Source organism: Nonomuraea sp. NPDC051191, assembly GCF_044455665.1.
Classification (GTDB): Bacteria; Actinomycetota; Actinomycetes; order Streptosporangiales; family Streptosporangiaceae; genus Nonomuraea.
In genome coordinates this window covers 352996-409280 of record NZ_JBITEZ010000011.1, presented here as the reverse complement: position 1 = coordinate 409280, position 56285 = coordinate 352996, and the positions used below count along the sequence as shown (strand labels likewise).

Here is a 56285-nt window from a genome sequence, read left to right as displayed (position 1 = left end):
CGCAGCGGCATCGACGGCAGCGGCAGGGGCTTCCCGGCGCGGGTCGGCCTGGCCGACGTCAACGCCTACTGGAACGGCAGCTACACCAACTTCGGTCACAACCAGGCCAACACCCAGCAGGCCACCCCGATCGACGTGGTGGCCCACGAGTTCGGCCACGCCGTCTTCCAGACGACCCCCGGTGGCGCCGGTTCGGGCAACGAGAACGGCGGCATCAACGAGGGCACCGGCGACATCTTCGGCGCGTTGACCGAGGCCTACGCCAACAACCCCAACGACCCGCCGGACTACCTGGTGGGCGAGGAGGTCGACCTGGTCGGCCAGGGCCCGATCCGCAACATGTACGACCCCAGTGCCCTGGGTGACCCCAACTGCTACTCCTCCTCCATCCCCAACACCGAGGTGCACTCGGCGGCCGGGCCGCTCAACCACTGGTTCTACCTGCTGGCCGAGGGCAACAACCCCGGTGGCGGCAAGCCGTCCAGCCCGATCTGCTCCGGCGGTCCCTCCTCGGTGACCGGCGTCAGCATCCAGAAGGCCGGCAAGATCTACATGGGCGCCCTCAACCGCAAGACGTCCTCCTGGCGTTACACCAACATCAGGGCGGCCTCGGTGGCCGCGGCCATCGAGCTGTACGGCGCCAACAGCGCCGAGTGCAACAGCACCAAGGCGGCCTGGAGCGCGGTCAGCGTCACCGCGGCCTCCGGCGAACCGGCCTGCGGCACCGCCGGCCCCGACTTCTCGCTGTCGCTGAACCCGACCTCGGGCAGCGCCCTGCCGGGCGCCACGACGACGACCACGGTCGGCACCCAGACCACCTCGGGCAGCGCCCAGACGGTCAACCTGACCGCCTCCGGCCTCCCCAGCGGCACCACCGCCAGCTTCAACCCGGCGTCGGTGACCTCCGGCAACTCCTCGACGCTGACGCTGTCGGTCGGCGCGTCCACCGCGCAGGGCACCTACCCGATCACCGTCACCGGCACCGGCTCGACCACGCACAACGTGACCTTCAACCTCACGGTCGGCACCGGCAACCCCGGCGGCCGGACGTTCACCAACGACACCAACTACCAGATCAGGGACTACTCCACGACCACGAGCTCGATCACGTCCAACGCGACGGGCACCGCGGCGTCCCCGGTCAAGCTGTCCATCACGATCAGCCACACCTGCGCCGAGGACCTGAACATCCGGCTCCGCGGCCCGAGCGGCACCTACTACCTGGTCGACGCCTACGGCGGCACCTCCTGCACGCAGTACGGCACCAGGACCTTCACGGTCCCGGTCAGCCAGCAGGCGGCCGGCACCTGGACGCTCGACATCCGGGACGTCTACTTCGGTGACACCGGTTTCCTGGACTCCTGGACCATCACGGTCTGACCGTCGGACTCAGGGGTAGCGGGCCCCGGCCGGTCATCCGGCCGGGGCCCCTTCACGTCGTCGTACGACCGCCGGTCCGCACGGTGATCAGGTGGCCTTGCCGCGGACGAGGTAGAGGTTCATGTCGGTGAAGTCGAGGGTGACGTTGTAGGGCTTGAAGAAGCAGTGGGCGAAGTGGGCCAGCCCGTCGAAGCCCGTCCCGTAGGGCCAGGGCACGTTGACCGGCATGTTCGGGTCGGCCTCGCAGTAGACGTGCCGGGCGACGGCGTCACCGAGTCTGATCTCCTTCGGGTAGCAGGGATAGGTGATGGTCGGGTGGCTGTGGGCGAACGTCTCGATCGGGCGGTCCTGGTCGGTGCGCACCCCCAGGCGCTTGGCCACGTCCCCGGGCATGCCCGCGGCGATCTCGCCGAACCCGCCCAGGTTCACCCCCACCACCCGCTGTCCGGAATCGGCGATGCTGCCCAGGCTGTGCAGGTTGTGGTCGCGGGCCAGCCACAGCGGCAGAGGCGAGGCCCCCGCCCGTGCCGCGGCGGCGCGCGCCTTCCTGGCCGTCTCGGGGGTGCGGCGGCGCAGGATCAGCTGCCGGCCGGCGTAGTCGAACGTGGTCAGCAGGTGGTAGAAGACCCACGTGCCGATCATGCCGTCGCCGTCGGTGCCGACGTCGCCGCCCGACTCCGTCGACGACCACCCCACGGGGACGTTGCGCAGTTCGAGGTCGCCCAGTTTGAAGGACTCCAGCACCCCGTAGTAGACCCAGATGGGGGTGCCCTCGAAGTCGGTCTTCTGGCTGACCACGGGGCTCAACCCGGCCTCCTGGGCCACCGACGCGGTCAGGCTCAGATTCGGGGCGCCGGTGTAGAACGTGAACTTCTTCGCCGCTCCGCCGTTGACCGAGGCCTCCACCAGCGGCCTCGGGTCCATCTGCTGGAACCGGACCCGGCCGACGTCGCCCTTGATCTGGTACGGCTCGCCGCTGACCGCCGCGAACCACTGGGCGTAGTCGTCCACACCGGCCGCCTTCCAGCAGGGGATGGAGAGGGCGAACTTGTCCTGCCGGATGTAGCAGTCGCCCAGGAGCTCGTTGGCCTCCTTGTCGCCGGGCGCCAGGCTGACCGCCGTCTTGAGGTATTTCTCGGCTTCGGCGAACCGGTTCGACAAAAGCCCGACATGGCCACGCCCGCGAGCCGCGCTCAGGTTCTGGGGGTCCCTCTTCAGGATCTCCTCGTACGCGCGGCCGGCCTGCTCGAACTTCCCGGCCTTGAACAGCGCGTCCGCGTCGCCGCCGCCGGTCGCCGCCATGGCCGCGCTCTCCAGCAGCGGCGCGGTCGCGGCGGCGCCGGCCAGCACGGCGGCGCCCCGGAACAGCGACCTCCGGTCCCAGATTCCGTCATCGGTCAAAGCCTTCTCCCCTTCGTGATCGTCTTCGCCGCGACTCGCCGTGCGGCGGACGGTCACCGCACGGCGGCACCGACGTGCTGTGATCCGCGCCTTCAGTGAAGACGGAGGCCTGTTGCCGAGGCGTATGCGTTTTTCGATACACCGGCGAGATGTCGCGCCGCCAGGACGATCTCTCGGTCGTTGCTCATTCCCGCACCTCACCAAGGGTGTCGAGGAGCTGCCGCATCCCGTCGACCAGGGCGCTCCACTCGGCGCGCAGCATGGCGAGGTAGGTGCGACCCTCCGGAGTGATGACGTAGTACTCGCGCGGCCTGGCCCGCCGTATCGGCGGTGAACCCGAGGACCGACAGCACGGCCGGCTCGATCGTGCCGCGGGCGAGCTCGCGACGCAGGCGGGCGACGGTCGCCGATCTCGTCCGGTCCGGGCGGCTCACCCCCGTGAGAAGATCTCGCAGAACGGGTGAAGCATGGACGGAAGGCAGCGATGTTCGCGATTTCCCTGGGTGACGACGGCGCCGAGCTGCGTCTGCTGGAGCCCTGGCGGGCCGAGGAGTTCCTGAGCCACGTGGACCGGGGACGCGAGTTCATCGGACGGTTCATCTCCCTGCCCGACCTCGTCACCGACCTGGAATCGGCCAGGGCGGTGCTCCAGGAGTACGCGGACAAGGCGGCGGCCGACATCGGGCGCATCTACGGCATCTGGGTCGACGGCGAACTGGCCGGCGGCGTGCTGTTCCGGATGATGGACGTCCAGCACGGCACCGCCGAGGCGGGCTGCTGGCTGGAACCGTCGGCGGCGGGCAAGGGCCTGGTGACCCGGGCCCTCCGCGTGATCATCGACTGGGCCGTCGAGGAACGCGGCATCCACCGCGTGGAATGGCAGGCCGCGGCGGGGAACACGGCCAGCATCGCCGTGGCCCGGCGGCTCGGGATGACCAGGGACGGCGTACTGCGCGAAAGCCACCTGCACCGGGGCGAACGGCACGATGCCGAGCTCTGGTCGGTGCTCGCCCCGGAATGGCGGGCCAGCCGCCGACGGCCCTGAACCACCGGACGCCGGGCCCGCCGGTCAGGGGTGGATGCCGAAGGGGCCGAGCAGGCCGGTGTCGATCCGCATGGACTCCAGCAGGCCGTACGCGTTGTCCTCGGTGAACACGTCGGCGGCGGCCAGCCTGCCGAGGTAGCCGGCGACGACCGGGGCGGCGGCCTGCCGGGCGACCGCGTCCAGGTAGCCGGCGAAGATCGCCCACGCGTTGCCCGCCTGGCCGTACTTGTCGAAGAACGGCGCCGGGTCGAGCCTGGCGACCGTGTCCCGGACGCTGGTCCGCAGGTCGGCCAGGTACCGCTGTTGCAGGTGCCCGTCGGCGCGGGTGCCGAGACGGCCGAGATGGCCGCCGACGAGCGTGCGCCACGGATATCTCATGGCGATGTCGTGGGCCCGCAGCCAGCCTGGGACATCCTGGGAGACGGCGAGGTTCTTGAACGGCACCCAGCCGGGATAGAGCACGTCGACCACCATCAGGGTCTCCTGCTCGGGGGCGTGGACGAAGATGTTGTCCGGTGAGTGGTTGGGGCCGTGGTGGGCCAGTTCGAGACGCTCGCCGCCGACCCGCAGCACGTGGTGGTCGTCGAAGGTGACCGTGGGCGCCGGCCGGTTCGGGTCCGCGTCCCGGCGCAGGAACCTCGCGGTCTCGGTGTGGGCGATGCGGACGACGTCCTTGCCGAAGATCGAGGCGGCTCCGATGTGGTCGGCGTGCGAGTGGGAGTAGACGAGGTGGGTCACCTGCCGGGGGCGGCCGTTGGCCCGGGTCACCTCCTCGACGGCGCGCAGCAGGTTGTGCCCGATGGTGGGCGGCGCGTCGACGAGGACGACGCCCTCCCGGGTGGTCAGGAACATGGCCTGGTAGGAGGAGTCGGTGACCCAGTACAGGGCGCCGGCGATCTGGCCGACGAAGTAGCCCTTGTCGTTGAGCGCCGGGCCCTTCGACGCCTCGGGGATGGGTGCGTAGTCGGGCAGGGTTCCGGAGGCCGCCGCTTCGCCGGTGCCGAGCAGGCCGGCGGCCAGGGACAGCGCCGACGCGGCGGTCGCCCGGCCGAGGAAGGTTCGCCTGCTGGAGCGGGCGGTGGTGTGGATCATGGGGATCGTCTCCGTTCGGAAGGTGTGCGCGGGACGGGCGGCCGGGCCGGGGCCGCGCCTGCCGCGGCTCCGGCCCGGTGGATCTCGCGCGGGATCAGCGGACGGTGCGGGCCGCCGCGGTGATGACGGCGGCGGTGGCGTCGGGGCGGGAGATCATGATCACGTGTGAGGCGTCCTTGACCTCGCTGGTGTGCGCGCCGGCGCGCTTGGCCATGAACCGCTGGGCCGCGGGCGGGATGGCCTGGTCGGCGCCGGCGACCAGGTACCAGGAGGGGATGGCCTGCCAGGCGGGCGGCCCGCTCGGGGAGCCGAGCGCGGCCAGGGAGGCCGGGCGCTGGGTGGCGGCCATCAGGGCGGTGTCGCGAGCGGGCAGGTCGGCGGCGAAGGCGGCGCGGAACGCCTCGCCGTCGATGTAGGCGTCGGTGCCGGTGCCGCCGCCGGGCAGCGGGTACTGGCGGGTGACCAGGCTGGTGGGCAACCGGCTGCCGGGGAACCGGCCGGTCAGGTCGAGCGCCGACTCGGCCTGCTCGGGGGCGAACGCGGCGACGAAGACCAGCGCCTTGACGTTGGGGTGGCCGGTGGCGGCGTTGGAGATGACCGCCCCGCCGTAGGAGTGGCCGACCAGGACGACCGGCCCGTCGATGGAGGAGACGACGCTCGACAGGTAGGCCGAGTCGCCCGCCAGGTCGCGCAGGGGATTGGCGGGGGCGATCACCGGGTAGCCGGCCCCCTGGAGCCGGGCCACCACCTTGGTCCAGCTCGACGCGTCCGCGAACGCGCCGTGGACCAGCACCACGGTGGGCTTGGCCGTACGCCGGGCCGCCGCGGTGGCCGGCGATGAGAAAGCCGTGACCAGGACGGCCAGGACGGCCAGTGCCAGCGGCAGCAGGATCCGGATTCCCGGCCGGGTGTGTGGGGACATTGCGGAGCTCCTTGGTAGCGGGGAAGTCGTCGGGTGGGGCGGGAACGTCGGGTGGGGCGGGTACTAGGCCACCGGGGGAGGACCGGCCACGCGCAGCCGGTACGCCATGGCCGAGGCGACGACGGCGTCGAGGTCGAAGGCGGCCGGCACGTCGTTCATGCCGGAGACGGGCGAGCCGTTGGCGGCGAACCAGTCCTCGATGCCGGCGGGGCCGAAGGCGACGACCATGCGGGCGTCCGGTGAGCGGACCAGGTAACTGTGCGGGACGCCGCGCGGGCCGTGCGCGACGGCACCGGCGTGCAGGTCGTGGCGGTCGTCCCCGACGAAGAAGGTGATCTCGCCGTCGAGCACGATCCAGATCTCGTCCTCCGCCTCGTGGACGTGCAGGGGTGGCGCGTGGCCCTCGGGGTCGGTGAACTCCATCACGCTGAGGGCGCCGCCGGTCGCCGCGCCCGGCACCAGGACGCGGGCCCGGCCGCCGAGGAACCGGAAGGGGTCGCGCGGGTCGCCGGTGCGGGACGGACGTGGTCTGTGCATGGGGGCTCCTGTTCCGGGCGCCGGGTCAGCTCTTGGCGAGGAAGCGCAGGAGGGTGCGGGTGAGCTGCCGGGGCTGTTCCTCGAAGATCCAGTGACCGGAGTTCTCGACGACGATCCCGGTCACGTCCTTGGCGTACCGGCGGACCTGGGCCGGGACGAAGTCGCCGAGGCTGCCGCGGGCGCCGATGGCGAGCACGGGCATGGTGAGCTTCTTCGCGCCGTACACGCGGTTGTCGGCGACGTCCTCGGGGAGGGCGCGGAACCAGTCGAAACTCGCCCGCAGGTGGGCGTCGTCGCGCAGGTAGCGGGCGTACTCGCGGACCTGTTCGTCGCCGACGCCGTTCTTCTTCACCTCGAGGGAGTCGGCGAAGCTCTCCACCCACTGCTCCTCCCTGCCCTTCACCATGCGCTCGGGCAGGCCGTTGGTGAGGCTGAAGTAGCCGAAGTTCCAGAAACCCGGCCCCTTGGCGGTCAGGGACGGGAAGGTGAACAGGCTCTTGTCGGGGATGGGCGCCTCGCTGAGGACCAGCCTGGTGACGTCGCGGGGGTGGGCGGCGGCGTAGGCGTAGGCGACCATCGTGCCGATGTCGTGCCCGACGAGCCTGATCTTCCGGTTGAGGCCGAGCTCGGTCAGCAGCCCGTGCACGTCGGCGGCGAGGGTCTTCTTGTCGTAGCCTCCGGCGGGTGCGTCGCTCCTGCCCGCGCCGCGCAGGTCCGGCGCGATGACCGTGTAGTGCTCGGCGAGTTCGGGCAGGACCTCGCGCCAGGTGTACCAGGTCTGCGGGTAGCCGTGCAGCAGCACCAGTGTCGGGCCGCGTCCGCCGCACACGTAGTTGATCGCGACGTCGCCGACGCGGACCTTCTTCTCCTGGAAACCCGCGGGGAGGCGCGGCTCCCGGCCGGTCTCCGACGGCGTCCCGGAGACGACGGCCGTGACGGGCGCCCGCGCGGCCTGGGCGGAGGCGGCGGGCGCGAGGGAGGCGAGCAGGCCGATCACCGCGATCGGGACGACGACGCCGGGGCGTCGCAGGCGGTTCGCCAGGGGCTTGGGCAGTGCTGTGGTCATGGCGCAAACCGTAGGAACCGGCCCGGCCGCCGGGCGAGCGTCACCTGACTGCGTCACCCAGCGCGACGTGGCCGCGGCACCGGGAGGCGGCCCGAGCTCGCCGTAAGCTTTGGGTGATCTCCACCGGACGCGGCGAAGGAGCACTCGATCACCACACCCGGCTTCGCGGAGGTGCTGCGCCGCCACCGGCACGCGGCACGTCTGACACTGGAGCAACTCGCCGCGGCCTCAGGGGTCAGCGACCGGACGCTGTCCGACATGGAACGCGGACGCAGCAAGGGCCCCCAGCACCGGACCGTCACCGCCCTGGCCGACGCCCTCGGCCTCGGCGACGCCGACCGCAGGCACCTGGTCGAGCTGGCGCGGGAGGGCCGCCTGCGCGATCACTGGGCCCGCCCGACCGGGCTGTGCGAGCTGCCGCGCTCCGTCGACGACTTCACCGGCCGCGTCGCGGGACTGGCCTGGACCAGCGAGCTCCTGCGCGCCGGGGACGCGCCGGGCGCCGCGGGCGTCGGGCTCATCACCGGCTCCGCCGGGCTGGGCAAGACCACCTTGACCATCCGCGCCGCCCACACCCTGCGGCCCGACTTCCCCGACGGGGTGTTCTTCCTCGACCTGTTCGGCATGTCCCCGCAGCCCCTGCCCGTCGAGGAGGCCCTGGGCCTGCTGCTTCGCGCCCTCGGCGTCGCCGACCAGCAGATCCCGGCCGACGTCACCGGGCGGGCGTCCATGTACCGGTCCCTGCTGCGCGACCGGCGCGTGCTGATCGTGCTCGACAACGCCGCCTCCGAGGAGCAGGTCCGGCCGCTGCTGCCGGGCGGCGGCGCGGGAAGGGCCCTGGTGACCAGCCGCCGCCTGCTGGCCGGTCTGGAAGGGGTGCGCAGGCTCGCCCTCGGGCCCCTGCCCCCGCAGGAGGCCACCGAGCTGCTGACCGGGATACTCAAGGACCGCGGCGCCGCCGACGACGGATCGGCCGTCGGGCGCCTCGCGCAGCTGTGCGGTGGTCTGCCGCTCGCGCTGCGGATCGCCGGGAACCGGCTGGTCAGCCGGCGCGGCTGGAACGCCGCCGACCTCGCCGCCCGGCTGGCGAACGAGGAACGCCGCCTGGACCAGCTCAGCGCCGGCGACCTCAAGATCGCCACCGCGTTCGGGCTGTCCTACGAGCAGCTGGCCGCCGCCACGCGACGGCTCTTCCGGCGGCTGGCCCTGGTGCCGGGCCACGACTTCGACGCCGCCCTGGCCGCCGTGGTGGGCGGCACGTCCGTCGAGGAGGCATGGAACGCCCTCGACGAGCTGGTCGACCTCGGCCTGCTGCAGGACCACACGTCCGGGCGCTACCGCTTCCACGACCTGGTCCGGCTGTTCGCCCGCGACCGGCTGCGGCAAGAGGAGGCCGCGGCCGAGAGCGACGCGCTCACCGTGACGCTGACGTCGTGGCTGCTGCGGACCGCCACGACCGCCGGGCGGTGGTTCGAGCCCGGGTACGGCGTGCCCGGCCCGGCCGGCCCCGACGCCGCCGAGCTGTCCTCCCCGGAGGCGGCCGACCACTGGCTGCGCGCGAACGTGGACAACTGGCTGAGCGCGTTACGCCACGGTGCGGGCATCGGCCGCTTCGCCGACGTCCTCGACTGCGCCGAGTCGATGGACTGGTTCTCCGACCGGTGGATGCACGCGCCGCACTGGTACGAGGTGTTCACCCTCGGCGCCGAGGCCGCCGCCGCCCTGGACGACCCGGCCCGGCAGGCCAGGCAGTTGAACATGCTGGCCTGGGTGCACCTCCTGCCGCGGGACGACCCGGAGGCCGCACTGCGCTACACGGCCCAGGCGATGGACCGGGCGACCCGCAGCGGCGCCTCGATCCAGATCGCCCTGGCCCACCACCATGCCGGGGGCGCGCTCAGGCGGCTCGGCCGGCTCGATGAGGCCATCGCGTCGGAGACCCGGGCGTCGGAGATCCACAGGTCCAACGGCGACATGGATCGGTACTGCCACTCTCTCGGCGCCATCGGCACCTGCCTGCGCGACGCCGGGCAGCACACCGAGGCGCTGGAGCAGTACCTCGGCCTGCTGGCCCTGCTGAACGACGACCGCTCGGGGGTGACGCCGAGCGTCGCGGCGGTCATCCGGCCGATCGCGCTGGCCCGCGTCGGCGAATGTCTGGGGCTGCTCGGCCGCCGGGCCGAGGCGATCATCGAGCTCACCGAGGCGGTCGGGTTCATGGAACAGGCGCACTTGCCCGTCCCGCAGGCCCGCTCCCTGGAGACGCTGGCGGCCCTGCTGGCCGAGGAGGGCCGGACCGAGGAGGGCCGCCGTGCCTACGCGCGGGCGGCCGAGGTGTACGAGGCCGTCGGCGACGCCGAGGCGGCCGGCCGCTGCCGTGACCTCGCGAACGCCGCGGGCTGAGAGGTCCGCACCACTTCTGCGTCCTGTTCTGCGTGGCCGGACGACGAGCGCGCGACTTGGATGGAGGGCACCAGGACAGGCGCCGGGCCTGTCCGTCCGGCTCAGGAGCGACCATGACCGCCATCAGGAACGTCGTGCTCGTGCACGGCGGTTTCGTGGGCGGATCCGGCTGGCAGGGCGTCTATGACGAGCTGACCAGGGACGGCTTCCGTGTCCACGTCGTGCAGCATCCGGCGCTGTCGCCGGCGGACGACGCCGCGCTGACCCGCCGGGTCCTGGACTCCCTCGACGGCCCGGCCGTCCTGGCCGGCCACTCCTACGGCGGGGTCGTCATCGGCGAGGCCGGCGCCCACCCCAACGTCACGTCGCTGGTCTACGTCGCCGCGTTCGTCGCCGACGAGGGGGAATCGGTCGGCGCCCTCATCGCCGCGTCGCCTCCGGGCGCTCCGGCGCCGCCCCTCCTCCCGCCGCGGGAGGGCCTGCTCTTCCTCGACCGTGACAGGTTCGCCGCCTCCTTCGCCGCCGACCTGCCCGGCCAGGTGGCCGCCTTCATGGCCGACTCCCAGGTCCCGTGGGGCGTGGACGCCCTGGACGGGCCGGTCGGCGAACCGGCCTGGCGGCACAGGCCCAGCTGGTACCTCGTCGCGACCGAGGACCGGATGATCCCGCCGCCGGCTCAGCGCTGGATGGCCGGGCGCGCCGGGGCGAAGGTCGTCGAGGTCATCGGCGGCCACGCCGTGCACGTCTCCCAGCCCGTCGTCGTCGCCGACCTCATCCGCGAGGCCACGGCCTGACGGCGTAGGAACTGAACCCATCAGTGAAAGGCCGGAACCCCTCATGACCCGCGTTCCCGAAGAAGGCGTGACCTCCGACCGCTGGGACGCCACCCCGGCGGACGCCGTCACCGTGATGGTGCGATCCGCCGGCCGCAGTGACGGCGGGTTCGATGGACGGGAGCCCTGGCGCAAGCGATCATGGCTGCATATGCCAGTAAATCAGCCAGTAAGGGCACTTTTCGGGCGAGAGTGCGAACAGCGGCGGCTCGGCGAGTTCGTGGACGGCGTCCGCCAGGGCGGCGGGGCGATGCTGGTGCGCGGCGAGGCGGGGATCGGGAAGTCCGCCCTGCTGCTGGACACCGCGAAGGTCGCCGCCGCGCGGGGCATGCGGATCCTGCGGACGGCGGGGGTGGAGTCGGAGACGCACATGCCCTTCGCCGGCCTCCACCAGGTGCTGCTTCCGCTGCGCACCGAGATCGGGCAACTGCCCGCCCCGCAGCGCGACGCGCTGGGAGCGGCGTTCGGACTGACCGACGCCCGGGTGCCGGACCCGTTCCTCATCGCCCTGGCGGCGCTGAACCTCCTGGGCGAGGCCGCCGCGCGCTCGCCCGTGCTGCTCCTCGTCGAGGACGCCCACTGGCTGGACCGCGCCAGCGCAGACGTGCTCGCGTTCGTCGCGCGCCGGCTGGACTCCGAACCCATCGTGCTGCTGGCCGCGATCCGCGACGGCTTCCCGAGTTCCCTCGACGGGGCAGGGCTGCCGGAACTGCTCCTCGACCGGCTCGACGACACCGCCGCGACCGCCCTGCTGGACGCCCACAGCCCCGCCCTGACGCCGACCGTGCGCACCCGATTGCTGCGCGAGGCGGCGGGAAACCCGCTGGCCCTGGTCGAGCTGCCGATCGCCGCGGAGACGCAGGACGGGAAGGGCCCCCTGCCGCCGGGCTGGCTCCCGCTGACCACCCGGCTGGAACAGACCTTCACCGCCCGCATGTCGGGACTGCCGCCGGTCCTGCGGACCATGCTGCTGGTGGCCGCGCTCAACGACAGCCCCGCACTCCCGGAGATCCTCGACGCCACCGCGCTGATCACCGGCGCGCCGGTCACGGCCGACGACCTGGCTCCCGCCGTCGCCGTGCGGCTGGTGGACGTGCACGAGGCCGGACTGTCGTTCCGGCACCCGCTCATGCGCTCGGCGATCTACCAGGGCGCGAGCATCTCCCAGAGGCGCGCCGCGCACGCCGCCCTGGCCGAGGTCCTGCACGACCGGCCGGACCGTCGCCTCTGGCACCGGGCGGCCTCCACCCCCAGGCCGGACGAGAGCATCGCCGCCGAGCTGGAGACCGCGGCCGCGAGCGTGCGGCGCCGGGGCGACCTGCTGTCGGCCGTCGCGGCGCTGGAGCACGCGGTCAGGCTCAGCGAGGACCCCGCCCACCGGTGCGAACGCCTGGTGCGGGCCGCCGAGTACGCGGCCGAGATGGGACGCCGCGACGTCGTCACGCGCCTGCTCGGCGAAGGCGAGTCGCTGCGGCTGTCGGCCCGGCAGCGGGCCCGCATCACGTGGATCCGCGAGACCTTCGAGGACGGCATCCGTGACGACAGCGCGGCCGCCCATTCGCTGGCCGACCTCGCCGAGAGCATGGCGGCCCAGGGAGACGTCGATCTCGCGCTGAAACTCCTGTCCAGCGCGTCCTTGCGGTGCTTTTGGGCCCATGCCGACGAGCGGTCGCGGCAACGCGTCGTCACCGTGGCCGAGAGCCTGCCCGTCGACGAACTGGACGGGCGGTTGCTGACGGTCCTGGCGTTCGCGGCCCCCGTCGAGCGCGGCGAGGTCGTCATCGAGCGGCTTCGCCACCTGGCCGCCCACCCGGCCGGCGGCCCGGCTGCTCGGCTGCTCGGCAGTTCGGCGTTGATGGTGGGGGCGTTCGACCTGTCGGAGGAGTTCTGCGCCGCGTCGCTGCCCGTCCTGCGCTCGCAGGGCCGGCTCAGCCTCCTGGCACGGGACCTCGGGGCGCAGGCGTGGAGCGCGGCCCGGCTGGCCGACCTGAGCGTGGCCATCCCCGCCGCCGAGGAGGCGGCCCGCCTGGCGTACGAGACGTCCCAGCCGCTGATGCACGCCATCGCCCAGGCGTCGGGCGCGATGCTCGCCGCGCTGCGCGGCGAGCAGGATCGCGTGGAGAGCCTCGCGGTGGCGGCCGAGCAGGTGGCGCTGCCCGTCGGAGCCCGTCCGGTGCTGGCCACGGTGCAGCTCGCGCGCGGCCTGGCCGCGCTGGGCGAGGGACGGTACGGCGACGCCTTCGACCACCTGCGACGGATGCACGACCCCGCCGACCCGGCCTTCCACCTGGCGCTGCGCTGCTTCTCCCTGGCCGAGCTCGCGGACGCCGCGGTGCACAGCGGTCAAGGTCACGCGGTGGCGGGCATCGTCGAGGAACTGGCGGCGGTCGCGCTCACCACGCCGTCGTCGTCCTTGCACGCCGACCTGCGCTACGCCCGGGCCGTCCTGGCCGACGAGGCGGCGGCGGAACCCTACTTCGACGCCGCGCTCGCCGCCGACCTGCGACGATGGCCCTTCGTCCGGGCCCGGGTGCAGCTGGCGTACGGGGAGTGGCTGCGGCGCCAGCGGCGGACGGCCGAGTCGCGGGCGCCCCTGCGCATGGCCCGCGAGACGTTCGACGCCTTGGGGGTGATCCCCTGGAGCGAGCGGGCACGTCAGGAGCTGCGGGCCTCCGGCGAGAGCAGCCGCACCCGCACCAGTGAGCCGCGCGACGTTCTGACCGCGCAGGAGCTCCAGATCGCCCAGATGGCGGCCGACGGTCTGACGAACCGGGAGATCGGCGAGAAGCTGTATCTGTCCCGCCGGACCGTCAGCTCCCACCTCTACCGGATCTTCCCCAAACTGGGCGTCACCTCGCGGTCGGCGCTGAACTCGGCCCTGCGCGCGTCCCTCTGACCTCACCGCCGCGCTGCGGTTGACACTGGGTGACGCCAAGTGACGCTGGGTGACGCAGTCATGTGACGCTCGCCGGGCCCGCGGAGGGCTTCCTACGGTGAGGCCATGACCACAGGCACATCGTTCAAGAACGGCAGCACGCCGACCGTCGTCCTGGTCCACGGCGCCTTCACGGACGCGTCGAGCTGGGCGGGCGTGATCGCCGAGCTCCAGGAGTCCGGCATCCCCGTCACCGCGGTGGCCAACCCGCTGCGCGGAGCGGCCACCGACGCCGCCTACCTGGCCGGCGTCGTGGCCGCCATCGACGGTCCGGTCCTGCTGGTGGGGCACTCCTACGGCGGTGTGGTCATCACCGTGGCCGCGGCCGAGCTGGACAACGTCGTCGGGCTGGTCTACGTGGCCGCCTTCGCCCTGGAGGAGGGGGAGAGCGTGCTGGACGTCACGGGCCGTTTCCCCGACAGCCTGCTGGGCCCGGCGCTGCGGCCGGCCGTCCTCCGCACGCCCGACCGGGCGGAGGCCGTGGAGCTGTACCTCAGGGAGGACCGGTTCCCCGCCGTGTTCGCCGCCGACCTGCCCGAGCGCCTCACCTCGGTGGCGGCCGCCGCGCAACGCCCGATCGCGGCCGTGGCGTTCGAGGAGAGCTCTCCGGACGCGAGCTGGAAGACCCTGCCGTCCTGGTACGTCGTGGCCACCGCCGACCAGGCGATCCATCCCGGCGCACAACGTTTCATGGCCCGGCGCGCCGGGGCCGACACCGTCGAGGTCGAGGCGTCGCACGCGATCGCGCTGTCACGACCGGCAGCCGTGGCCGGTCACATCCGCACCGCCGCGACCGCGCCCCACGCGGTCGGGCACACCCGTCCGGCACAGAGGAGCAACCGATGAGCGCATCGACCATCCCCGTCATCTTCATCCACGGTCTGTGGCTGCACGCCACCTCCTGGTCCTCCTGGATCGAGCTGTTCACGGCCGCCGGGTACGACGCCACGGCCCCCGGCTGGCCGGGCGACGGCGACAGCGTCGAACTGTCCAGGAAGGACCCCGACAGCATCGCCGACCACGGCATCGACGACGTCGTCGCCCACTACACGGAGATCATCAACGCCCTGGACGTCAAGCCGATCCTCATCGGCCACTCCTTCGGCGGCATGATCGCCGAGAAGCTGCTCGGGCAGGACCTGGCCAGGGCCGCGATCGCGATCGACGCCGCCCAGATCAAGGGCGTGCTGCCGCTGCCGCTGTCGGCGCTGCGCTCGACGCTGCCGGTGTTCCGGAACCCGGCCAACAAGCACCGGGCCGTCTCCCTCACCCTCGACCAGTTCACCTACGCGTTCGGCAACGCCGTCCCGCCGCAGGAGGCCGCCGAGCTGTACGAACGCTGGACCATCCCCGCGCCGGGCAAGCCGCTGTTCGAGGCCGCCGCCGCCAACTTCTCCCCCCACTCGCCCGCCAAGGTCGACACCGGCAACAACGTCCGGGGGCCGCTGCTCCTGATCGCCGGTGGCAGGGACCACACCGTCCCGGAGACCGTCACCAAGGCGACACTCAAGCAGTACCGGGACTCCACCGCGATCACCGACTTCCAGGAGTTCCCCGATCGCGGCCACTCGCTGACCATCGACCACGGCTGGCGCGAGGTCGCCGACGCCTGCCTGACCTGGCTCGCCGAGAACGGCCTGCGGACGAGCTGAGCACGCCCCGCGGCGTTGACCACCTTCCCCGGCCGACGCCGCGGCCGCGCGGCCGCTTGACCCTGACGCAGGGTCAATGTCCCAGCATGGCGGCATGACCACGACAACCCGTACGAACCGCACCCCGTCCGGCGACCTGACGGTCCACCACGACGGCGTCACGATCCCGCTGTCCCGCGGCGGACGGGGACGCCCGCTGGTGTTGTGCCCCGGACTGAACTCCACCCAGGACGGCCTGCGCGAGCTGATCGAGCTGCTGCGGCGCGACCACGAGGTGGTGACCTTCGACCTGCGGGGCCACGGCCTCACCTCGGCCGCCGACCGGTACTCCTTCGAGGCGTTCCTCGGTGACCTGGACGCCGTGATGGCGCGGGTGGGACGGCTCGGCCTCGACCAGGCCCCCGTGCTCGTGGGCTACTCGCTGGGGGCGGACCTGGCCGTGCACCACGCCGCCGCCCATCCCGGGAGCGTCGCCGGGCTCGTTCTGATCGACGGCGCGAACCCGGTGCCCGAGCCGTTCCTCACCGAGGACACCCTGCCGGAGTTCCGCGCGATGTGGACGGAGCTGGCTGCCCGGCAGCGGGCCGAGCACGGCACCCCGCGCCAGGTGCTGCTCACCGCCGAGCAGATCCTCGACCTGAACGTCGAGATCGACGAGGTCCGGTCCGGCATCCTGTCCCGGTACGGGAGCATCGACCGGCCGATCACCATGATCATGTCGACCTCGATGGCGGGCGGCGGCGACGAGCGGGCGGCGCGGTTCGACCGGAACTGGCGGGCCGGGGTCGAACGGCTGGTCCGGCGGCGGCCGCACATCGCCACGTCCTGGGTCGACGCCGGGCACGGGCTGGTCTTCACGCACGCCGCGCAGGTGGCCCGGATCGTCGGCCGGGCGGCCTCCTGACCACTTCTGGGAGGCTGGTGCGGTGCTGACCATCGGGGAGCTGGCGTCGTACGCGGGGGTGACCGTGCGGGCGGTGCGGCACTACCACGCCAAGGGGCTGCTGCCCGAGCCGGAGCGGGACCGCTCCGGCTACCGCAGGTACGACGCCGCCGCCGTGGTCGAGCTGATCAGGATCCGCACCCTGGCCGAGGCCGGGGTGCCGCTCGCCCGGGTGCGGGAGCTGCTGGGGGCCGGGGAGGAGCAGTTCGCCGCCGCGCTCGCCGACATCGACCGGCGGCTGCTCGCCGAGATCCGGCAGCGGCGGCGCCACCGGGAGCGGATCGCCCGGCTGGCCGCCGGGGACAGCCTGGCGCTGCCGCCGGAGGTGGTCGGGTACCTCGACCGGCTGCGGGCCCTCGGCGTGGACGAACGGATCGTCCGGGCCGAACGCGACGGCTGGATCCTGCTGGCCGCGCACTCGCCCGGCCGCGTGCCGGAATGGATGGCCCGCAAGCGGGAGCAGCTCGCCGACCCGGACTTCACCGGCTTCTTCCGCATCCTGAGCCGGGCCCTCTCGCGCTCCGCCGACGACCCGCGGCTGGCCGGGATGGCCGATGAGCTGGCCGCCTACCTCACCCGGCTGGCCGCGGAGCGGGGCGCGGGCTACGTGGACGACCTCGACGTCGAGCCGTCGTTCGTGCAGCTGATGGACGGCCTGGCGTTCGACGCCGTCCCACCCGCGCGCCGGCTGATCGAACTGCTGCGGCGGCGCGGCTGGACCGGCTGGACCAGGCTGGAACGCGTGGACCCGCCGCCCGGCTCGTGACGCCCGGCGGCCGGCTCAGCCGTCGAGGAAGCGCTCCAGCTCCGCGGTGACGAAGCGGGGGTTCTCCTCGACCAGCCAGTGCCCGGCGCGCGGCACGTCCACCGCGCGGACGATCTTCGTCAGCCGCGCGGACACCGTGGCCCGGATCGCGTCGAGCTGCCCTTGGGCGGTCATGAGCAGGGCCGGGACACCCACCGGCGCCGCCGCCTTCGTGTCGCGGACGTCCTGGTCGAGAGCGCGGTAGAGCTCGAAGCCGCCCGACAGGGCCGCCGGCCGGCTGTAGGTCCTGGCGTACTCGGTGATCTCGGCCTCGGTGAACGGCGACCTGCCGGAGGTGCCGCCGAACGCCGTCCCGCCGTAGGAGACCTGGGGGTAGAACAGCGCCAGGTACTCGCGGACGTCGTCGCCCACCACCGCCTCGGGCACCCGTCGCTGGGAGTGGAAGGCGATGTGCCAGCTCAGCGACCGGTACGTGGCCGCGTCGACGGCCGGGCCGGGCAACGGCAGGTCCAGGTAGCCGAGGCGGGCGGTGTCGCCGGGGAACTGTGCGGCGTACTGGAACGCCACCGCGGCGCCGAAGTCGTGGCCGACGACGGCGGCGTCCCGGACGCCGAGCCGGTCGGCGATCAGCTTGTGCACGTACCGGGCCAGGGTGGCCTTGTCGTAGCCGGTCGGCGCGCCGGTGCTGTCGCCCAGCCCCGGCAGGTCCACGGCGTAGACGGTGTGGTGCCTGGAGAGCTCCGGCATGATCGGCCACCAGCCGTACCAGGTCTGTGGCCAGCCGTGCAGCAGCACCACCGGCGAGCCGCCGCCGCCCTTCACGTAGTGCATGCGCACGCCGTCGACGTCGGCGAACCCGTGCCGGAACGTGCTCCCGAACCGCGGATCGTCCTGGGTGGCGGCGGCGTACGAAGGCGCGCCGGCGGCGGTCGGCGTCGAGCAGGCGGCGGTGATCGAGAGCAGGAGGGCGAGCGCGACGGCCGCCACCCTGGAACGGGCCGGGCGGCCCGGCGCCCGCCGCAATACGGTGATCATGTGGTCCTGTCCTGAGAGTGGTGGCGTCAACGGCCGGTCGTGCCGTCGATCAGTTCGCGGAGGATGTCGGCGTGCCCCGCGTGGCGGCCGGTCTCCTCGATCATGTGGGCGAGCGCCCACCGCACGCTGGGCGCGGGACGGCCCGGCCGTGGGCGGGGGAGCGGCGCGCCGAGGTCGGCGCACGTGTCGAGCACGGCGTTCGCCTGTTCGACCGCCTCCCGGTAGCGGGCGACGACGTCGGCCGCACTGTCGTCCGGCGCGGCCCGGAACGTCGCGGGCCAGGAGGTGACCTCCGCGCCGAGGAAGATGGCGCGTTCGACGTGGGTCAGGTGGTGCAGCAGGCCGAACAGGTTCGTGCCCGAGGGCACGGCGGCGGTCCTCGCCCGCGGTTCGGGGGCGCCCTCGACCTTCGCGGCGATCGAGGAGCGCAGGTAGTCGAGGAAGCCGCGCAGGGTCTCCGTCTCGCTGCTCCCGGTGCGGGGCGGCGGGGTGTCGCGACGGCGCACGGGTCTCTCCCTTCCTGGTTCTGTACGGGGGGCCTGGTTCTGTACGGGGGCCTGGTTCTGTACGAGGGTCAGCCGGTCCGGCGGACGAGCAGGACGTGGTCGGTCACCTCGGCGGTGCGCCCGTCCGGTCCGGTGGCCAGGCGGCGGGGCGCGTCGGCCCGCTCGGTCGTCCAGGTCGCCGCGTCCAGGGCGAGGCCGGCGGCGACCTCCTGGGGGCTCGGGTGGCGTATGCCGGGGTCCTGGTTCCACGACCAGGGCGCGGTCGAGCCGTGGTCGACGACCAGCAGGCGCCCGCCGGGACGCAGGGCGCGCGCGGCCGAGCGCAGGACGGCGGTGCGGTCCAGGTCGTCCGGCGTGTGCAGGTAGTGGGCGCAGATCAGGTCGAACGCGCCGGAGGGGAAGGACGTGCCCAGGTCATGACGTACGGGGGTGAGCCGGTCGTCCAGGCCGTGCCCGCGCGCCAGGGCGGCCAGCCGATCGACCGCCACGGCCGAGACGTCGGCGGCGGTGACCCGCCAGCCCCGGCCGGCCAGCCACAGGGCGTCGCCGCCCTCCCCGCATCCCAGGTCCAGCGCGTCGCCGGGCGGCAGGCCCGCGACCAGTTCGGTGAGGCGGGCGTTCGGCCGCGGATCGGTCGCGGCGGGACGTGCCGCGTACACGTCGTCCCAGAACTCGCTCATCGAGACTCCTTCCGTCGGTGTGTGCTCCATCCGACCAGGGGACCGCCGATCTGGCACGAAAACTTGCGGTTATGGCAAGATGCCTGCATGCAGGACGACGTGGACGAGGTGCTGGGCGCGGTCGGGCCGCGCCTTCGCGCGCTGCGCCGTCATCGGGGCATCACCCTCGCCGACCTGGCGACGACGACCGGGGTCTCGGAGAGCACGCTGTCCCGGCTGGAGAGCGGGCAACGCCGGGCGACGCTGGAGCTGCTGCTCCCGCTGGCCCGCGTCTACGACGTCCCGCTGGACGACCTGGTCGGCGCCCCGCGCACCGGCGACCCCCGGATCCACCTCAAGCCGATCACCAGGTTCGGCATGACGTTCGTGCCCCTGTCCCGGCGGCCGGGCGGGATCCACGCGTTCAAGATGATCATTCCGCCGCGGGCCGAGCCGCTCGATCCGACCCCGCAGACCCACGACGGTTTCGAGTGGCTCTACGTCCTCACCGGCAGCCTGCGGCTCGTCCTCGGCGACCGCGACCTGATGCTGCCGGCCGGCGAGGCGGCCGAGTTCGACACGTCCATGCCCCACTGGCTGGGCAGCGCCGACGGCGGCCCGGTGGAGCTGCTCATCCTGTTCGACCCGCAGGGGATGCGCACGCACATCCACGCCGACCCGCACCGGCCCGCTCGCTGACGCGTCCGGCGGCCCATCCACGGCCTGACCTTCACTTTGTTGCGGACAACAGGTGCCGAAGCCCATTTTCGGGGGAGAAGGGAGTGGCTTCGAGTGCCTAGTGATGGGAGTGGTGACCGTGAAGGGGTCCGGGGGAGCGATTCGGGTCGGTGTGGAGGAGGAGTTCCACATCATCGACGCGAACACACGCCGGGTGACCGCGCGGGCGGGGGTGCTGCTGAGCGCGCTGCCAGAGGAGAGCTTCACGCACGAGCTGCAGCGGTCGATGGTCGAGGCCAACAGCGCGCCTTTCCTGGACCTGGACGACCTGGCCCGCGACCTGTGCCGGCTGCGGCGCAGGCTGATCGGCACCGCCGACGAGCTGGGGCTGGGGATCGCGGCGGTCGGCACGCCGCAGCTCGCCGACCTGGACGAGGTGAAGGTCTCCCCTGACCAGCGTTACGAGAAGATGCTCAGCGACTTCCAGGTGCTGACCCGTGAGCAGCTCATCTGCGGCACGCACGTGCACGCCGAGGTGCCCGACCCCGATCTGGCGGTCGTGGTGGCGCACCGGCTGACGCCCTGGCTGCCGCCGCTGCTCGCGCTCAGCGCCAGCTCGCCGTTCTGGGACGGGGCCGACACCGGCTACGCCAGCTATCGCACGCTCGTGTGGCAGCGGTGGCCGACGGCGGGGCCCATGGGCAGGTTCGACTCGGCGGCCGACTACCAGGAGATGGTGCGGGGGCTGATCCGGTCAGGGGTGATCACCGATCCGGGGATGATCTACTTCGACGTCCGGCCCTCGCAGCACGTGCCGACCGTGGAGCTGCGGATCTGCGACGCGTGTCCCCGGGTGGAGGACGTCGTGCTGATCGCCGGGCTGTTCCGGGCTCTGGTGGCCAGGGAGCTGGCGGCCGCGCGCCGCGGTCACGGGCCGGAGGTGCAGCTGGAGGCGGCGCGCGCGGCGACCTGGCAGGCCGCCCGGTGGGGGCTGGAGGGTGAGCTGGTCGATCCGGTGCACGGGGTGCCGCGCCCGGCGGGGGAGGTGGTCGAGGGCCTGGTGGCGGGCCTGCGTCCGCAGCTGGAGGCGGCCGGGGACTGGGAGCTGGTGACCGGGCTGACCCGGCAGATCCTGGGGACGGGCACGTCCGCGGCCCGGCAGCGGTCGGCGTTCGCGAGGCGGGGCAGCCTGGTGGACGTGGTCGACCTGGTGCTCAGCGAGACCCGCGTGTGCGAGTGGGACCGGCCGACGGGGGACCACGACCTCCCTTCGTGCCGTCCGGCGGCTTGATGACGGACGTTCGGCGAGGCGGGGGGCTGAGGCATGTGCGGGTTGAGCGGCGAGTTCAGGTTCGACGGCGAGGAGGCCGACGTCGGCGCGGTGGGCCGGATGACCGACGCGATGCACGATCGCGGGCCGGACGGCTCCGGCCTGTGGGCGCAGGGGCCCGTCGCGATGGGCCACCGGCGGCTCAAGATCATCGACCTGTCGGAGAAGGCCGCCCAGCCGATGGTGGACGCCGGGCTCGGCCTGGCGGTGGTGTTCAACGGCTGCCTGTACAACTACCGTGAGCTGCGCGAGGAGCTGCGCGGCGCGGGCTACCGGTTCTACTCCACCTCCGACACCGAGGTACTGCTGAAGGCGTACCACCGGTGGGGGGTCGCCTGCGTCGACCGGTTCAAGGGCATGTTCGCCTTCGCCATCCACGAACGCGACAGCGGCCGGCTGGTCCTCGGCCGCGACCGGCTCGGGATCAAGCCCATGTACGTGACCCGCGACGCCCGCCGCCTGCGCTTCGCCTCGACCCTGCCCGCGCTGGTCGCCGGCGGCGGCACGGACACCGGGATCGACCGGGTGGCGCTGCACCACTACATGACCTTCCACTCGCTCGTGCCCGGCGAGCGCACGATCCTCGCCGGGGTGCGCAGGCTGCCGGCGGCCACCGTCCGGGTCGTCGAGGCGGACGGCACGAGCGTCGATCACCGCTACTGGAACCCGTCCTACACCCGCTCGGCCCTGCCCGAGCAGGCCGGGCTGAGCGACGAGGAGTGGCGGCGGGCCACCCTGGAGGCCCTGCGCACGGCGGTGCGCCGGCGGATGGTCGCCGACGTGCCGGTGGGCGTGCTGCTCTCCGGCGGCCTGGACTCCAGCCTCATCGTGGCGCTGCTGGCCGAGGAGGGGCAGAGCGGCCTGACCACCTTCAGCATCGGCTTCGAGCCGGCCGGCGGCGAGCAGGGCGACGAGTTCGCCTACTCCGACCTGGTGGCCGACCGGTTCGGCACCGACCATCACCGCATCAGGATCCCCGACGCCCGCCTGCCGGCGGGGCTGGAACGGGCGGTGGGCGCCATGAGCGAGCCGATGGCCAGCCACGACTGCGTCGCCTTCTACCTGCTGTCGGAGGAGGTCGCCCGGCATGTGAAGGTCGTCCAGTCGGGCCAGGGCGCCGACGAGGTGTTCGCGGGCTACAGCTGGTTCCCGCCGCTGGCGGACGTGCCGCGCGAGCAGGCGGCCGACGTCTACCACCGGGAGTTCGCCGACCGTCCGCACCACGAGCTGTCCGGCGTCCTGACGCCCGGCTACCTGGTGGAGCAGGACGTCAGCGGCGACTTCATCAGGGACCACGTGGCGCGTCCGGGCGCCGACACCGCGCTCGACGCCGTCCTCCGCCTGGAGACCACGGCCATGCTCATCGACGATCCGGTCAAACGGGTCGACAACATGACCATGGCCCACGGACTGGAGGCCCGCACGCCGTTCCTCGACCACGAGCTGGTCGAGCTGGCCGCCGCCTGCCCCGACGGGCTCAAGCTGGCCCACGGCGGCAAGGGCGTGCTCAAGGACGCCGCCCGCCGGCTGCTGCCCGCGCAGATCATCGACCGGCCCAAGGGCTACTTCCCGGTGCCCGCCGTCCGGCACGTCGAAGGGGACCTCCTGGAGCTCGTCCGGGACGCGCTCACCAGTCAGGCCGCCCGCTCGCGCGGCCTGTTCCGGCCGGAGTTCGTCCGGCGGCTGCTGGCCGACCCCGAGGCCGACAGGGCGACGACGGGCGTCAGCACGCTCTGGCAGCTCGGCCTGCTCGAACTGTGGCTCCAGGCCCACCACGTGTGATGCCGGACATCCTCGGCGGCCTGTCGCACCTGCCGTCACCCGCCGCGCTGGACGCCTGGAGCTGCCGACGGCCGACCCTGGCGCCGGACAACAGCGCCGTGGCCTTCGTCAGCGACCGGGACGGCACACCCCGGCTGTGGGTCCAGCCGCTCGGCAAGGGCCTGGACGCCTGGGAGATCGACACCGGCCCCCAGCCGGTCGTGGACGTGAGCTGGGGGCCGACGGGCGAGCGGCTGGCCGTCCTGCTGGCCCCCGGCGGCGGCGAGCACACGCAGGTGTGGACCGTGCGGCCGCACGGCGGCGAGCTGCGGCCGCTCGCCCTCCCGCACGGGTCCGCCGCGCTCGTCCGGTGGACCGGCCGGGGCGAGTCGGTCCTGCTGGCCGAGACGTCCGCCACCGGCCTGACCCGGGCCGAGCTGGCCGACGCCGCCACCGGCGCGCGCCAGGTCATCGCCGTGGGCGAGCTGCTGTGGCCGGCCGCCGTCAGCCGCGACCACGCGCGCATGCTGCTGCGGCGCGGGCCGCGCGGACTGCGCCGGATGCACGCCGCCGACGCCCTGCCCGGCCATCCGCCGGGCGGCGAGCGCGACCTGCTGCCCGGCCTGCGCGGCTCGACCGACCAGGGGGCCCTGTCGCCCGACGGCGAGATCGCCTACCTGGTGTCGGACGCCGGCCGCGACCGGGCCGCGCTGCTGGCGGTGCGGCGCAACGCCTACCCCGTCGTGCTGGCCGAGCGGCCGGACGCCGAGCTGGACCAATTCGCGCTCAGCGCCGACGGCCGCCGCGCCGTCCTGGTGTGGAACGAGCACGGACGCTCGGCGCTGGACGTCGTCGAGCTGCCCGCCGCGCACGTCCGGCCGCTCCCGCCGCCGCCCGCCGACGTGGTCACCTCGGTCCGCGTCGCCTGGGACGGCGGCACGGCGGTGCTCGCCGCCGAGAGCCCCGAGGAGCCCTCGCACGTTCTGCTGTGCGACCTGTCCGCCGGGACGTACCGGTACGCCGCCGGGGCCGGCCGGCTTCACGAGGCGACGGGCGCCGAGCTGCTGCGCTTCCCGGCCCGCGACGGGCTGGAGCTGGCCGCCTGGCTCTACCGTCCCGCGCACGCGCAGGGGCCCGCGCCGTTCGTCGTGTCGCTGCACGGAGGGCCGGAGGACCAGGAACGTCCCACCTTCAACCCGCTCTACCAGAACCTCCTGGCGGCCGGGATCGGCGTGCTGGCGCCCAACGTACGCGGTTCGGGCGGGTACGGGCGGGCCTTCCGCCAGGCCGACGACCTGGCGCTGCGCTTCCGCGCCGTCGAGGACGTCGCCGACTGCGCCGCGGCGCTGGTGCGGACGGGCGCGGCCGACCCGTCCAGGCTGGCTTGCATGGGCTGGTCGTACGGCGGCTACCTGACCCTGGCCGCCCTCGTCACCCATCCCCGGCTCTTCCGCGCGGGTGTGGACATGAGCGGCATCGCCGACTTCGAGACCTTCTACGCCCGTACGGAACCGTGGATCGCCGCCGCCGCGGTGTCGGAGTACGGGCACCCGGAGACCGACCGGGACCTGCTGCGCGCCCTGTCCCCGCTGCGCGCCTTCGACCGGCTGACCGCCCCCCTCCTGGTCGTGCACGGGGCGCAGGACACCAACGTGCCGGTCCACGAGGCCCGGCAGGCGTTCGAGGCGGCCCGCGCCCGCGGGGTGCCGAGCGACCTGCTGATCTTCGAGGACGAGGGCCACGACATCCGCAACCGGTCCAACCGGATCAGCCTCGTCTCCAAGGTCCTGGACTGGCTGGACCACTACCTGTGGGCCTCTCCGTCCGCGCCTCGACCTTGATCGGGCGTACGGAGGCGGCCATCATGGTGGCGGTCCCGTCGTCGTGGAGGCACGGCGCGACTCCGCGGCCCCGTCCTCCGCCCACCGGCCCGGAAGGACCGCGCGTGACCGACCTCGACACCCGCCTGCGCGCCTGGCGGCACGACCTGCACCAGTGCCCCGAACCGGCCTTCGCGGAGCACGCGACGAGCGCCTACGTCGCCGGGACGCTGGAGGCGGCGGGCCTCGACGTCGTCCGGGGCGTCGGCGGCACGGGCGTCGTGGCCTCCCTGTCCAGGGGTGGCGGCGACCGCGCCATCGGGCTGCGGGCCGACATGGACTGCCTGCCGCTCGACGAGCCGGGCACCCGCGCCCACGCCTCCCGCAACCCCGGCTTCATGCACGCCTGCGGCCACGACGGACACATGGCGATGCTCCTCGGCGCCGCCGCCGTCCTCGCCGCCGAGGGCGGCTTCGACGGGACCGTACGGTTCGTCTTCCAGCCCGCGGAGGAGCCCGGCCGCGGCGCGCGGGCCATGCTCGACGACGACCTGCTCGTACGCCTCCCCGTCCAGGCCATGTACGGCCTGCACAACCTGCCCGGCGTCCCCGCGGGCCACCTCCTGACCCGCGCCGGGGCCATCATGGCCGGGGAGGACAACTTCGAGATCCGTATCCGGGGACGCGGCGGCCACGCCGCCCGCCCGCACATGGTCGTCGACCCCATCGTCGTGGGCGCCGAGATCGTCCTGGCCCTGCAGACCGTCGTCGCCCGCAACGTCGACCCCGCGCTGCCCGCCGTCGTCTCCTGCACCGACTTCAGCACGGACGGCGTGCGCAACGCCATCCCCGGCGAGGTCGTCATCACGGGCGACACGCGCAGCTTCGACCCCGCCGTCGGCGAGCTCATCGAGGACCGGATCCGCCGGCTCTGCGAAGGCATCGGCGCGGCCCACGGCGCGACGTGCGCCGTCACCTACACCCGCGAGTTCGCCACCACCATCAACGACCCCGCCTGCGTCGCCGAGGCGGTCGGGGCGGCGGTCGCGGTCGCCGGCGAGGAACGCGTCGACCCGGACTGCGCGCCCGTCATGCCCAGCGAGGACTTCGGCGTCTTCGCCGAGGCCGTGCCGGCCTGCTTCGCCTTCCTCGGCAACGGCACCGAACCCGGCCGGGGCGGCGACCCGCTGCACAGCAGGCAGTACGACTTCAACGACGCCGTCCTGCGGACCGGGACGGACTTCTACGTGACGCTGGCCCGCCGCGTCCTGAGGGGCGACGCAGCCCCGGTGACCCCGGGCTGACCGCCCGGTTCCTCCGGCGTCCGCAGGTCGACGGGGCCGACGGGGTCGATGGGGTCGGTCGTCAGCCGGCGTCCCGGCGTGGGCCGGTCCACGTCTGCGTGACCGGGCCGTCCGGGAGCGTGATGTCCAGCTCGCGGCACCACGGTCCCGGCGGCGTCCAGCCCTCGGCCGGTCTGAAGGTCACGCGCAGCCGGCGGGCCGAGGGCGGGACCACCCCGCCCAGGTGACGGCTTCCGTGCGCGGCCCGCCTGCCCTCCGAGTCGTAGGCGCCGTTGTTGTCGCCGCTGTAGTCGGTGCCGAGGTCGTCCTCGGTGGACAACATCCAGTACCAGAAGAACGGCCCCTTGCTGTCCGTCTCGTCCTCCCGCAGCCCCGGGACGAACTCGTAGTGCAGCATCCCGCCGCCGTCCGACAGCTCCAGCCCGCGGGCGACCACGTGGTGGCCTTCCAGCAGCTCCCCGAGGTCGAGGTCGAAGGCGAGGTCGAGACGCCTCGACCCGTCCCACCTGGCGAAGTAGGCGTCGGTGGCCGTACGCGGCGGAATGCTGATCATGACCCCCATCTTGGGACATGTGGGAGAACCCGGCCAACCGGTATTCCGCGGCGCGCGCTCACCCGGCCGTGTGCGCGAGGACGGCGGCGGCCAGCTCCTCGTGCACCTCCGGCGGCAGCGTGTGCCCCATGCCCGCCACGATCATCAACCGCGCCCCCGGCACCTGCTCGGCGATCAGCGCGCCATGGCCCGGCTTGGCCGGCTCGTGGCTGCCCTCGATCACCAGCGTCGGCGCCTTGACCTGGCCCAGCACGCCCACCGGCTCGAAATCGGGCTTGGCGCCCGCCGCCAGCCGATGGTTGACCGTCGCCGACAGGTCCCGGGCCCGGTCGTAGATCCGCTCCTGCGACCGGCGCGCCGCGTCCTCGTCGAACGGCAGCCCGGTGCCGTGCAGCAGCCGCTGCTCGGCGATCATGCCGTCGATCGCCGCCCGCCGGTCCGCCGGCGGCGGGGACGCGATCAGCGCCTGGTAGAAGGCCACGAACTCCGGCGCCGGCTCCGGCAGGCTCCCCTCCGGCTGCGGCTGCCCGAGCAGCGCCCGCATGATCACCTGGCCCTCGCCGCCGCCCAGCGGCGAGGACCCGATCACCGTCAGCGAACGCACCCGCTCCGGCCGCTCCACCGCCACGAACTGCGCCAGCAGCCCACCGGCCGAATGACCGACGAGGTGCGCGCTGTCCAGGCCGTGCGCGTCCATCACCCGGTAGACGTCGTCCTTGATGGCCTCCCACGTGTACGGATTGGCCTCGAAGTCGACGGTGTCCGACATGCCGGTGTCGCGGTGGTCGTACCGGATGACCCGGCGGCCGCCGGCGGTCAGGCGGCCGACGAACTCGTCCGGCCACAGGACGCCCTGCGACATCGAACCCATGATCAGCAGAATCGGCTCGTCGTTCTCGGCGCCGAACTCTTCGCTCCAGATGTTCACGTTTTGCATGACTCAGATCCTGCCGTCGCCGGTTACCGGCGCCTTCTGTAGAACTACCAGTCGCGCCAGATCAGTACGGGAGCCGATGCCCAGCTTCGGATAGATCTTGTACAGGTGGTACTCGACCGTACGCGGGCTCAGGAAGAGCTGGGCGGCGATCTGCTTGCTGGACAACCCGTCGGCGACCAGGCCCGCGATGCGCAACTCCTGCGGGGTCAGCGCGTCGAGCACGGCCACCGGCGGCGCCTGCCCGCTCTCGCCCGCCGCCCGCAGCTCCTCCTGCGCGCGCCGCGCCCACGGCCGCGCGCCCGCCCGCTCGAACGTCTCCCACGCCATCCGCAGATGCGCCCGCGCCTCGCCGGGACGCTGCCCCCGGCGCAGCCGCTCGCCCAGCAGCAGGGCCGTCCTGGCCGCCTCGAAGGGGTTGGTGTGCAGGCGCAGCGCCTCCTCGAAGGCGTCCTCGCGGCCGTCGGCCAGACCCCGGCAGCGCGCCAGCAAGGCCCGCGACTCCGGCGTCGCCGCGTGCCGCGACCACCGCTCGTACGCCTCCAGCGCCGCCCGCGCGGCCGCCTCGTCACCCGCCCCGACGGCGGCCTCGACCCGGTCGGGGGTCGTCCGCCAGACCACGGCCGGATGCCCGGCGCCCGGTCCGGCCGCGGCGATGGCCGCGAACCGGTCGCGCGCCGCCGCGTGCCGGCCCAGGCACAGGTCGAGCAGCGCCGGCGCGTACGCCGCCACCCCCACCCGCAGCCCCACCCGATGCGGGACGGCGATGGCCAGCGCCTCGCGGGCCTGCCGCTCGCAGGCCTCCTCCTCGCCGCGCAGCGCCGCCACCACCGCCAGGTTGGCCAGGTGCGCGGCCACCGTGTTCTCGTAGCCGGCCTCGCGGGCCAGCTCCAGACCCTCCTCCGAGAGGGCCTGGCTGCGCGCCAGCCGTCCGGCCAGGCGTTCGGCGGTCGCCACGAACTCCAGCACGACCGGCAACTGCCCCGCCATGCCCGACACCCTGGCCACCTGCCCGGCCCGGCCGGTCAGCTCGGCGGCCAGGTCCGTCTCGCCGAGCTGGCTGGCCGCGGCCGCCGCCCACAGGTGTGCGGCCGCGTCCTCCAGCTCGCCGGCCCGCGCCAGCGCCCGCCGCAGCAGGCCGGGGCCGGTGGCGTCGCCGTCGAGGGTGAGGCCGATCCCGGCCACCGCGTCCCGCAGGAAACCCTCGGGGTGCGCCGCCGCCCGCCGGCCGAGCTCGACGATCATCGGGGTGTCGCCGACGTACGCGGCCGCCTCGGAGGCGTCGGCCAGCATGTCCAGGCTCTCGCCCGCCGCCAGGATGCGCACGGCCTCGGCGGCGTTGCCCGAGTTCAGCTCGAACCGGCCGCGGAGCTGGGCGATCTCCATGGTGACGGCGGCGTTCCCGGCGGCCCGTTCGCGCGCCTCGGCCAGCAGCGACTGCGCCTGGCCTGGACGGCCGCCGAGCCAGGCCGCGACCGCGGCGTCCTTCAGGCGGACGGCACGGGCGTCCGGCTCTGGGGTCAGCTCGGCGGCTCTGGCCAGGGCGGTGGCGGCGGCGCCGTACCCGCCGCGGTCGCGCGCCCGCCCGGCGGCGGCCACCAGCGCGGCCGCGACCTCCTCATCCTGGCCCAGGGCGGCCCCGGCCAGGTGCCAGGCGCGGCGGTCGTCGGCGGTCAGCTCCGCCAGGACGGCGTGCACCCGGCGCACCTCGGCCGGGGCGGCCGCCTCGTGCACCGCGGACCGGATCAGCGGATGGCGGAAGCGCACACTCGTGCCCGACACCTCCGCCAGCTCCCCCTCCTCCAACTCGGCCAACGCCGCCCGCCCAGCCCCCGCCTCCCCGGGAACCGGCGCCGCGCGCTCGGCGAGCAGCCGGTCGGCGGCGCGCAGGACCACGTCGAGGTCACCCTCGACGGCGGCGACCAGGGCGGTCAGCCGGGCGGGGGCCGACAACGCGGCCACCCGGTCGCCGAACAGCCGGGCGCCGCCGGGCAGCGGGTCGGGCAGCGGTTCGCGTCCGGCGAGCTGCGCGGGCGTCAGGCGGGCGGCGATCTCGCCCAGGGCCAGCGGGTTGGCGCCGGTCAGCGTGACGAGCTCGCGCCGCACCCGGACGGGCAGCACGCCATGGCGGGACTCCAGCAGCTCGTCCGCGGCGGCCTCGGCCAGCCCGCGCACCTCCACCGTCAGCGGCACGCCCTTGACCGGCGCGTCCCCGCGCACGGCGAGCAGCAGCGCGATCCGTTCGGTGGCCAGCCGCCTGGCGGCGAACAGCAGCGCGTCGGCCGAGGCCCGGTCGACCCACTGGAAGTCGTCCACCACGCAGACCAGCCCATCCGGCGCGGCCGCCTCGACCAGCAGCGAGAGCACGCCGGCCGCCAGCAGGAACCGGTCACCGTCCCCTCCGGCGGCCAGCCCCAGGGCCGCGCGGACGGCCACCCGCTGCGGCTCGGGCAACGCGTCGAGCGAGCCGGTCACCGGCCACAGAAGCTGGTGCAGCGAGGCGAACGCCAGGTCGGACTCGGACTCCACACCGGTGATCCGCAACACCCGCATCGCGCCGCCGCGCGCGGCCGCCGCGTCGAGCAGGGCCGTCTTGCCCGCCCCCGCCTCCCCGCGCAACACCACCGCGCCGCCGGAGCCCTCGCCGGCCCGCGCGATCACCTCGTCAAGGGCGCTGATTTCCGCAGATCTGCCGTAAAGCACAACCCCTTACTGTAAACGCGCCGCTCAGGCCGCCAAGACAGGGCGAGGCACGCGGCCCGGAACCCCGTCCGCCACACTGGACCCATGGAGTACGTCGGACGGGTGCCCGCGCCGCCGCTCGACCGGTTCATCGACGACATCTACTGCCTGACCGGAGTGCCGCGGCACCGCCGGATGAGTGTCCCGCCGATGCCGTCGGGACACCTGTTCATCAACCTGGGCGGCCCCACGCGCCTGTGGGACTCCGACCTTTCCGTGCCGCCGGCGGTGCTCGCCGACGGATGGTTCATGGGGATGTGGACCAGGCGGTTCCAGTACGAGTACCCCGCGCGGGTGCGGCTCGTCGGGGTGCACTTCAAGCCCTGGGGGCTGTCGCCGTTCGTCGGGGTGCCGGCGTCCGAGCTGCGCGACCGGTGGGTGCCGGTGGACGCCGTCTGGCAGCGGTTCGTGGACCGGATCCGCGAGCGGGCGGGCGACGTCGTCCCGGCGGCCGAGATCCTGCGGGTGGTGGAGGAGGAGCTGCGGTCGCGGTTCGCCGGGGCGGGGTCGCGCAACCTCGACCTCGTCCGGCACGCGGGCGACCGGCTGGAGACCTCGCACGGCGTCGTCCCGGTCGGCGCGCTGGCCGACGCCGCCGGGGTGAGCGGCAACCACCTGGCCGCGCAGTTCAGGTCCCATGTCGGCGTCACCCCGAAGCGGGTGGCGCGGATCTACCGATTCGCCCGGCTGATCCTGTCCGTGGACGCGCCGCGTCCGGTGGACTGGCCGGGGCTCGCCCACGCGGCGGGCTACTTCGACCAGGCCCACTTCGGCAGGGAGTTCAAGGACTTCACCGGACACACCCCGACGGAGTACCTGGCGCTGCGCCGCCGGTTCCCCGCCGAGCCGGGGTTCCCGCCGGACAACGGCCCGATGCCCGCCGATTGATTTTCTACAAGCCCGGCCGCCCCCGGGGGCGACAGGATCGGAGGCGAACGCGCGACGAGCACCGAGGAGACCCCGTGGGCACAGTGATCATGCACAACGTGACGTCGGTGGACGGCTTCATCGCCGACGACCACGACGCCGTCGGGCCCCTCCACGACTGGTACTGGAACGGCGACACCCCGATCACCCCGGACGACGACCAGGACTACGACCACTCCGGCACCGGCGGCCGCTTCCGGATGTCCAAGGCGTCGGCGGAGTACGTCGGGCCGATCTGGGCCTCGATCGGCGTGATCGTCATGGGCCGCACCCTGTTCGACCTGGTGAACGGCTGGGAAGGACGGCCGCCCGCGGGTGACCACGTGGTCGTGGTGTCCCACCGGCCCAAGCCCGAGGGCTGGCACCCCGAGGCGTCGTACCACTTCGCCGGCGACGTGACGGCCGCGGTCGCCAAGGCCCAGGAGCTCGCCGGCGACCGGGTCGTCAGCGTGAACGCCGGCGACGTCGGCGGCCAGATCCTCGCGGCCGGCCTGGTGGACGAGGTGGCGATGGACGTGGTGCCGGTGGTGTTCGGGTCGGGCAAGCGCTACTTCGGGCGCGTCGACGGGCGGCACCTGCTGGCCGGCCCGCACGTCGTCGTCCAGGGCGAGGGCGTGCTGCACCTGCGCTACAAGGTGCGCCGCTGACCCTGCCCGATGATCCGCGCCAGGTCCCTGCGGAACGCCGACCCGTCCAGCGAGGGGTGGCTCATCCTCCTGTCGGCCAGGATCTGCCCGATGTGGTCGAAGCGGAGGGGGCGCTGCCGATCCGCGGAAGCTAGCCTGACGCCGTGACCTCCGTTCTGCTGTGGTGCGTGCTCCTCGGCGTCGCCCTTCTGTACGGCGCCGCCGTCCGGAGCACGGCCGGGATCACGGTCGCGGTCGCGGCGGGCCTGGTGGCGGCGGCGACGGTCGTCGCGGCGGTCCGCGGATGGCCGCCGGAGGCGTCGGCGGGCGTGGCGTTGTCGGCGGGCGGGGTGGGCGCGGTCGTCTGGGCGTTCGGGCGGGCGCACCGGCGGCGCCGGACCCGGCGGGAGGCGCTGGCCGCGCACCGGGCGGCGCGGGCGCGGGCCGGCGAGGCGGTGGCGGACGCCGTACGCCTCAGGATGGCCGCCGAGCTGCACGACACCGCCGCGCACCGGCTCACCGGCATCGCGGTGGCGGCGGCGTCCGCGCTGCACGTGGCCGATCCGGCGCTGCGGGAGTCCGCCCTGCGCCACGCCGGGGAGGCCGCCGGCCTGGCCCGCGCGGAACTGGCCGGCGCGCGGGCCGCCGCCCCCGGCCTGGCGGCGATCGACACCCTGGTCGAGGACTGGGCCGTGCCCGGCGGAGTGCGCTACCGCAGGACGGCCGCCGCCGCGTCCCCCGAGATCGCGGCGGCCGCCTACCGGGTGGTGCGCGAGGCGCTCACCAACGCCGCCCGGTACGCGACCGGCGCCCGGCTGGAGATCGCCGTCCTGGCCGGACCTGGCCGCCTGACCGTCGAGGTGAGCGACACCGGAGGCGAGGGGAAGCACGGCGACCTCGGCACCGGCCACGGCCTGTCAGGGCTGGCCACCACCGTGGCGTCCTGCGGCGGCACGCTCACCGCCGGCCCGGACACCGGCGGCTGGACGGTCCGAGCGGCCTTCCCGGCCCCCATCGGACCGGTCCCCATCGGACCGGCCCCCGCCGGACCGGCCCCCGCCGGCCCGGCCCCCGCCGGACCGGCCCCGCTCCGCGGGGCGTGGTGGCGCGGGCGGCGGGCGTGGGACGCGGCGCTGGCCGGGCTGGCCGTCGCGTTGACGATAGGGGCGAGCCTGCTGCCGGGAGGCACTCCGGCGCCGCGGGACTTCCTCGTGCTCGGCCCGCTCTTCGTCCTGCACGCCCTGCCCCTGTGGTGGCGGGTGCGGCGGCCCGGGTGGAGCCTGGCCGCGATGTTGTCGATCTATCCGGTGGCGATGGCGGGCTGGACCCCGACCCCCGCGGGCGACCTGTTCCTCTGGGCGTGGTGGGTGGAACTGGCCCAGCTCTACGCCTTCGGCGCCCACCACCCCAGGCGCAAGGGCGTGCTCGCGATCGTCGCCGTCGGCCTGGTGGGCGGCCTCGCGCTGGCGTTGGGCCCGGGCATCTCCGGGAACCGGACGGCCGTGTGGGCGGTGCTCGCGGCGGCCGTGGCGCTGCTGTCGGCCCCGGCGTGGGCGGCCGGCGTCCTGGTCGGCGGGGCGAGGGCGCGGCGGCGGGCGGCGGAGACGGCCGAGCGCGACCTGCTCCGAGGCCGGCTGGCGGACGTGGCCCGCGGCGAACGCGAGCGGATCGCCGAGGGCCTGCGCGGTACGGCGGTCCGGCACGCGGACGCCGTCGTCGCGGCGGCCGGGAAGGGCGACCTCCAGGCGGTCCTCGACGCCGCCCGCGCCGGGATCGACACCCTCCGGCGGCTGCTGGACGAGCTGCGCCGCCCCGCCGGAGCCGACGGCCCGCCGCCGACGCTCGCCGGGCTGGAGGTGCTGGCCGCGCGGCGGCAGGCGGGCGTGCGCCACGTCGGCGACTTCGGCGGGCTGGCCCCCGAGCTGGAGGTGGGCGTCTTCAGGGCCGTCGAGGAACTGGGCGGGGAGCGGATCACCGTGTCCTACCTCCCCGAGGGCGTCCTGGTCGAGGGGACGGCGGCCCGTCGCGCCCGGCGGCGGCTGCACGCCCTGGCCGACGGGTACGGCGGCGCGCTGGCCACCGGCGGCCGCGACGACGTGCGGGTATGGTTGCCCAGATGATCAGGGTGATCGTCGTGGACGACCAGGCGGTGGTCCGGGCCGGGATCGCCGCGGTGCTGGCCGCCGAACCCGACCTCGACGTGGTCGGGCAGGCCGCCGACGGGGAGTCCGCCGTGGCGCTCGCCGCCGAGCTGCGGCCGGACGTGGTGCTCATGGACGTCCGGATGCCCGGCCTCGACGGGCTCGCCGCCACCGCCCGCATCACCGCCGGCACCCCCGGCGCCAGGATCGTCGTGCTGACGACGTTCGGGCTGGAGGAGTACGTGTTCGGGGCGCTGCGCGCGGGCGCGTCCGGGTTCCTGCTCAAGGACGCCGAGCCCGCCCGGGTCGTCGACGCGGTGCGGGTGATCGCGCGCGGCGACGCGCTGCTCGACCCGGTGATCACCCGGCGGCTGCTCGAACGTTTCGCCGCGGCGGCCGACCCCGGCCCGCCCGCGCGGGCCGACGGGCTCACCTCCCGCGAGCGCGAGGTGCTGGGGCACGTCGCGCGCGGGCTGTCCAACGCCGAGATCGCCGCCGTCCTGGCGCTCAGCCCGGCCACGGTCAAGGATCACGTGGCGGCGATCCTGGCCAAGCTCGGGGTGCGCGACCGGCTGCACGCGACCATCCACGCCTACGAGTCGGGCCTGATCCGTCCCGGGGCCGGCTGACCCCCGCCGCCGGGCGGGGGTCAGGTTCGATCGCGGGCAGGAGGAGAGGCGGCGCCCGCCTTCCTAACGTTGTGCCGTATGAAACGTGTGTCAGGCGCGATCCTGCTGGTGGGCGCCGAGATCGCCGCGGTCGCCGCCGGGGCTCTGGCCTTCCTGCTCGTGGCGGCCGTGACGGCCGCCGTGCCGCTGTTCGCGGGGGCGGGGGTGCTCGCCGTCGCCGCCGTCAGCGGGCTGCTCGGACGTCCCGCGCTGCGGATGCTCGGGCTGCCCCGGCTGGTCCTTCCCTACGTGGTGGTCAACACCGTGGCCCTCGCCGCCCTCGCCGGGCTGGCGGCCTTCCGTCCCTTTCCCGTCCCGCCGCCCGCCGCGACGCCTCCCGGGGTCGCGTTCTGGCAGCTCCCGACGGGCTCCCGCCTCGCCTACGTCAAGCTCGCCGGGTCCGGTACGGCGGACCGCCCGCCCGTGATCTTCCTGCACGGCGGGCCGGGAACGCCCGGCGAGGGTCTGCCGGAGGGCAGCGAGGACCTGGCCGCCGCCGGGTTCGACGTCTACGCCTACGACCAGCTCGGCGCCGGCCGCTCGACCCGGCTGGCCGACCCGGCCGGTTACACGGTCGCCCGGCACGTCGCCGACCTGGAGGCCGTCCGCCAGGCGCTCGGCGTCCCGAAACTCATCCTGGTCGGCAGGTCGTGGGGCGGCACCCTGTCGGCCGCCTACCTCGCCGCCCACCCCGACCGGGTCGCCAAGGCCGTGCTCACCTCGCCGGGCGCCATCTGGGAGCCCGCCTTCCCCGGCGGCGTCGGCAGCCCGTGGGACGGCCTGTCCGCCCCCCTCCAGGCCAGGGCCGACGCGCTGACGAGCTCCCCGCGGATGCTGGTCCAGTCGCTGCTCCTGGGGGTGAACCCGGCCGCGGCGCGGGCGCTGGTCCCCGACGCCGAGGCCGACGCCCGGATGCGCGCGCTGCTGCTCGTGGCCAAGGACGCCACCGGCTGCGCGGGCGCCGAACCCGCCCCCGTGCACGGGAACCCGCCCGGCTTCTACAGCAACCAGGTCACCGCCGAGGACGCCGCCGCCCTCCCCGACCCGCGGCCCCGGTTGCGCCGGGTACGGGTGCCGGTGCTCATCATGCGCGGGCAGTGCGACTACCTGAAGTGGGAGGTCACCTACGACTACCGGCACACTCTGCCGGACTCGACCCTGGTGTACGTCCCCGGCGCCGGCCACTCGATCGCCAACGGCCGTCCCGACCTCTACCGCGGCCTGATCGGCGCCTTCCTCCTCGACCGCCCGCTGCCCGTCCCGGCCTACACCGGCACCACCGACCCCGCGGGGTCCTAGATCTGTCCTAGATCCGCCGCCGCGCACGCGCTCGCGGAGACGACGGCGATCTTAGGATGCGGGTGACCCACGGCCCGGTCCGGCCGGGCGGGGCGGGAGGAGAGATCGCGTGCAGCAGGACGAACGGCTACGTCACAGCTCGTCATTCGGAGCCGCGGCGGCCGCGTACGCCGAGCACCGCCCCGACTACGCGCACGCCGCGGCGGCCTGGGCGCTGGAGGGCGCACCGGGGCGGCGGGTGCTCGACCTCGGCGCCGGCACCGGCAAGCTGACGGCGACACTGACCGGGATGCTGACCGGGCCCCTGACCGGGACACCGGCCGGGACGGGCGTCGAGGTCGTCGCGGTCGAGCCCGACCCGGAGATGCTGGCCGAGCTGCGCCGCGCGCTGCCGGACGTCCGCGCCCTGCCGGGCAGCGCCGAGGCGATACCGCTGCCGGACGCCTCCGTCGACGTGGTGCTGGCCGGCAACGCGATGCACTGGTTCGACATGGCCGTCGCGGGCCCCGAGATCGCCCGGGTCCTCGCGCCGGGCGGCGTCCTGGCCGGTCTGTGGAACGTCCTCGACGACGGGATCGACTGGGTCGCCGGGCTCGCCCGGGTCAGCGGGGACGAGGCCGTCGGCCCGCGGGACACGCCCGCCCGCTGGCGCGCCGAGACGGCCGGGATGCACCTGCCCAGGACGGGGGCGCCCGCTCGGTTCGGGTCGCCGGAGCAGGCGGAGTTCCCGCACGGGCAGCGCCGCACCGCCGACTCCCTCGTCGAGACGCTCGCCACCAGGGCGGGGATGCTGGTCATGCCCGAACAGGAACGAACGGCGCGCCTCGCTCGCATCCGCGCCTACCTCGCGAGCCGTCCCGAGACCGCCGAGGGCGAGTTCACCCTTCCCATGCTGACCGCCGTGCTGCGCGTCCGGCGGTTGTGACCGTCACGGCCACGAAGGGGCCTTCACACGCCGCTCGATCCGGGCAACAGTGATCACAAGGCCGGGGACGACGGCCAGAAGGGAAGTGCCGATGTCCGGCGCGCCGCTGTACGACACCATCGGAACCGCCTACACCGCGACGCGGCGCACCGATCCGCGCATCGCCGAACGGATCTGGGCCGCGCTCGGCGACGCCCGGACCGTGCTGAACGTCGGCGCGGGCACCGGCTCCTACGAGCCGCCCGGCCGGTACGTCCTCGCGGTGGAGCCGTCGGCGCTCATGCGTTCGCAGCGCCCTCCCGGGGCGGCGCCGTGCCTGGCGGGGGCCGCCGAGCGCCTGCCGTTCGACGACCTGGCCTTCGACGCGGCGATGGCCGTCTCGTCCGTCCACCACTGGCCGGACGTGATCGCGGGGCTGCGCGAGATGCGGCGGGTCGCCCGCCGCGTGGTGGTGTTCACGCACGACACCAGTGCCGCCGGCTGGCGCGACCGGTTCTGGCTCTCGCGCGACTACCTGCCCGAGGTCATGGACCTCGTGGCCGGCCGGCCGCCGGTGACCGAGCTGGCCGACGCCGTCGGAGCCCGCCTGGAACCGGTGCCCATACCGTGGGACTGCGCCGACGGCTTCTTCGAGGCCTTCTGGCGGCGGCCGGAGGCGTACCTGGAGGAGAACGTCCGGCGCGGGATGTCGGTCTGGTCCAGGCTCGGCGCGGACACCGAGCGGCGCGTGGTGCGCGACCTGGGTGACGACCTCGCCTCCGGCCGGTGGGCCGAACGCAACCGGGACCTGGCCGGCCTCGACGAGGCCGAGCTCGGCCTGCGCCTGCTGATCGCCTAGCTGAAACCGACCAGCCCGGCCCCGGCCCCCGCCGGGGCCGGGCCGTCTCAGCGGTTGCGCAGGATGACCTTCCCGACGGTACGGCGGGCCGCGAGGTCCGCCAGGGCCTGGCCGGCCTGCGCGAGGTCGTACTCGCCGCCGGTCATGGGACGCAGGCGTCCGGCGGCGGTGAGCTCGATCAGGTCGGCCAAGGGCGCGGCGGCGGTGCTGCCGGGCGGGCGCAGGTGCGCGCCCAGCCAGTAGCCGCCCACAGCGATGTTGCGCTCGCCGAGCAGCCCCGGGTCGATCGGCCGGGGATCGAGGCCGCCCGAGGCCCCGTACGTGATCAGGCGTCCGAAGGGGGCCAGGGCGTGCAGCGCCGCCTCCAGCAGCGGCTCGCCCACCGCGTCGAGCACCACGTCCACCGGGGCGCCGCGGTTGGCCTCGACCAGGCGGCCGGTGTAGCCGTCCGGGGCGCTGTCGACGGCGGCGTCCGCGCCGAGGCTCAGCACCAGCTCCCGCTTGTCCGCCGTGGACGCCGCGCCGATCACCCGCCCGGCCCCGGCCTCCTTCGCCAGCTGCACCGCCAGGTGACCCACCCCGCCCGCGGCGGCGTTGACCACCACGCTCTCCCCGGGCGCGACCCGCGCCGCCGTACGGACGAGATGCCACGCGGTCAGGCCCTGCACCAGCAGCGCCAGCGCGGCGCCGGCGGGCAGCTCCTCGGGGATCTCCACCGCCTCCTTCACCAGCGCCTTCGTGGCGTAGGCCCGCTCGGCGAAGGCGAGCACCCGGCGGCCCTCCGCCGTCCGGCCCACCACCTCGCCGCCCGGCACGAACGGCAGTTCCGGCGGCAGGTACGACCCGCGCAGCCGCTCGATGTCGGCGAAGTTGAGCCCGGCGGCCTCGACCTCCACCAGGGTCTGGCCGGGGCCCGGCACCGGATCGGGCACCTCGGCCAGGGTCAGCACGTCGGGTCCGCCAAGTCGTTCCGCACGCATCACTCTCATGCCCCAGACGCTAGGGGGATCGCGAAAGCCCAGCCAGGAGGTGCCGTTTCTGGTTGACGCGGAATGCATGAAGACCTTTCATACGTTGCCGTGCCGTGGACGATCTCACCGCGGCGGAGCTCCGCGTCCTGGTCGCCGTCGACGGCGAAGGCAGTGTGTCGGCGGCCGGCGTACGGCTGGGGCTGACCCAGTCGGCGGTCTCGCACGCCCTGCGCGCCGCCGAACGGAAGATGGGAGCCGTCCTGTTCCAGCGGGGACGGGCCGGCGCCCGGGCCACCCCGGCGGGGGAGGCCGCGGTCGGGCACGCGCGGCACATCCTGCGGCTCATGGAGGTCATGCGGGCCGACACGCGCACCGCCGGCCTCGGCGAGGCCACCGGGACGATCCGGCTGGCCGCCTTCCGCAGCGCCGCCTTCCACCTGCTGCCGCGCGTGCTGGTCCGCTTCGGGCAACGGCACCCCAAGGTCACCGTCGACGTGCGCATCGTGCCGGACCTGGGCCGGGGCATCGCGGGCGAGGTGGCCGACGGCCGGGCCGACGTGGGCGTCGTCTCCCTGCCGGTGTACGTGGACGGCCTGGTCTGCGAGGAGCTGTACGAGGAGCCGTACGTGCTGGCCCACCCGCTGGGGCATCCGGACCCGCGGTCGCTTCCCATGATCGACTGGCACGAGAACTGCTCCGGCGAGACCCGGCGCTGGCTGGCCGCGCAGGAGTGGATCCCGCCCGGCGACATCACGGTCGAGGACGACGGGGTCGTCATGTCGATGGTCGGCCACGGGCTCGGCGCCGCGATCGTGCCCCGGCTGTCCACGGTGGACGCCCCGGCCAGGGTCGCCATGGCCGAACTCGGCGAGGGCGCCCCGCGCCGCCGGGTGGGCTACGTGACCACCCGCGAGCTGACCGGCTCCGCGCTCATCCGCGACCTTCTCGGCGAGCTGGGCGCCCTCCGGCCCCCCGCGGCCGTGCGAGCGGCCACCCATCCATGAGCCGCCGCTGACGACCGTTTGGCCGTGCGCTGGCTCGCCATGGGTACGGTCCCTGTCATGGAAGAGGTGCCGCCGGCGACGAACGACATCGTGGACCGGCTGCTCGGCGCCGCCAACGTCCACGACGTCGAGGCGGTGCTGCGGTGTTACGCGCCGGACGCGGTCGTGGTGAGCCCCGAGATGGAGGCGGGCAATCCCGAGGAGATCGCCTCCTACTTCACCCAGATCTGGGACGGCTTCCCCGACCTGCGCTTCACCCTGTGGGACACCGTCGCCGTGGGGGACACGATCGCCACCGAGCTGACGGCCACCGGGACGCACACCGGCCCGTACCTGACGGTCGGGGGAGAGGTGCTCGCCGCCACCGGCCGCCAGATCACCGTACGGGCCTGCTGGTTCTGGGACCTGCGCGACGGGCTCGTCTCCAGCCAGCGCCTCTACTACGACCAGCTGGAGATCTACGCACAGGTCGGCCTGCGCCTGCCGCTGCCCTTCGAGGGCCCCGGGAACGGCGGTCCTGAACCGTCCTGAAATGCGGCTATTCGCGTGATATGTCCGAGCATGGGTAGGGAGGCGCCACATCAGGTCACTTCGTCGTGGCCCTTTCTAAGGAATCAAGCATGAACGACTCGCACCCTTTCAAGGCCGCCGTGGACAAGGTCGTCGACGCCGTCACCGACCGTGACGCCCCGAAGCCGGCCGAGATCCCGGGGGTGCCCGGCAGCGTGCCGCCCACGCTTGAGGAGCCGACCGAACCACGTGGCCCGCTGCCGCCCAAGCCCGACCAGCGCGGGCCCGACACCGTCTCGCCCACCGGGCAGCCCACCGGCGCGTCGCCGGACCAGGTGGCGCAGGGCGGCGAGTACCTGACCACCGCCCAGGGGGTGCGGCTGCGTGACACCGACCACTCGCTGAAGGCGGGGCCGCGCGGCCCGGTGCTGCTGCAGGACCACCACCTGCGCGAGAAGGTCATGCACTTCGACCACGAGCGCATCCCCGAGCGGGTGGTGCACGCCCGCGGCGCCGCCGCCCACGGCGTCTTCCAGGCGTACGGCACCGCCTCGAACATCACCAAGGCGGCCTTCCTCGCCGAGGACGCCAGGACCGACGTCTTCGTACGCTTCTCCACCGTGCTCGGCTCGCGCGGCTCGGCCGACACCGTACGCGACACCCGCGGCTTCGCCACCAAGTTCTACACCGCCGAGGGCGTGTTCGACCTGGTCGGCAACAACATCCCGGTCTTCTTCATCCAGGACGGCATCAAGTTCCCCGACGTCATCCACGCCGGCAAGCCGCACCCGGACCGGGAGATCCCGCAGGCGCAGAGCGCGCACGACACGTTCTGGGACTTCGTCTCCCTGCACACCGAGGCCACCTTCCACACGATGTGGAACATGTCCGACCGGGGCATCCCGCGCTCGTTCCGGATGATGGAAGGCTTCGGCGTGCACACCTTCCGCCTGGTCAACGCGGCGGGGGAGACGACGCTGGCCAAGTTCCACTGGAAGCCCAAGCTCGGCGTGCACTCCCTGACCTGGGAGGAGGCCCAGATCGCGGGCGGCGTCGATCCCGACTTCCACCGGCGCGACCTCGCCGACGCGATCGAGGCCGGCGCGCACCCGCAGTGGGAGCTGGGCATCCAGGTCTTCCCGGACACGCCGGAGCAGATGTTCGAGGGCATCGACCTGCTGGACCCGACCAAGATCGTGCCCGAGGAGCTGGCCCCCGTCCATCCGGTCGGCCTGATGACGCTCAACGCCAACCCGTCGAACTTCTTCGCCGAGACCGAGCAGGTCGCCTTCCACGTCGGGCACCTCGTGCCGGGCGTCGACATCACCGACGACCCGCTGCTGGCGGCGCGGCTGTTCTCCTACCTCGACACGCAGATCACCCGGCTGGGCGGGCCCAACTTCGCGCAGATCCCCATCAACCGGCCGCACGCGCCGGTCAACGACATGCTGCGCGACGGGTTCCACCAGACGGCGGTCCACCGGGGGGTGGCGCCGTACCGGCCCAACTCCCTGGACGGCGGCTGCCCGTTCCAGGCCGGGGCCGGGCAGGGCGCCTTCGTCGAGGTGCCGCTGGAGGTGGCCGGACGCAAGGTGCGCGAGGCGCCCGCGACGTTCTCCGACCACTACAGCCAGCCGCGGCTGTTCTGGCTGAGCCTGTCGCCGATCGAGCGCGAGCACCTCATCAGCGCCTACACCTTCGAGCTGGGCAAGTGTTACGAGCAGGCGGTCAAGGAGCGCCAGCTGCGGGTGCTGGCCAACATCGACCCGGTCCTGTGCCGGCAGGTCGCCGACGGCCTCGGACTGCCCGCGCCCGAGCCCACCGTGGCGCTCGCCGACCCGCCGCCGAGCCCGGCGCTGTCGCAGGTCGGCCGCCAGTGGCCGCTGGACGGCCGGGTCATCGGCATCGTGGCGGACGAGACCAGCGACCTGGGCGTGGTGGACGCCGTCCGCCAGGCCGTGCTCGACGGCGGCATGACCCCGCTCGTCATCGCGCCCAAGGGCGGCATGCTGGGCGGCACGCTGGCCGTCCAGCGCACCTTCGCCACGGCCCGTTCCGTCGAGTTCGACGCGGTGCTGCTGGCCGGGGCGCCGGCGCCGGGCGACGACGCGTACGGAGCCCGCGACGCCAAGGCCGGCGACGGCGGGACCCCGGTGGACCCGCGCGTGCTGCTCCTGGTCGGCGAGGCGTACCGGCACGCCAAGGCACTGGGCGGCTGGGGCACGGCCGAGCAGGCGCTGCAGGCGGCGGGCGTCCACGCGCAGGCGCCGGGCGTCGTCACCGGGCAGGACGGCGAGGGGGTGCTGCGCGACGTGCTGGCCCTGCTCGCCCTGCACCGGGTCTGGGACCGCTTCCGCATCCACCCCGACGTCGCCTGACGCGTCACCGCCGCTCGTGCCCGGCCGCCCGAGCGGCGGGAAAACCGGGTGCGGCGGGCCGGCGGGGTGGTGTGTGATCGGGGGATGACGATCGAGATGGGCCGGCCCGGGATCGACGGCCTCGGTGACGTGGCGCGGACGCTGGGGGAGTGGCAGCACGACGCGGAGCCCGTGCAGGTGCATCCGGGCGACCTGGGATGGTTCTGGCGGTTCGGCGCGGCCCGGACGGCGGCGGCCACCCGCACCTGGAGCCGCGCAGGGAAGGTCGTGGCGGTCGGGCTGCTGGACGGCGCGGACCTGCTGCGGCTGGCGTTCGCCCCGCACGCGTCACGGGACGAGGAGCTGGCCCGGCGGATGGCCGGGGACGTGTCGGCGCCCGATCGCGGCGTGCTGCCCGAGGGCCGGGTGTACATCGAGGCCCCAGAGGGCGCGCTGGTCCAGGACCTGTTGCTCAAGGACGGCTGGGCGATCGGCGAGCCGTGGACGCTGCTCCGGCGCGACCTCGGCGCCCCCGTGCCGGATCCCGGCGTCCGCGTCGAGGCGGCCGGGCCGGAGCGGGCGCACGAGTGGGCCGCGGTGCTGCGGGCGTCGTTCGACGGCTCGACCTTCACCGAGGAGCGCTGGCACGCGATGGCGGCGGGTGCGCCGTACGCGGGCGCGCGGTGCCTGCTCGTCCGCGACGAGCGGGGCACGGCGGTGGCGGCCGTGGCGGTGTGGCAGGCGGGCGAGGGCAGGCCGGGGCTGATCGAGCCGATGGGCGTGCACCGGGCGCACCGCGGGCACGGATACGGCCGGGCCGTCACGGTCGCCGCGGCCCGCGCGCTCCAGGAGTCGGGGGCCTCCAGCGTGATCGTGGGCTGCCCGAGCTCCAACACCGGCGGCGTCGCCACCTACCGGTCGGCCGGTTTCGAGCGGCTGTCGGAGAGACGGGACGTGTTCCGCGACGCCTCCTGAGCCCTCGGGCGAACGCCGGACCCGCGGATTCAGCCGGTGTGCAGGGTACGGAAGCGGCCGGGGTCGGCCGGGTCCCGGTCGGCGACCTGGATCGGCGGCCAGGCCCACTGCCGGACGCCGATGCCCGGCACACCGGAGAACCTGATCGGCCCCCGCGTGCCCTCGACGGCGACGTCCGGCCACGCCCCGGCGACGCGCGCCCGCTCCACGCCGTGGGAACGCAGCACCTCGGCCAGGACGGCGACCGTGTCGTAGCCCTCGAAGGCCACGAAGGACGGCTCCCCGGCCAGCCGCTCGCGAAGCGCCGTCCCGACCCGCACACCGAGGGGGCCCAGACGCTCGGGCAGGTAGCGCAGGAACGGGATCCCGGCGCCGTCGCCGCCCAGCGAGCCGGCCCACCCGGCGAACTCCGGTTGCCCGGCCGGCGCGCCGATCAGCATCCCGGCCAGCCGCCGGTCGCGGCGGACGGCCCTGACGATCGGCACCGCCGGCTCGGGCTGCCCGACCAGGAGAAGCAGGGCCGTCGCGCCGCTGCCGGCGAGTTCGTCGCAGAGGGCCGCGGGGGTGAGCGCGGTCATGTCGAGCTCGACGACCGTGCCGCCGCGGGCGGCGAGGCGGTCGCGCAGGATGCCGGTCCCCGACGCCCAGTAGACGCTCGGCTGGGTCGCCACCGCGACGCGGCCGTGGCCCGCGTCGAGGAGGAAGTCCGCGTAGATCCGCCAGCCGCGTGACTGCGCGGGGGCCAGGCGCGCGACCCACTCCGTCGGCTGTTCGGTGAGCGCGTCGAGAACCGCCGACGAGCAGAGGAACGGCAGGCCGAGCGCGTCGGCCCTGGTGGCGGCGGCGCGGGCGACCACGCTGTGGTACTCGCCGGCCAGCGCGGCCACGCCCAGGCCGGCCAGGTCGTCCACGGCCGCCGCGGCCCTGTGCGGGTCGGCCGCGGTGTCCCGGACCACCAGCTCCAGCGGCCGTCCGCCGATCCCGCCGGCCTCGTTGACCTCGTGGACGGCCAGCTCCAGCCCGGCGAGCAGGTGACGGCCCGCCTCGACCCAGCCGGGCGGGGTGAGCGGGACGAGCGCGCCGATCCGGACGGGTGATCCGTCGGCCCGCCCGGCCCCCGGCTGCGATGGTGGCGTGTCCATGTGCGTGACGTCTCCCGTCTGATGATCCGGTGGCCAGTATGCCGGGGGCGCGGCGTCGGGAGGGCCCCGGGGGGCAGTACGACGATCTTGCACGGTCCGCCAGCGCGTGGCGTCCACCTCTTGTCGTGACTCTCCGTTATTTTTCGAGGTGGATGAGGGGGATCCGTAGTGACTGATTCACGTGGGACCGTGTCCCGCAGGCTGTTCGTCAGCGGCATGTTCGCCGCCCTGGGCACCGTTCCGGTGGCCGCCGCCGCGGCTTCGGAGGGGACCGCCGCCGTGGCGCCCGCCAGGAGGGTGCTGCGGGCCGCGCCCGCCACCGTGTCGCTGGGCGGACAGGAGGTGTCCACCTGGGCCTACGACGGCGTGCTGCCCGGCCCGACCATCCGGGCCACGGCCGGCGGCACCGTACGGGCCAGGCTGGTCAACGACCTGCCCGCGCCGACCACCGTGCACTGGCACGGCATCAGGATCGTCCCGGAGATGGACGGCGCCCCCGGCTTCTCGCAGCGGCCGACCAAGCCCGGCGGGACGTTCGACTACGTGTTCACCGTCCCCGACCCCGGCACGTACTTCTACCACTCCCACGTGGGCATGCAGAGCGACCGCGGCCTGTACGGCCCGCTCATCGTGGAGGACCCGCACGAGCCGCTGAGGTACGACCAGGAGTTCACGGTCCTCCTCGACGACTGGCAGGACGGCGTCAAGGGCACTCCCGACGACACGCTGAGCGCCTTGAGCACCACCCCGCACGACGACACCCTGAGCAGCCACGTCCTCGGCGGCACGTCCGGCCACGTGCGCTACCCGTACTACCTGGTCAACGGCCGCACCGCGGACGAGCCGACCGTCTTCCTGAGCCGTCCCCGCGTCCGCGCCAGGTTCCGGGTGATCAACGCGGCCGCCGACACGGCCTTCCGGGTCGCGCTCGGCGGCCACCGCCTGACCATCACCCACACCGACGGTTTCCCGTGCAAGCCGGTCACCGTGGACACGGTCGTGGTCGGCATGGGGGAGCGCTACGACTTCGTCGTGACGCTCGACGCGGGGGCGTTCCCGCTGATCGCGATGGCCGAGGGCAAGAGCGGGCGGGCGTTCGCGGTGGTGCGGACCACGCCCGTCGCGCGGACGCCGTCGCCGGACGGCGAGGTGCCGGAGCTCCAGCGGAAGCAGCTCAGCTACGACGACCTCCAGGCGCGCCGCTCCCACCAGCTGCGCCCGCCGTCCAGGACCGTCACCGTCACGCTCGGCTGGCGCCAGCGCGCCGACGGCGGCAGCGAGTGGCCGCTCAACGGCCGCCTCGCCGACGACCCGCTGCGCCTGCGGGTCGAGCGGGGCGAGACGATCAGGATCGTCCTGCACAACGACACGCACATGTGGCATCCGATGCACCTGCACGGCCACACCTTCCAGGTCCGGGCGACCGAGCGTGGCGGGCCGAGGAAGGACACCGTGAACGTGATGCCGTACAAGCGGATCAGCATCGACGTGCACGCCGACAACCCCGGCGAGTGGATGTTCCACTGCCACAACCTCTACCACCAGGAGCAGGGCATGATGGGCGTTCTCGGCTACGGCAAGCCCCCGCGCCGCAAGCACGTCATGACCCACTGAGCGGCGCCCGCGCGGTCGTGTGGAGGTGACCGGCGGCGGCGGCGAGCAGAGACGTCCCCCAGAGCAGGAAGACCGGGTACGTCCCGGCGAACCCCCAGCTCCCGTCGAGGACCTCCGCGCCGCCGCCGGGCGCGCACGCGCGGGTGACGCCGAACGTCAGGCAGCTCGTCATCATCGCGCCGTACTGGCCGACCAGCAGGCCGACGGCCGCCGCCGGGACCACCGCGAGCCCGCGCGGCACCCGCCGCCCTCCCACGACGGGCACCCACCGCGGGAAGATCTGCCCCCATCGGGCGATCAGCCCCAACGTGAGCAGGCCCCCGGCCACCGGCCCGGCGACGAGCAGCGCCCAGAACACCGCCGAGCCGCCCAGCTCCGCCAGCCCCGCGCGGGAGCCCTCCGCCACGCCGAGCGGCAGGCCCAGCCCCCACAGCAGGTGCGGGACCGAGAAGCCCAGCACCGGCAGGCCGGCCGCCGTCCAGGTCGCCGCCCTGGCCCAGAGCGCGGGACGGACCGTCCCGTCGGCCCGGCGTTCGTGCGGTCGCGCGGCGGTACGCGTGCCGAACCGGACGGTCGCCAGCGCCACCAGCACCCCCAGCGCGGCGAACAGCGCCTGCCGGACGAGCAAGGGGTCGTCGAGCTTGCCGAACGCCACCCGCATGACCAGGTTCCCGGGCGCGACCAGCGCGAGCGCGGCCGCGGCGGCCCAGCCCGCGGCCAGCAGCGCCGGCCGAGTGGTTGATCTCATGGCCGTCCACGGTAGGCCGGGCGGCCCGCCCGCGGTCTCCCTCCCGAGGGGGAACCGGCTCCCCCGTCAGGGGCAGGATCACGCGAGGTCGAGCGGTCGGCCGGACGATCCGCAACTCCTGCGGCGACAACGCCGTCAGCCGCCCGGTGGCCTCAGCCGGGGACCGGGCCGCCGGCCCGCCGTACGGCTTCGGTGAAGGCGTCGTACGGCAGGCCGCCCGCGCCGCTCCACATCTTCTGGGCCAGGACGGCGAAGGTCGGCTCGATCAGGTCGCGTACGTCGTCCTCGGTGTAGGGCGCCGCGGTGATGTCGTTCCACACCGCCGACATGGCGCCGAGCAGCCGCGGATCGCCTGGGGCGACGCTCTGGCCGTCGGGGAAGACGTGCGGTGCCCAGTGCTCGTACAGGTGCTCGCCGTCCAGGCCGTCGGGGTGGTAGTAGGTGGCGGCCGGGACGACGTACAGCAGGGAGTCGCTGGTGTTGATGAAGGAGTGGCCGTCCCGCCCGGCCTCGTGCGGGCCGTACCAGACGGTGGCCCAGCAGTTGACCACCACGTCCCGGTCGTAGCCGTCGGGGACGCCGCCCGCCATCCTCGTCAGGCTGCCCCAGGCGCGCGGGCGTTTGCCCAGCGCCCGCAGATGGGCCGCCATCGCGTTGAAGAACTCCTTGTAGCGCGGCTCGTCGGCCAGGTACTCGTCGGCGCCGAAATGCGCGTGGGGGCCGCGGAACCAGGGGGCGAACTCGGTGAACAGGTCCTTGACGAACTGCGTGGCCGCCGGCTTCGACAGGTCCAGGTGGTCGTCGCCCAGCCCGAGCGAGGGACGGAACCGGACGAGCGCCAGCGCGTGGGCGGGCGCGTCGATCTCGGGGACGACGGTGACGCCGTTGGCCGCCGCCGTGTCCTCGAAGGAGTCCCAGTCCGCCCGGTCGTAGGCGCCGTCGGCCGAGGCGAGCCCGGCCAGCGCGGGGTCGCCGGGCACCAGGCGGAAGCCCGCCTGTACGTCGTCCCAGGTGCCGCCGGGGTCCAGGAAACCGTTGTCGTTGAGGTGCAGCTGCAGCTCGTTGAGCTTGAACCAGCCCATGACGGCCAGCCGCTCGCGGATGAAGCCGGGGGTGAAGAAGCGGCGGCCCACGTCCAGCACGAAACCGCGCACCGGGTAGTCGGGCCAGTCGGCGGCGCCGCCCACCGGCAGCTCGGCGGTGGTGCGCAGGATCTGCAGCAGGCTTCGCGTGCCGTAGAACAGGCCGGTGGGCGTGGGCGCCGAGATCCGGACCTGCTCGCCGGTGACGTCGAGCAGGTAGCCCTCCTCGGCGAAGCGGTCGCCGCCCGCCTCGCACGTCAGCGCGGGGTCGAGGGTCAGGACGACGTCCCCGGCGCGCGCCGGGCCCCCGGCGGCGGTGAGGGTCAGGCCGGTGAGGTGCCCGATCTCCCGGACGAGCCGCTCGCGCAGGGCGGGCTCGTCGCCCACGACCCTGGCCAGCCGGCCGTGCGGGAGGGAACCGGTGCCGCCGTCCCAGTGCTGGAGGCGGGGGACGACGACCGGACGCGGGTTACCCAAGGTCGGCCTCCTCCCGGATCTCCACGACCGGCTCCTGGCAGCCGTCCAGCTCCAGGACGACGATCTCGTTGGCGCCCTCGCGCAGCAGCGGCCAGGGCAGGTAGAGGGTGCGCTGGGGTCCCCGGTCCCAGTAGCGGCCCAGGCAGAACCCGTTGATCCAGACGTAGCCCTTGGTCCAGCCGGGCAGGGCGAGGTAGGCGTCGCGCGGCTCGGCCACGGTGAGCGTGCCGCGGTGGAAGACCGGCCCGGTCGTCGCGCCCGTACGGCCCCACGGCAGCCCCGACACGTCGTCCAGCGGGATCGGCACCGCCTCCCAGTCGTGGACGTACTGGCGTTCGTGCCGCACGCCGCCGACGATGCCCTTGCGGTCGCCCAGCCGCGGCCCGTAGTTGACCCGGCCCATCGACTCGACCAGCAGCTCGACGACCGCCGACGGTCCGGGCACCGCGACGGGCACACCGGTCAGCCGGTCCCGTTCGAGCACCGCCACCGGCTCGCCGTCCACGAACAGGTGCGCCCGGTCGGCCAGGCCGTCCACGTGCAGCTCGTACGGCCGCCGCGGCCCGTGGACGGTGGCCCGGTAGAGCACCAGCCCGTGGGCCAGCCCGAGCTCCTCGAACGTCGGCGGCCGCGCCGAGCGGACCACGTCCTGGGGGAGCGCGTCGAACAGCCGCAGCGACTGCGTCAGCTCGACGGCGCCGGGCGGGAGGGTCGGCGGCAGCGGCTCCGGCTCGGGCACCGGGCCCCGGGAGTGGGCGGCCAGCACCTTCCTGAAGGCCCAGAACTTCTCGGTCGGCGCGCCGCGCTCGTCGATCGGCGCGTCGTAGTCGTAGGAGGTGACGGTCGGCTGGTACTCCCGGTCCTGGAGGTCGCCTCCCAGGTTGGCGCCGGCCCAGGTGCCGAAGTTGCTGCCGCCGTGCGCCATGTAGAGGTTGACCGACGCGCCCGCGGCGAGCATGCGTTCCAGGATGCCGGCCACCTCGGCGGCGTCCCTGGTGGTGTGGGTGTCGCCCCAGTGGTCGAACCAGCCGTTCCAGAACTCCATGCACGCCGGCGGGTCGTCGGGCCGGAAGCGGGCCAGCTCGGCGAAGGAGCCCTCGGGGTCGGAGCCGAAGTTCACCGTCGCCCGCACGCCCGGCAGGGTGCCGCCGGTCAGCATGTGGTCGATCGCGCCGTCGGAGGTGAACAGGGGCACGTCCAGGCCCCGCTCCCGCAGCCCGTCGGCCAGCCAGGCCAGGTAGCGGCGGTCGGAGCCGTAGGAGCCGTACTCGTTCTCGACCTGGATCATGGACACGTTGCCGCCGCGGGTGACCTGCCGGGCGGCGACGATCGGGATCACCTCGTCGAAGAAGCGCCCGACGTGGCCGAGGAAGGTCTCGTCGTGGCAGCGCAGCCGCGCGTCCCGGTCGGCGAGCAGCCACCAGGGCAGGCCGCCGTTGTCCCATTCGGCGCAGATGTAGGGCCCCGGCCGCACGATCGCCCGCAGCCCCTGCTCGGCCGCCAGGTCCAGGAAGCGGCCCAGGTCGGCCCGGCCGGTGAAGTCGAAGTGGCCGGGCCGGGGTTCGTGCAGGTTCCAGGCGACGTACGTCTCGACGGTGTCCAGGCCCATGGCCCGCAGCATGGCCAGGCGCTGCCGCCACTGCTCCGGAAGGACCCGGAAGTAATGCATCGCTCCCGACAGCACCTGAGTCATGCCTTCTTCTCTCTTCTGGTCCGGTCAGCGGGTGACGATCTCGTAGAGGGCGAGGTTGCCCCATTCGAGATTCGCCTTGTGGACGATCAGCCGGATCTTCTGGGTGGTCACCGGCGCGGGCAGCCGCATCGTGCTGGTCTCGACGGTGGCGCTGCTGGTCGGCCAGTCGATCAGGTGGTGGTCGACCTGGGTGACCCAGGAGCCGCCGTCCCAGGTCTGCAACGACACGTCGGTGATGCCCTGCCCCTTGGCCCAGGCGGTGTGCAGGGTGACCTCGGAGACGGCGCGCGGCGCGCGGTAGTCCACGGTGATGTCGCCGGGCAGGGTCACGCCGGTCGAGGCCGAGGCCCACGGCGTGCCGGGGTCGCCGTCGATCAGGTTCTCCAGCGCGGACGCCGACGGGAACGACGAGGTCGCCAGCGGGACGCCGCCGGGCGGCAGGTACGGCTCGGTGGCGGCGGGCACGCTCAGCCGCACCTCGCCGATCAGGAAGCGCCCCTCGCCCGTGACGACCAGCCGGACCCGGCGGGTGGTCACCTCGGCGGGGAGCGTGACGGCCTGCTTCGCGCCGGTCGCCCTGGTCTGCCAGGTACGGCCGTCCTCGGAGGTCTGGACGTCGAACGCGAGGTCCGGCGCGCCGGTCACCTCGACCCGGCTGAAGGTGCGGGGCAGGGCGTAGGTCAGGTCGACGTTGCCGGGGAAGGCCGGCTTGGGCCCGCTCTGCCAGAACGTGGCCGGGTCGCGGTCGGCCAGCCGCTCCAGGTGGCCCTTGGGCGTGAACGTGCTGCTCACCCGGGGGAGCGGGACGGCCCGCTGGTAGGCGCCGAGATCGGGGGCCGCGTCGGGGACGGGCGTGCCGGCCAGGTCGGCGACGGCGGGCAGGCTCACGCCCGCGTCGGACACCGGCGAGCCGTCCAGCGGCCGGTAGCCGGCCAGGCCGCCGGAGCCGGGCGAGGCCAGCTTCGGGTCGGCCACGATCGCCCGGTGGTCGGGCCCCGTCGGCGGTTGCGGCGTGCCCCAGTAGAGGTTGTGGTCGTAGACCGCGCCGTTCTTGCCGTCGAACCCGGCGCCGGCCGCGTTGAGGAAGACGTTGTCGCGCACCTTGACGCCCGCGGCGTCGTTGTAGATCCGCACGACCTTGCCCAGCGGATATTTGCCGGCCCCGGCCAGCGGCGGCTTGACCTCGACCACCCGGCCGTCGGCGTAGACGGTGTTGTTGTGCAGGTCGGTGCCCTGGGTGGCGGTCGACAGCCCGAACACCTCGTAGCCGTCGCTCTCGCTGACGTTGTAGCGGACCACGGTGTCGCGGGTGGGTGCGCCGGCGAAGGAGACGGCGATGAAGAACCCGCCGTCGTTGTGGTGGCTGTAGTTGTACTGCACGAGGCTGCGGTTGTTGTCGGCGTCGGCGTCGAAGCCGTGCCCGTCGGAGCCCGGCCCGTTGAACCCGGTGCCGCTGACCTCGTTGCGCTGGACGACGAGATCGTCGTTGCCCTGCCACCAGATGCCGACGTTGCCACCGGTCGGCTTGGTCCGGCCGGTCACCGCCCGCTCGACCTTGTTGCCCTCGACGAGCGCGCCCTTGGTGTGCATCGGGGTGATGCCGCCGCCGGTCACGTCATGGACGCGGTTGCCGCGGACGACGACGCCCGTGCTCGGCGTCCAGGTGTTCACCTCGCTGTCGGGGATGCCGGTCTCGGCCGGGTAGAGGCTGGTCATGCCGTTGCGGCGGGACCAGGTGGACCACATGATGAACCCGTAGGAGCCGATCTTCGAGATCTCGTTGTCCTCGATGACCAGCCGGTCGAAGAAGGTCGGGACGCTGTCGCCCCTGATCGAGACCAGCAGTCCGGCGGTGGCGACGCTGTGGCCGCCGGCGCCGTCCACGTCGTGGATGTCGAGGTTGCGCAGGGTGACGTCGGCCAGCCTGCCGGCGTCCTTGGCGTACAGGTTGACGCCGGTGCGGTAGACGGGCCGGCCGTCGCTGTTGGTCACCTGGAGGCCGTCCACGACGAAGTCGTGCACGTCGCTGATGGTGACCGCGGCGCCGTCCAGCCCGCCGCCCTCGATCAGCGGCTTGGCGCCCTGGCCGTAGGAGCCGACGGTCGCCGGGCGGCCGGGCGCGCCGGCGCCCCTGATCGTGAGCCGGCCGGTCCAGCGCTGTCCGGCCCTGAACAGCAGCCGGTCGCCGGGGCCGAGCGTCAGTTCGCTCGCCTTGTCCAGGCTCCGCCAGGCGGTGGCCGGGCTCGATCCGTCGGCCGAGTCGTTCCCGGCCGAGGCGTCGACGTAGTAGGTGGTGCCGTTCGCGGCCTGGGCCGGGGTGGCGGCCAGGAGTCCGGCGAACAGGGTCAGCGCGGTGACGATGACGCGCAAGAGGGGGCGTCCTTTCCAGGTCATTTGCCGATCCCGGCGGTCATGCCTTCGACGACGCGCCGGCCGAGCCAGATGTAGAGGATGACCATCGGATAGATGAGGATCACGATCCCGGCGAACAGGCCGCCCCAGTCGGAGCTGTACTGCATGGTCGAGTACAGGTTGAGCAGGGCCGCCGGCAGGGTGCGTTCCTCGGGCAGCGGGGTGATGATCAGGACCAGCAGGGTGGAGTTCCACAGGCCGATCACGTTGAGCACGAGCACGGTCGTCAGCCCGGGCCGGGCCAGCGGCGCGATGACCCGCACGAACGAGGTCAGCGGCCCGGCGCCGTCCAGTTCGGCGGCCTCCTCGACCTCCTTGGGCAGCGACCGGAAGTACCCGGTCAGGACGAACACCGCGAACGGCAGCGACAGGACGACCTCGAACACCAGCAGCGTGATGCGGTTGTCCCACCAGCCGGTGACCCAGTCCTCCATGAACGTGTAGACCGACAGCTTGGCCACCACGATCGGGATCGCCATGGTCTGCAGCGGGATGCTCAGCCCCATGGCGAAGAACCCGGTGATCGGGCCGGCGATCCGCCGCGACGAACGCGACAGCGCGTAGGCGGCGGGCGCCGCGATCGCGACGATGAGGAACGAGCCGAGCGCGGTCAGGACGACGCTGTTGAGCGCCGCGGCCGAGAACTGGCCGGCCTGCCAGGCCGAGTCGTAGTTCTCCCAGGCGGGGGAGGCCGGCAGCGCGAACGGGTGCAGCCACACCTCGCCCGAGGACTTCAGCGACTGCAGGCCGACCCAGGCGACCAGGGCCAGGTTGAAGGCCACCCACGCCCACAGGGCGACGGCCGTCAGGCGGGGCAGCAGGAGGTCGCCCACCAGCCGGGCCAGGGGACGCCTCACCGGGGGGACGGTCGTCATGACAGCTCCACGCTCTCTCGGCGGGTGATGCGGCGGACCAGGACGATGAGCACGATGGTGATCAGGGTCACCACCACGCCCATCGCGGCGCCGGACCCCAGCTCGGGCACGCCGCCCCCGGTGATCACCGTGTACTGCTGCACGGCCACGGTCCTGGCCTGCAGCGGCGGGGCGCCGGGCGTGCCGCCGGTGGTGAAGGCGATCACGATCTCGAACACCTTGAGGCTGTTGACCACCCACAACACGGCGGCGACGGCGAACACGTCCCAGGTGAGCGGCAGGGTGATGTGGCGGAACTGCTCCCACTTGGTCGCGCCGCCGAGCACCGCGTCCTCGTACAGGTGGGGCGGGATGCCGTCCACGGCCGACATCATCAGCGCGATGTAGAAACCGGTGGAGGACCACACCAGGCCGCCGATGACGCACCTGAACACCAGGTCGGGGCCGAGCCAGGGCAGCCCGTCGATGCCCGCCCAGCCCAGGATCTGGTTGACCACGCCGCCGGGGTTGAGCAGGAACCCGACCGCGGCGCCGACCGCGATCGCCGAGATGATCATCGGCAGGAAGACGACGGACCGGATGAAGGCCCGTCCCTTCAGGTGGCGCAGCGCCATCATCGACAGGAACGTGATCCCGAAGACCAGGGCGCCGCCCGCGACCGCCAGCAGGAAGGTGTTGGCGAACGACTGCAGGAACGCGTCGCTGCGCAGCAGCGCCTGGTAGTTGCGCAGGCCGCGCCACTCCATCTCGGCGCCGGGCCCGGCCCACCGGTAGAGGCTGACCCACACCCCGTAGAAGGAGGGCAGCACGAACAGCAGCGTGTAGAGCGCGAGCGCGGGCAGCAGGAAGGGCCAGAAGGCCCGTTCCCGCGCCGGCCGCAGAACCTTGCCGCGGTACGGATCCCGCGACGGGAGCGCCGTCTCCGCAACGAGGGAGCCGTATGCCATGTCAGCCCTTGTTCGCGAGGTAGTCGGCGGTCTTCTTCTTGCCCTGCGCGACGAACTCGGCGGCGTCGATCTTGCCCGCCATGAGCTGGTCGTCCAGGGGCAGCAGCAGGTCGACCCAGTAGGACTTGTCGGCGGCCAGGGTGTCGTAGGTCTTGTGCACCGCGGGCGCCTCGGAGATCGCCTTCTGGACGTCGGCCAGGAAGTCGGGGGCCGGGATGTCGGGACGCGAGGGGATGTTGAGCGCCTCGGTGGAGATGCGGCCCAGGTACTTGCTCTGCAGTGCGAAGGCCAGGAACTCCTTGGCCGTCTCGACGTTCTTGCCCTTGACGTTGACGCCCCAGCCGAGCGCGCCGACCTCGACGGAGTTCTTACCGCCCGCCGGGAGCTGGAAGGAGCGGATCTTGGCGCCGGCCGGGGTCTTCGTCTTGACCTCGCTGGCCAGCCAGGTGCCGTTGATGTTCAGGCTGGAGTTGCCCTGCGCCCAGTCGTCCTGCGCGGCCGGGTACTTGGTGGCCATGTGGTCCTTCTGGAAGTAGCCGCCCTTGGTGAGCTGCTCGACCTGCTTGGCGGCGGCGAGCACCTCGGGCTTGTCCCAGGCCGCGGCGTCCTTGGACAGGGCCAGCAGGCTGCCGGCGCCGTTGGCGCGGACCAGGGCCGAGTAGAACCAGTAGACGTTGTAGAACGGGATGGTCCCGTCCTGGCCGATGCCGGTCCTGCCGTCGGCCTTCTCCTTGTCGAGGAAGGCGATCAGGTCCTCCCAGCTGCGCGGCGGGGTGGCGGCCAGGCCGGGGTGCTTGGCGGCGTCGTACCAGACGGCGGTGGAGATCACCGTGTGCGGGACGAAGCCCATCCCCTTGTCGTCGGAGGCGGCCTGCCGGACCGAGTCGGGCAGCACGTCGCCGACGGTCTTGCCCTCGCCGGGCACCTGCTTGGTGAGCAGGTCGTCCAGCGGGGCGTTCAGGTTCTGGGCCCGCCAGCCGGGCAGGTTGTCGGTCGCGACGTCGAACAGGTCGGGGCCCTGGCCGGCGGCCATCTCGGTGGGCAGGTTCTCGGTGCCCTTGCGGCCGACGAACTTCGCGTCCACCTTGACGTTGTTCTGCTTGGCGAAGTCGTCCAGAATCGCCTTGAAGATCTTGGCCTGCGGCTCCTGCTCGCCCCAGGAGGAGCGGTAGACGAGGGACTTCTGCCCGGCCTGCCCGGCCGGGGCGCCGCTGTTCTTGTTGCCGCACGCGGCCACGCCGAACGCCAGCGCGCCGACCGCCACCAGCGCGGCCGTCCGGGAGAGGACGTTGGTCATGGTTGTCACCTTTCAAGGGGGGAGGGCTCGGCGAGAGTGATCACCGTGCCGGACAGGCGGGCGCGCTCGGCCGCCCACACCACGCGGTGCGTGGCCAAACTCTCGTGACCGCTGGAACGGATCATCGCCGGGTCGCCGGCGGCCACGGCGTCGAGGAAGGCGTCCATCAGGCCGTCGTCGCCGCCTCCGTGGCCGCCGGCCATCGAGGCCCCGTCGCCGCTCTGCGTGTCGATCACCGTGATCTCGTCGGTGAGGAAGTCGTGCAGGCGCAGGCGCACGCCGTCGCCCTCGATGGAGCCGTGCGTGCCGAAGATCCGGGTCTTGCGGTGCTCCAGGGCGGCGAAGGCGGTGACCGTGAGCGAGGCGGTGGTGCCGTCGGCGAACTGCAGGTTCACCACCTGGCTGTCGACCACGTCGTTGTCGCAGGCGAACACGCACCGGCCGTAGGGGCCCTCGCGCA

The 56285-nt window shown here is 73.8% G+C and carries 47 protein-coding genes (1 of these 47 running past the window's edge); 26 read left to right on the top strand and 21 right to left on the bottom strand.

What is annotated here, in order from left to right; translation table 11 throughout:
- The coding region (locus ACIA8R_RS31885; RefSeq protein ID WP_397041729.1) for a M4 family metallopeptidase at positions 1-1380 on the top strand (1380 nt) is incomplete at its 5' end.
- 87 nt (positions 1381-1467) lie between these two features.
- Here ACIA8R_RS31885 and ACIA8R_RS31880 read toward each other — a convergent pair.
- Positions 1468-2781 carry a tetratricopeptide repeat protein gene (locus ACIA8R_RS31880; protein WP_397041728.1) on the bottom strand — a complete coding sequence of 438 codons (1314 nt, stop codon included), beginning with the start codon at positions 2779-2781 and terminating at the stop codon, positions 1468-1470.
- A gap of 484 nt (positions 2782-3265) precedes the next feature.
- Between ACIA8R_RS31880 and ACIA8R_RS31875 the strand changes: the two genes are divergently transcribed.
- A complete protein-coding gene (locus ACIA8R_RS31875; protein ID WP_397041727.1) occupies positions 3266-3826 on the top strand; it encodes a GNAT family N-acetyltransferase in 561 nt (186 codons plus the stop codon).
- Between the two features lie 24 nt (positions 3827-3850).
- Here the strand turns inward: ACIA8R_RS31875 and ACIA8R_RS31870 are convergent, their stop codons facing one another.
- The 4 genes from ACIA8R_RS31870 to ACIA8R_RS31855 form a co-directional block, all read right to left on the bottom strand.
- Positions 3851-4918 carry an MBL fold metallo-hydrolase gene (locus ACIA8R_RS31870; RefSeq protein WP_397041726.1) on the bottom strand — a complete coding sequence of 356 codons (1068 nt, stop codon included), beginning with the start codon at positions 4916-4918 and terminating at the stop codon, positions 3851-3853.
- Positions 4919-5012: 94 nt separating this feature from the next.
- Positions 5013-5840 (bottom strand): alpha/beta fold hydrolase, encoded by an 828-nt coding sequence (locus ACIA8R_RS31865; RefSeq protein WP_397041725.1) that lies wholly within the window; start codon positions 5838-5840, stop codon positions 5013-5015.
- 63 nt (positions 5841-5903) lie between these two features.
- Positions 5904-6377 (bottom strand): cupin domain-containing protein, encoded by a 474-nt coding sequence (locus ACIA8R_RS31860; RefSeq protein WP_397041724.1) that lies wholly within the window; start codon positions 6375-6377, stop codon positions 5904-5906.
- Positions 6378-6402: 25 nt separating this feature from the next.
- A complete protein-coding gene (locus ACIA8R_RS31855) occupies positions 6403-7443 on the bottom strand; it encodes an alpha/beta fold hydrolase (protein ID WP_397041723.1) in 1041 nt (346 codons plus the stop codon).
- 171 nt (positions 7444-7614) lie between these two features.
- Here ACIA8R_RS31855 and ACIA8R_RS31850 point away from each other — a divergent pair, with 171 nt between their 5' ends.
- From ACIA8R_RS31850 to ACIA8R_RS31820, 7 genes are all read left to right on the top strand, one after another.
- Positions 7615-9846, top strand: a complete 2232-nt coding sequence (locus ACIA8R_RS31850) for an ATP-binding protein (protein WP_397041722.1) — start codon at positions 7615-7617, stop codon at positions 9844-9846.
- A 113-nt stretch (positions 9847-9959) separates the two neighbouring features.
- Positions 9960-10640 (top strand): alpha/beta hydrolase, encoded by a 681-nt coding sequence (locus ACIA8R_RS31845; protein WP_357708602.1) that lies wholly within the window; start codon positions 9960-9962, stop codon positions 10638-10640.
- A 43-nt stretch (positions 10641-10683) separates the two neighbouring features.
- Positions 10684-13575: an ATP-binding protein gene (locus ACIA8R_RS31840; protein ID WP_397041721.1), complete on the top strand. Its 2892-nt coding sequence runs from the start codon at positions 10684-10686 to the stop codon at positions 13573-13575.
- Positions 13576-13680: 105 nt separating this feature from the next.
- On the top strand, positions 13681-14460 hold the full coding sequence (locus ACIA8R_RS31835) for an alpha/beta fold hydrolase (protein ID WP_397041720.1): 780 nt from the start codon (positions 13681-13683) through the stop codon (positions 14458-14460).
- Positions 14457-15266: an alpha/beta hydrolase gene (locus ACIA8R_RS31830; RefSeq protein WP_357708595.1), complete on the top strand. Its 810-nt coding sequence runs from the start codon at positions 14457-14459 to the stop codon at positions 15264-15266. Before ACIA8R_RS31835 ends, ACIA8R_RS31830 begins: the two co-directional genes overlap by 4 nt.
- Positions 15267-15360: 94 nt before the next feature.
- Entirely contained in the window at positions 15361-16170 is an 810-nt protein-coding gene (locus ACIA8R_RS31825) for an alpha/beta fold hydrolase (RefSeq protein ID WP_397041719.1), read from the top strand.
- Between the two features lie 22 nt (positions 16171-16192).
- Positions 16193-16975, top strand: coding sequence for a MerR family transcriptional regulator (locus ACIA8R_RS31820; RefSeq protein ID WP_364103578.1), 783 nt, complete (start codon positions 16193-16195; stop codon positions 16973-16975).
- Between the two features lie 15 nt (positions 16976-16990).
- On the opposite strand, the gene ACIA8R_RS31815 is transcribed toward ACIA8R_RS31820, so the two are convergent.
- The 3 genes from ACIA8R_RS31815 to ACIA8R_RS31805 all read right to left on the bottom strand — a co-directional run bounded on the left by ACIA8R_RS31815 (position 16991) and on the right by ACIA8R_RS31805 (position 19196).
- Positions 16991-18010, bottom strand: a complete 1020-nt coding sequence (locus ACIA8R_RS31815; protein ID WP_397041718.1) for an alpha/beta fold hydrolase — start codon at positions 18008-18010, stop codon at positions 16991-16993.
- A 26-nt stretch (positions 18011-18036) separates the two neighbouring features.
- Positions 18037-18516 carry a DinB family protein gene (locus ACIA8R_RS31810; RefSeq protein WP_397041717.1) on the bottom strand — a complete coding sequence of 160 codons (480 nt, stop codon included), beginning with the start codon at positions 18514-18516 and terminating at the stop codon, positions 18037-18039.
- Between the two features lie 68 nt (positions 18517-18584).
- Positions 18585-19196, bottom strand: coding sequence for an SAM-dependent methyltransferase (locus ACIA8R_RS31805; RefSeq protein ID WP_397041716.1), 612 nt, complete (start codon positions 19194-19196; stop codon positions 18585-18587).
- An 87-nt stretch (positions 19197-19283) separates the two neighbouring features.
- On the opposite strand from ACIA8R_RS31805, the gene ACIA8R_RS31800 reads away from it, so the two are divergent.
- From ACIA8R_RS31800 to ACIA8R_RS31780, 5 genes are all read left to right on the top strand, one after another.
- Complete coding sequence (locus tag ACIA8R_RS31800; RefSeq protein WP_397041715.1) at positions 19284-19874, top strand: helix-turn-helix domain-containing protein; 591 nt, start codon at positions 19284-19286, stop codon at positions 19872-19874.
- Between the two features lie 151 nt (positions 19875-20025).
- On the top strand, positions 20026-21144 hold the full coding sequence (locus ACIA8R_RS31795) for a glutamate--cysteine ligase (protein WP_364103593.1): 1119 nt from the start codon (positions 20026-20028) through the stop codon (positions 21142-21144).
- A 33-nt stretch (positions 21145-21177) separates the two neighbouring features.
- Positions 21178-22965, top strand: a complete 1788-nt coding sequence (locus ACIA8R_RS31790; protein ID WP_397041714.1) for an N-acetylglutaminylglutamine amidotransferase — start codon at positions 21178-21180, stop codon at positions 22963-22965.
- Positions 22965-24785 carry a S9 family peptidase gene (locus ACIA8R_RS31785; protein WP_364103596.1) on the top strand — a complete coding sequence of 607 codons (1821 nt, stop codon included), beginning with the start codon at positions 22965-22967 and terminating at the stop codon, positions 24783-24785. Before ACIA8R_RS31790 ends, ACIA8R_RS31785 begins: the two co-directional genes overlap by 1 nt.
- A 104-nt stretch (positions 24786-24889) precedes the next feature.
- Entirely contained in the window at positions 24890-26068 is a 1179-nt protein-coding gene (locus ACIA8R_RS31780) for an amidohydrolase (RefSeq protein WP_397041713.1), read from the top strand.
- 61 nt (positions 26069-26129) lie between these two features.
- Here the strand turns inward: ACIA8R_RS31780 and ACIA8R_RS31775 are convergent, their stop codons facing one another.
- Genes ACIA8R_RS31775 through ACIA8R_RS31765 form a run of 3 tightly spaced genes read right to left on the bottom strand, consistent with a single transcriptional unit; the run spans position 26130 to position 30258 of the window.
- Positions 26130-26621, bottom strand: a complete 492-nt coding sequence (locus tag ACIA8R_RS31775) for a hypothetical protein (protein ID WP_364103602.1) — start codon at positions 26619-26621, stop codon at positions 26130-26132.
- A 58-nt stretch (positions 26622-26679) separates the two neighbouring features.
- Positions 26680-27558 (bottom strand): alpha/beta fold hydrolase, encoded by an 879-nt coding sequence (locus ACIA8R_RS31770; protein ID WP_397041712.1) that lies wholly within the window; start codon positions 27556-27558, stop codon positions 26680-26682.
- A 3-nt stretch (positions 27559-27561) separates the two neighbouring features.
- Positions 27562-30258: an AAA family ATPase gene (locus tag ACIA8R_RS31765; RefSeq protein ID WP_397041711.1), complete on the bottom strand. Its 2697-nt coding sequence runs from the start codon at positions 30256-30258 to the stop codon at positions 27562-27564.
- 84 nt (positions 30259-30342) lie between these two features.
- On the opposite strand from ACIA8R_RS31765, the gene ACIA8R_RS31760 reads away from it, so the two are divergent.
- The 7 genes from ACIA8R_RS31760 to ACIA8R_RS31730 all read left to right on the top strand — a co-directional run bounded on the left by ACIA8R_RS31760 (position 30343) and on the right by ACIA8R_RS31730 (position 37721).
- Positions 30343-31185 carry a DUF6597 domain-containing transcriptional factor gene (locus ACIA8R_RS31760; protein ID WP_397041710.1) on the top strand — a complete coding sequence of 281 codons (843 nt, stop codon included), beginning with the start codon at positions 30343-30345 and terminating at the stop codon, positions 31183-31185.
- 74 nt (positions 31186-31259) lie between these two features.
- The gene (locus tag ACIA8R_RS31755) at positions 31260-31871 is read left to right on the top strand and encodes a dihydrofolate reductase family protein (RefSeq protein WP_397041709.1); all 612 of its coding nucleotides are present in this window, start codon (positions 31260-31262) and stop codon (positions 31869-31871) included.
- Between the two features lie 143 nt (positions 31872-32014).
- Positions 32015-33970 carry a sensor histidine kinase gene (locus tag ACIA8R_RS31750; RefSeq protein WP_397041708.1) on the top strand — a complete coding sequence of 652 codons (1956 nt, stop codon included), beginning with the start codon at positions 32015-32017 and terminating at the stop codon, positions 33968-33970.
- The gene (locus ACIA8R_RS31745) at positions 33967-34620 is read left to right on the top strand and encodes a response regulator transcription factor (protein ID WP_357708560.1); all 654 of its coding nucleotides are present in this window, start codon (positions 33967-33969) and stop codon (positions 34618-34620) included. The genes ACIA8R_RS31750 and ACIA8R_RS31745 overlap by 4 nt, the downstream gene beginning before the upstream one ends.
- Before the next feature lie 78 nt (positions 34621-34698).
- Positions 34699-35958 carry an alpha/beta hydrolase gene (locus ACIA8R_RS31740; RefSeq protein WP_397041707.1) on the top strand — a complete coding sequence of 420 codons (1260 nt, stop codon included), beginning with the start codon at positions 34699-34701 and terminating at the stop codon, positions 35956-35958.
- Positions 35959-36067: 109 nt separating this feature from the next.
- A complete protein-coding gene (locus ACIA8R_RS31735; protein ID WP_357708556.1) occupies positions 36068-36883 on the top strand; it encodes a class I SAM-dependent methyltransferase in 816 nt (271 codons plus the stop codon).
- A 91-nt stretch (positions 36884-36974) separates the two neighbouring features.
- A complete protein-coding gene (locus ACIA8R_RS31730) occupies positions 36975-37721 on the top strand; it encodes a class I SAM-dependent methyltransferase (protein ID WP_397041706.1) in 747 nt (248 codons plus the stop codon).
- Positions 37722-37768: 47 nt separating this feature from the next.
- Here the strand turns inward: ACIA8R_RS31730 and ACIA8R_RS31725 are convergent, their stop codons facing one another.
- On the bottom strand, positions 37769-38710 hold the full coding sequence (locus ACIA8R_RS31725) for a zinc-binding alcohol dehydrogenase family protein (protein ID WP_397041705.1): 942 nt from the start codon (positions 38708-38710) through the stop codon (positions 37769-37771).
- 95 nt (positions 38711-38805) lie between these two features.
- On the opposite strand from ACIA8R_RS31725, the gene ACIA8R_RS31720 reads away from it, so the two are divergent.
- The 4 genes from ACIA8R_RS31720 (at position 38806) to ACIA8R_RS31705 (ending at position 43538) form a co-directional block, all read left to right on the top strand.
- The gene (locus ACIA8R_RS31720) at positions 38806-39696 is read left to right on the top strand and encodes a LysR family transcriptional regulator (RefSeq protein ID WP_397041704.1); all 891 of its coding nucleotides are present in this window, start codon (positions 38806-38808) and stop codon (positions 39694-39696) included.
- 57 nt (positions 39697-39753) lie between these two features.
- Positions 39754-40227 (top strand): nuclear transport factor 2 family protein, encoded by a 474-nt coding sequence (locus ACIA8R_RS31715; protein ID WP_357708546.1) that lies wholly within the window; start codon positions 39754-39756, stop codon positions 40225-40227.
- An 89-nt stretch (positions 40228-40316) separates the two neighbouring features.
- Entirely contained in the window at positions 40317-42584 is a 2268-nt protein-coding gene (locus tag ACIA8R_RS31710; protein ID WP_397041703.1) for a catalase, read from the top strand.
- Between the two features lie 84 nt (positions 42585-42668).
- Positions 42669-43538, top strand: coding sequence for a GNAT family N-acetyltransferase (locus tag ACIA8R_RS31705; RefSeq protein WP_364103941.1), 870 nt, complete (start codon positions 42669-42671; stop codon positions 43536-43538).
- Positions 43539-43567: 29 nt separating this feature from the next.
- Here ACIA8R_RS31705 and ACIA8R_RS31700 read toward each other — a convergent pair whose 3' ends face one another.
- Positions 43568-44680, bottom strand: coding sequence for an ABC transporter substrate-binding protein (locus ACIA8R_RS31700; protein WP_397041702.1), 1113 nt, complete (start codon positions 44678-44680; stop codon positions 43568-43570).
- Between the two features lie 168 nt (positions 44681-44848).
- Between ACIA8R_RS31700 and ACIA8R_RS31695 the strand changes: the two genes are divergently transcribed.
- Entirely contained in the window at positions 44849-46294 is a 1446-nt protein-coding gene (locus ACIA8R_RS31695; protein ID WP_397041701.1) for a multicopper oxidase family protein, read from the top strand.
- On the opposite strand, the gene ACIA8R_RS31690 is transcribed toward ACIA8R_RS31695, so the two are convergent.
- The 8 genes from ACIA8R_RS31690 to ACIA8R_RS31655 form a co-directional block, all read right to left on the bottom strand.
- Positions 46281-47042 (bottom strand): hypothetical protein, encoded by a 762-nt coding sequence (locus ACIA8R_RS31690; protein ID WP_364103934.1) that lies wholly within the window; start codon positions 47040-47042, stop codon positions 46281-46283. The two genes, ACIA8R_RS31695 and ACIA8R_RS31690, sit on opposite strands and share 14 nt — an antisense overlap.
- A gap of 152 nt (positions 47043-47194) precedes the next feature.
- Positions 47195-48601 (bottom strand): family 20 glycosylhydrolase, encoded by a 1407-nt coding sequence (locus tag ACIA8R_RS31685; RefSeq protein WP_364103931.1) that lies wholly within the window; start codon positions 48599-48601, stop codon positions 47195-47197.
- Positions 48594-50294: a beta-galactosidase family protein gene (locus ACIA8R_RS31680; RefSeq protein WP_397041700.1), complete on the bottom strand. Its 1701-nt coding sequence runs from the start codon at positions 50292-50294 to the stop codon at positions 48594-48596. The genes ACIA8R_RS31685 and ACIA8R_RS31680 overlap by 8 nt, the downstream gene beginning before the upstream one ends.
- 24 nt (positions 50295-50318) lie before the next feature.
- On the bottom strand, positions 50319-52664 hold the full coding sequence (locus ACIA8R_RS31675) for a discoidin domain-containing protein (protein WP_397041699.1): 2346 nt from the start codon (positions 52662-52664) through the stop codon (positions 50319-50321).
- 20 nt (positions 52665-52684) lie between these two features.
- On the bottom strand, positions 52685-53581 hold the full coding sequence (locus tag ACIA8R_RS31670; RefSeq protein ID WP_364103922.1) for a carbohydrate ABC transporter permease: 897 nt from the start codon (positions 53579-53581) through the stop codon (positions 52685-52687).
- A complete protein-coding gene (locus ACIA8R_RS31665) occupies positions 53578-54528 on the bottom strand; it encodes a sugar ABC transporter permease (RefSeq protein ID WP_364103919.1) in 951 nt (316 codons plus the stop codon). The genes ACIA8R_RS31670 and ACIA8R_RS31665 overlap by 4 nt, the downstream gene beginning before the upstream one ends.
- 1 nt (position 54529) lies before the next feature.
- A complete protein-coding gene (locus ACIA8R_RS31660; protein ID WP_397041698.1) occupies positions 54530-55825 on the bottom strand; it encodes an ABC transporter substrate-binding protein in 1296 nt (431 codons plus the stop codon).
- Positions 55826-55830: 5 nt separating this feature from the next.
- A protein-coding gene (locus ACIA8R_RS31655; RefSeq protein ID WP_397041697.1) for a Gfo/Idh/MocA family protein crosses the window boundary here: on the bottom strand, positions 55831-56285 show its final stretch. 823 nt of this gene lie beyond the right edge of the window; only the last 455 of its 1278 coding nucleotides appear in the window; its start codon lies beyond the right edge, outside the window; the stop codon is at positions 55831-55833.

Bases quoted from the DNA above. Each gene is read 5' to 3' on its own strand.
- ACIA8R_RS31875 (WP_397041727.1), top strand. From the start codon at position 3,266: ATGTTCGCGATTTCCCTGGGTGACGACGGCGCCGAGCTGCGTCTGCTG.
- ACIA8R_RS31870 (WP_397041726.1), bottom strand. From the start codon at position 4,918: ATGATCCACACCACCGCCCGCTCCAGCAGGCGAACCTTCCTCGGCCGG.
- ACIA8R_RS31865 (WP_397041725.1), bottom strand. From the start codon at position 5,840: ATGTCCCCACACACCCGGCCGGGAATCCGGATCCTGCTGCCGCTGGCA.
- ACIA8R_RS31860 (WP_397041724.1), bottom strand. From the start codon at position 6,377: ATGCACAGACCACGTCCGTCCCGCACCGGCGACCCGCGCGACCCCTTC.
- ACIA8R_RS31855 (WP_397041723.1), bottom strand. From the start codon at position 7,443: ATGACCACAGCACTGCCCAAGCCCCTGGCGAACCGCCTGCGACGCCCC.
- ACIA8R_RS31845 (WP_357708602.1), top strand. From the start codon at position 9,960: ATGACCGCCATCAGGAACGTCGTGCTCGTGCACGGCGGTTTCGTGGGC.
- ACIA8R_RS31840 (WP_397041721.1), top strand. From the start codon at position 10,684: ATGACCCGCGTTCCCGAAGAAGGCGTGACCTCCGACCGCTGGGACGCC.
- ACIA8R_RS31835 (WP_397041720.1), top strand. From the start codon at position 13,681: ATGACCACAGGCACATCGTTCAAGAACGGCAGCACGCCGACCGTCGTC.
- ACIA8R_RS31830 (WP_357708595.1), top strand. From the start codon at position 14,457: ATGAGCGCATCGACCATCCCCGTCATCTTCATCCACGGTCTGTGGCTG.
- ACIA8R_RS31825 (WP_397041719.1), top strand. From the start codon at position 15,361: ATGACCACGACAACCCGTACGAACCGCACCCCGTCCGGCGACCTGACG.
- ACIA8R_RS31815 (WP_397041718.1), bottom strand. From the start codon at position 18,010: ATGATCACCGTATTGCGGCGGGCGCCGGGCCGCCCGGCCCGTTCCAGG.
- ACIA8R_RS31805 (WP_397041716.1), bottom strand. From the start codon at position 19,196: ATGAGCGAGTTCTGGGACGACGTGTACGCGGCACGTCCCGCCGCGACC.
- ACIA8R_RS31800 (WP_397041715.1), top strand. From the start codon at position 19,284: ATGCAGGACGACGTGGACGAGGTGCTGGGCGCGGTCGGGCCGCGCCTT.
- ACIA8R_RS31790 (WP_397041714.1), top strand. From the start codon at position 21,178: ATGTGCGGGTTGAGCGGCGAGTTCAGGTTCGACGGCGAGGAGGCCGAC.
- ACIA8R_RS31785 (WP_364103596.1), top strand. From the start codon at position 22,965: ATGCCGGACATCCTCGGCGGCCTGTCGCACCTGCCGTCACCCGCCGCG.
- ACIA8R_RS31775 (WP_364103602.1), bottom strand. From the start codon at position 26,621: ATGATCAGCATTCCGCCGCGTACGGCCACCGACGCCTACTTCGCCAGG.
- ACIA8R_RS31770 (WP_397041712.1), bottom strand. From the start codon at position 27,558: ATGCAAAACGTGAACATCTGGAGCGAAGAGTTCGGCGCCGAGAACGAC.
- ACIA8R_RS31760 (WP_397041710.1), top strand. From the start codon at position 30,343: ATGGAGTACGTCGGACGGGTGCCCGCGCCGCCGCTCGACCGGTTCATC.
- ACIA8R_RS31745 (WP_357708560.1), top strand. From the start codon at position 33,967: ATGATCAGGGTGATCGTCGTGGACGACCAGGCGGTGGTCCGGGCCGGG.
- ACIA8R_RS31740 (WP_397041707.1), top strand. From the start codon at position 34,699: ATGAAACGTGTGTCAGGCGCGATCCTGCTGGTGGGCGCCGAGATCGCC.
- ACIA8R_RS31730 (WP_397041706.1), top strand. From the start codon at position 36,975: ATGTCCGGCGCGCCGCTGTACGACACCATCGGAACCGCCTACACCGCG.
- ACIA8R_RS31725 (WP_397041705.1), bottom strand. From the start codon at position 38,710: ATGAGAGTGATGCGTGCGGAACGACTTGGCGGACCCGACGTGCTGACC.
- ACIA8R_RS31715 (WP_357708546.1), top strand. From the start codon at position 39,754: ATGGAAGAGGTGCCGCCGGCGACGAACGACATCGTGGACCGGCTGCTC.
- ACIA8R_RS31710 (WP_397041703.1), top strand. From the start codon at position 40,317: ATGAACGACTCGCACCCTTTCAAGGCCGCCGTGGACAAGGTCGTCGAC.
- ACIA8R_RS31705 (WP_364103941.1), top strand. From the start codon at position 42,669: ATGACGATCGAGATGGGCCGGCCCGGGATCGACGGCCTCGGTGACGTG.
- ACIA8R_RS31700 (WP_397041702.1), bottom strand. From the start codon at position 44,680: ATGGACACGCCACCATCGCAGCCGGGGGCCGGGCGGGCCGACGGATCA.
- ACIA8R_RS31690 (WP_364103934.1), bottom strand. From the start codon at position 47,042: ATGAGATCAACCACTCGGCCGGCGCTGCTGGCCGCGGGCTGGGCCGCC.
- ACIA8R_RS31680 (WP_397041700.1), bottom strand. From the start codon at position 50,294: ATGACTCAGGTGCTGTCGGGAGCGATGCATTACTTCCGGGTCCTTCCG.
- ACIA8R_RS31670 (WP_364103922.1), bottom strand. From the start codon at position 53,581: ATGACGACCGTCCCCCCGGTGAGGCGTCCCCTGGCCCGGCTGGTGGGC.
- ACIA8R_RS31665 (WP_364103919.1), bottom strand. From the start codon at position 54,528: ATGGCATACGGCTCCCTCGTTGCGGAGACGGCGCTCCCGTCGCGGGAT.
- ACIA8R_RS31660 (WP_397041698.1), bottom strand. From the start codon at position 55,825: ATGACCAACGTCCTCTCCCGGACGGCCGCGCTGGTGGCGGTCGGCGCG.